We start from the raw sequence: 56,673 nt of genomic DNA, 5'->3' as shown, positions 1-56,673 counted from the left end.
GAAAAGAAGAGTACTAGGCGGGGGAAGCTTGGGGAAGTGTGCCTAGTACTCTTCTTTTCAATCTTACCATTGATCAGCACTCAACGACACGATTGCTCAGAATATCGTCCTCGGTTTCTTTTTGGATACAAATTATTGACAAGTATCAGTACCCAATATAAAATTAAATTATCCTATAAAATATCTTTTTCAAAGTTCTGTTTGCCCACTTCTCCCCAAGAAGCGGGCATTTTATTTGCACAAACAGAATCCGGGGTATAGTATTAACTTACTCGGATCAGTTAAAACTGTGTATCATTTTTTAACCTTCTTTACAAAAAAAGCCCTGTCCTTAATTGGATAGGGCTTTTTTGCGTTCTTCGATCAATTGTTCTAATTCTTCCAATTCCTCAAGAGAGGCATTTTTGATATATCCCTTGGCACCAGAGCGATTACGGACGTGTTTCATTTGTTCTTTATTCTTTTCTTGCCACTTTCTCGATGCCTTTAGTTGAGCATCAGACGTTTTCTTTTCGGCCACCGTATGCACTCCTTCCTAAAAATGTTGAATAAGCTTCAATACAAGTTGAATAAGTTTTATTACGCTAGAGATGGCGATTAAAACCATAAGTATCAATAAGGCAAAATTTAAAACTTTCCTTCTTTTTAAATTCTTGGACATTCGATTCATTCCTTTCATTATGATATAATCAAAGGGAAGGGAGGGCTTTCGCCCTATCCCTAGTTGTCGAGAAGTTTGATTAGCAGTTCGAGTAACTTTTCAATTATGGCTAGTATCGCTAGTACTAAGCCAATTTTGATTGTTAGTTGCTCTTGCTTTTCAAGCTTTTCTTTTTCCCTTCGTTGTTTCCTCAAAAATTTCAACTCCTTTCTATATCTATATTATATATCGGATATAGATGTGAGTCAATAGTTTTGAGCGTTTTATTTGAAAAAAACCGCCATCAAATTGTATTGACGACGGAAGGGGGATAAGTTAGACTATCATTAAATGACCATACTTTGACCATACTTTTCGATTTTTGTTGAGAATAGTAGAAGGTATGGGATTAATTGAAATCCTATTAGATCAACATTTGAATATTGTGGATGATTATTGAAGATAGACAATTTGATAGTATCTGTTTATCCAGTAGCGCAAGAAGCATAAGAAAATGACATCCAGATTACGTAAAAGTAACCTGGGTGTTTTTTTATACACCAATGAAACCGTTTTAACGAAATAGTTATTTATAATAGCTTAGATAAGGAGTGAAGCAATGATTCAATTAAAAGAAATCACGAAGGAAAACTATCGTGCGTGCATGAATTTGAAGACAACGAAGGAGCAAGAAGATTTTGTTGCGCCCAATTGGTACTCAATGTTAGAGGCGATCTATGAGGAACCACGTCAGGCATTTGCCCTCTACAATGGTGAGGATATGGTCGGCTTTCTCTTATTTAGTTTTTACGAAGCGGATGAGGATTATCCAAAAGCTTCGTGGTGGATCGAGCGGTTTATGATCGCAGAAAAATTCCAAAATCAAGGGTTAGGCAGTCAGGCGTTTCTTGCTGGGTTAGATTGGTTCAAAACCCATATCCAAGCGCAAGAATTAAGGATCTCCGCTGTAGATGGCAACGAGATCGCAACAAAGCTTTACGAACGAAACGGCTTTGTCTTGACAGGTGAAATGATTGATAACGAGCATGTACTCTTGTTGCAGCTGCCAACGGATCAAGGGTAAATGACTCTTTCTACAGTAAAAAATGAGGTCAAAGGCAGAGGTTCTTAAGGGGATTCTCTGCTTTTTTTATTGGTGTTTTTCCGGTCCAAAAAGTGTGCCGTCATTTTCTGGCTAGATTTTTCAAGAAATTTTGTGCACTTAGGGTAAGAATTACGAGTATATCCATGCTTTGTTGTTCACAAAGTTCCTTTTGCGATTAACGAAATCTTTACACGTTGACAACACAAACCTTATATTCATTTGATACTCTGAGGAAGTAGAACAAATGGAAAGAAACTTTCGAAAAACGTTGATTATTGAGAATGTGCTCACGAATGATTTTGGTAAAAACACGAACATTATCAAAAAAGAAAACGTTAGTAATTCGAAAAAGATTGTTTTTGGTTCGTTGATTTTTTATAATCAAAAAGGAAAGTTCGGAATTCCGTGAGTTCGATTTTTTTAATGAAAAGGAGAAAAAGTGATGAAAGTTTGGAAGAAAACGGCAATGTTTGGTTTAGGTTTGGTGGCAGCAGTTACGCTGGCGGCATGTGGCTCAGGTGGAGCAAGTACTGACTCGGCGGCTGAAGAAGCAGGATATGTACCAGAAAAGTTGACCGTTCAATTTGTTCCATCACAAGCAGCAGAAACATTAGAAGCAAAAGCAAAACCACTTGAGCAATTATTAAGTGATGAATTGGGGATTCCAGTCACTGTGAGTGTTTCCACTGACTACAATACAATCGTCGAAGCAATGGCTTCGAAACAAGTAGATGTCGGCTTTTTACCGCCGAATGCCTATGTTTTAGCAAATGAACAAAGCAATGTTAAGGTGCTATTACAAGCACAGCGTTATGGCATCAAGCAGCCTGGTGGGGAATCAACGGATGAATTGGTTGATAGCTATCGTTCAATGATCGTCGTAAAAAGCGGCAGCGATATCAAAGAGTTGGAAGATTTAAAAGGCAAAACGATTGCCACGCAAGATGTTACTTCTTCTGCCGGTTATGTTTGGCCAGTAGCAGAAATGAAAAAAGCAGGCATCGATATCAATACGGATGTGACGACTGTTCAAGTCAAAGGCCATGACCAAGCGGTCTTATCTGTCTTGAATGGCGACGTTGACGCAGCGTTCGTTTTTGAAGATGCCCGCAACACGGTCAAAAATGATTACCCAGAAATCATGGATGAGGTAGAACCAATGTACTTTACCGAACCGATCCCGAACGATACGATCAGTGTCCGCAGCGACATGAGTGAAGAGTGGGACAAAAAAATCCAAGATGCCTTTATCGCGATCGGTAAAGATGAAGAAGGAAAACAAATCATCTCTGATATTTACTCTCATGAAGGATACGTTGTTTCACAAGACAGCAATTTCGACATCGTAAGAGAGTATGCGGAACAAGTCGGACAATAACTAATAGATGAATAGATCGGGAGGGTACCGGTAGTTGAGGTACCCTTTTCGAATGGAAAGCAATTTTTACCTAATGGAAAGAAAGTAGGAGAATCATGGCTCTAGAGAACGAAACGATTATTTCATTTCAGAATGTGACCAAGCAATACCCAAATGGGGTATTAGGTTTGAAGGACTTAAACATCGATATCAAAAAAGGGGAATTTGTCATCGTAGTGGGTTTATCAGGAGCAGGAAAATCAACGATGCTGCGCTCCATCAATCGACTGCACGAGATCACGAGTGGCGAGATTTTAATCGATAGCAAGTCGATCACAAAAGCAAAAGGAAGAGAGCTACGCTTGATTCGTCGAGACATTGGCATGATTTTCCAAAGCTTTAATTTGGTGAAACGTTCGAGTGTCTTGCGAAATGTCTTAACTGGGCGAGTAGCTTATCACCCAACGATCAAAATGTTGCTTGGTTTGTTCCCGCAAGCGGATAAAGAGCTGGCTTATCAATCGCTGCAGCGGGTCAATTTAGCAGAAAAAGTCTATACTCGAGCCGATGAATTGTCTGGCGGTCAGCAGCAGCGGGTTTCGATTGCCCGTGCTTTGACGCAAGAGCCGAAGATTATTTTAGCGGATGAACCGGTTGCTTCCTTAGATCCTTTAACCACTGAAAAAGTCATGAATGACTTAAAACGGATCAATCAAGATCTGGGGATTACCATCGTAGTCAATTTGCATTCTGTCCAATTGGCAAGAGAGTACGGCACGCGGATCATCGGGTTGCGAGACGGAGGCTTGGTTTTTGATGGCCCTGTCAGTGAAGCGACCGATCAGCGATTGAAACAGATTTATGGCAGCGAGATCATAGAAGAGCAGGAAGGGGCAGGACAATGACGACAAATACGTTGCCGAAACGCAGCGGACTATGGAAAAATGTTCTTTGGCTCGTCATTTTTTTAGTGGTATTGTTCGTTAGCGGCTCTATTTCAGGCGTTGATTTGGCACGGTTCTTTAGCAATAGCAGTCAAATGAATGTCATTTTACAAAAGATGGCTCATCCTGATTGGGCATATGCCAAAATCATTGTAGAGCCGATTTTACAAACGATCCAAATGGCGATCATCGGCACGACCTTTGGTGCACTGGCGGCTTTTCCGTTTTCACTTTTAGCAGCACGAAATATCATGACGAATCATTGGATCAGCGGTTGTTTCCGTTTTGTTTTAAATATCATTCGGACAGTACCTGATTTGATGCTGGCGGCTTTATTTGTTGCCATTGTCGGAATCGGTCCCGTTGCCGGGGTGATCTCCATCTCTGTGTTTTCTTTTGGGATGATCACCAAATTGTTTTATGAATCGATTGAAACGATTGATGAAGGTCCGATCGAAGCAATCACGGCTTCTGGAGGATCGAAGTTTGACATCATCCGCTATGCAGTCGTACCGCAAGTCATGAGCCATTTTCTTAGTTACTTGCTTTATGCCTTTGAGATCAATGTGCGGGCATCGACGATTCTTGGGTATATCGGCGCAGGCGGAATCGGTGTTTTCTTACAACGATCTTTAAGCCAATTTCGATATGACCAGACGTCGATTATCGTCTTAGTGATTTTTGCAGTTGTTTTGGTGATTGATACCATCAGTAATAGATTAAGGGAGCGATTGTTATGATGTTGCCAGCAGAACCGAAAAAGAAAAAAATACGGAATTGGCTGATCGCAGTAGTCGTTATCCTCCTTTATATTTGGGCTTTTGCTGGCGTGCCTTTTGCGGGTGTTAAAGAAAATGTCGGTCAAATTGTCGGCTCAATCTTTTATGGCTTGATCCATCCTGATTGGGGCTATGTTTATACCGGTGATGGCGAAGATTTGATCAGTTTGATGATCGAAACCGTTGCGATCGCCTTTGTAGGTACGTTTTTATCCTCAATATTAAGTATTCCTTTTGCCTTTTGGGCGGCGCGCAGCAAAAACAGCCCTCGCTGGCTATCAGGTTTCGGTAAAATCGTGCTGACGGCGATTCGAACGTTTCCAGAAATCGTCTTAGCGATCATGTTCATCAAAACAGTGGGTCCCGGATCCTTTGCTGGTGTTTTGGCAGTTAGTGTCCATTCCATTGGGATGTTGGCGAAACTCTATAGCGAAGCGATCGAGAACATGGATCACGGTCCTTCAGAATCGGTCGTTAGTGCGGGAGGAAATCGTTGGGATGTGTTAGGCTTTGCGACATTGCCACAACTGATTCCAGAATTTCTTTCTTTTACCTTGTATCGTTTTGAACTGGCTGTCCGTTCAGCTTCGATCTTAGGGATCGTAGGGGCAGGTGGGATCGGTACGCCGATGATCTTTGCCATCAATGCGCGATCATGGAGCCGTGTAGGAATCATTTTATTAGGGATCGTTGTGACGGTCACGATCATTGATTTTATCTCTGGGCGCTTGCGTAAACGATTGGTTTAATAAAAGGAAGTGCGTACTCGAAAAAAACACAGTCTGCATAGGCTGTGTTTTTTTGCAGCGGATAGGCGGATGTCGTTTAAGACAGGTTTCGTGAAACTTGTTATACTGGATTCATAGAAAATGAACCCAAACAAGGAGGCTGTTTTATGAAAGCATTATTGATCGTCAATCCAAGTTCTGGTGGGGAACAAGCGAAAGAATTTGAGGAGATGGCAGAAGAAAAGCTGCGGGAAGTTTTTTCAGAAGTCGTTGTCAAACATACCGAAAAAGAAGGAGATGCTACACGTTTTGCCTCTGAGGCAGCAGCAGAATTTGACAGTGTCTTCGCAATGGGCGGTGATGGTACCGTCAATGAAGCGGTCAATGGCTTAGCCCCTCATGACAAACGACCAAATTTCGGTTTCTTCCCGCTGGGCACAGTAAATGATTTAGCCAGAGCATTAGCGATTCCACTAGATCCCAAGGAAGCCATCGAATCATTTGCAGTGGATCACACCCGCAAAATCGATATTGGGCAGGTTAATCAAGACTATTTTACCAATGTAGTGGCGATTGGTATGATTCCAGCGGCGATCAACAATGTGGAAGTTGAAGAAAAAACCAAGCTGGGAAAAATGGCCTATTTTGTTTCTGGTCTACGGGAAGTGCGGAAAAATGAAAGTCATCCGTTTGAAGTGACCGCCGAAAATAATGGCGAAAAAACGACGATCGCTGTGGAAAGCAGTACGATGATCGTTGGTTCATCCAATACGATCGGCGGTTTCGAATCTCTTTTGCCTAAAGCGAGTACCGATGACGGCAAATTACATCTGATCTACTTAAAGGATACGAATCTTTGGGAAACTGTCAAAAGCGTGCCTGAGCTTCTCAAAGGAGTTACGGAATCAAATGATGTTCTTGGTTATCAAACTTTTGATAAAGCAACGATTCGTTTGACGGATGGGGCAACGATCGAAACGAATGTCGATGGTGATCCAGGACCTGAATTGCCAATCACAGTAGCGGTGCTGCCGCAACATCTTACCGTGTATTGCGGAGTTGAAAAAGCCCGCTAAATCATTCATAACTAGGAAACGATCCGTCAAAAGCGGATTGTTTTTTTTATTCAGAAAGAGTATACTGGGAAAAAAATTTACTGAAAGAAGGGGTTCTATGACGATACGTTCTGCCACGATTGCAGATGCGCAAGCCTTGACAGCAATCTATGCTTATTATGTAGAAAATACACCGATTACCTTTGAAACGGAGGTGCCATCGGTTCAAGAATTCGCGGAACGCATCGCCAAGACCTTGAAACGCTACCCGTATCTCGTTGCAGAAGAGGCTAGTGGAATTGTCGGTTATGCCTATGCGTCAGCTTATAAAGAACGGGCGGCGTATGATTGGACCGTTGAAGTAACCGTTTATTTAGCGCCGGATGCCAAAGCAAAAGGGCTCGGCACCGCTCTTTATCAAGGGCTTGAAGAAAAACTAAAAGCGCAAAACGTGGTCAATCTGACTGCGTGTATTACAGGAGGCAATCAACAAAGTGAGGCTTTTCATGAGAAGCTTGGGTATCGGAAAGTTGCTGATTTTTCGCATGTCGGCTATAAGTTCAATCAATGGCACGATGTGATTTGGATGCAAAAAGAACTGCAATGGTTTCCTGATCAGGTGCCAACGTTCATTCCCAATGAAAAAGCCTAACACATCCTGACTTTTGAATATCTTTTTTTGGCAAAATGCTTTATGCTGAGAGTAGCATGTGAAAGGACGTTCTATTGTTCTTTCGAACAAAGTATTTTGCTTTTTCTGTGTGGAAAAAAAGTTGCTTTTTTATAGAAAAATGAGTAAAGTATTCAAGTGGAAAAAACAAGGAGGCGAAGCTGTTGGGCAAGCGAATCGAACGGATTTATCAATATATCGTCGAAAATACGATGAGCGGCTTAGGGGAAAAGAAGGGGTTGTCTACTTCAGAAGTTGCCGATCATTTAGCCATTCAGCGCAGTAATGCCAGTAAGGATTTAAATAAGCTTGTCAAAGAAGGGCGCGTCGAAAAAAGCGACTCGCGGCCTGTTCGTTATTGGGCGGCAGGGGTCGATCCCAGCAGTAAGGAAAAGTATGTCCCAAGCTACAAAGAAAGTCGCCCGCAAAGAGAAAAAGCCTTCCCTCAACGAGTACAAGGAAAACCCTCTGACCGAGATATTTTTGCGACGATCATCGGTGCCAACGGAAGTATGAAAAACGCTGTTGAGCAGGCGAAAGCAGCGATCTTGTATCCGCCGAAAGGGCTAAACTGCTTGATCACAGGGCCTACTGGTTCTGGGAAAACGTACTTTGCCCATGCGATGTTCCAGTTTGCCAAAAGCAATCAAGTAATTGCCGATGACAAAGAATTGATCGTCTTTAACTGTGCGGACTATGCAAATAACCCAGAGCTTCTGATGAGCCATTTGTTTGGTTATGTACGGGGGGCATTTACGGGTGCCGATCAAGAGAAGATTGGTATTATTGATCAAGCGGATGAGAGTATGTTGTTTCTCGATGAGATCCATCGATTGCCGCCAGAAGGGCAAGAAATGATTTTTTACTTTATGGATCATGGTACCTTTAGTCGTCTAGGAGAGACGGGCAAAAATCATCAAGCGAATGTCCGAATCGTTGGTGCTACTACCGAAGACCCTAACTCAACGCTATTAGATACCTTTACCCGACGCATTCCCATCAATATTCAACTGCCCTTTTTTGAGAAACGACCCGCATCAGAAAAAGTCGATCTCGTTCGGGTATTAGTCGGGCAAGAGGCGACCCGTATTCAGCGGACGATCTCCTTGACAGAAGATGTGGTCAAAGCGTTGATCGGCAGTGTCAGTTTTGGGAATATCGGTCAATTGAAATCCAATGTCCAGCTAGTCTGTGCACGGGGCTTTTTGAATCATATGCAACAAGATGAGATTGAAATCGATTTGATCGATTTGCCAGAAGGGATTCGTTCAGGATTGATCGTTTTGGGGAATCGCCGCAATGAGCTGGCAGAGCTTTCTAAGATCCTTGAACCGAAGATTAGCATTCAACCGAATCAAAACTTAAACAATATTCAATCAGATTCCTATGAATTGCCTTATAATCTTTACGATATTATCGGCGACAAGGCTGCTCTGCTAAAAGCAGATGGGTTAGATCAAGAAGCGATCAATCATTTTATCTCAACAGATATCAATGTTCACTTAAAGTCTTTTTATAAAGATCACGGGTTTTCCTTTAACTCGGTCAATAAACTAAGTGAATTTGTCGATCAGAAAGTGATCAGTGTAACAAATCAAATCTATGAGCTGGTTCGACAACGCTTAAATTATGATTTTCAGCAAAATTTCATCTATGCCATGAGCTTACACATCAGCTCGTTTTTGAAAAAAATCCATTTGGGAGAAGAACGACAAACCAATGACAATATTCGTCAGATGGTAGCTGATTATCCTCAAGAGTTTGAAGTCGCCAAAGAAGTCCGCGATTTTATTGGTGATAGTTTCCAAGTGGCGATTCCTGACAGCGAATCTTATTATTTAGCGGTTCTTCTGGTTTCTCTTAGAACCTCTCATTCCTCTGGGAAAATCGGCGTCGTCGTTGCAGCCCACGGCAACAGCACAGCCAGTAGCATGGTACAAGTGGTCAAACAATTGCTGGAAGTCGATCAAGTGACAGCGGTGGACATGCCGTTAGATATGCCCCCGGCTGTGGCGTTGAAAAAAATCGTGGATAGTGTACGGGCAGTCAATGATGGCAGTGGGGTGATCCTCTTAGTCGATATGGGGTCCTTAGCGACCTTTAATAATGAAATCCAACGAGAAACGGGTGTGGCTGTTCGAACAATCGATATGGTGACCACCTCCATCGTCCTAGAGACGGTCCGTAAAGCGTCAGTGATCGGCACGGACCTCGATCAGCTCTATGATTCATTACGGAAGTTCCGCGGGTATGGAGCGGTCACTGTGGAAGAACCAGTGACACAAAACCACCATCCTAAAGCGATTCTAGCGGTCTGCGCTTCGGGAAAGGGAACGGCGCAGCGCATCAAAGAATTGATCCAAAGCTCATTGTCAAAACGTCAAAACCAAAATGTCGAAGTGGTGACGTTATCGGTGGCGGATCTGAGGACGGACTTGGATCAGATTCAACAGCGCTACCGTCTGATTGCCGCAACAGGGATCATCGATCCCCATATCGACGCACCGTTTATTTCATTAGAACGTTTTATTGATCAAGATGTTGATCTACTGTTGGATGATATCCTATTAGAGAATGATTTGAGTTTTGAAGATGAAGTACAGCTAGATGATCGGCAGGCGAAAGAAATCTGTGTCCGGTATTTAGAGGAAAACTTTACCTATATCAATGCGAAAAAAGTAGTAGAGCCGTTGTGGAAATTTGGCGAAGAGATCATTCACGATTTGGATTTGGTAGGGGCGCAGCAAGGCTTTCAGATCAATTTTGTGATGCATGGCGCAGGTATGCTGGAGCGGATCTTACTGCGGCAGTCATTGACTGTTTCTGAAATTGATTTAGCAGCGATGGAGGAGAATCCGCTTTATGGCCAATTGCATGTGCATGTCCAATCGTTTTCACGCTTGATGAATATCGAAGTGCCTAAGACTGAAGAGTACTATCTGCTAGAGCTGATCAAAAACCATCACGAAAAAGAAATGTATTTTTAATTCTTACAAATAATACAGATACACTAAAAAAGATACAGTATTTTTTAGTGTATCTTTTTTAGTGTATTATCTGAATGCTGATTCTTAAGGTTTTTTCAAGAATAGTGTATCGGAAAAACTTGGCACGCTTCTTGCTTCTATATAAGTGGATACAGGAGGTGATTGAAAAAAGAACAGATCCTCAATATGAAAAGCGGATCGATGGATGTAGGAGGCTTGCACAATGGGAATGGATATACGTCTTGCCCGAATCGACGATCGGTTGATTCATGGTCAGGTCGCCACAGCTTGGTCGAAAATGACTGGTATCAATCGAATCATCGTGGTCAGTGATGAAGTCGCAAATGACCAATTACGAAAGTTTCTCTTGAAAGAAGCTGCTCCACCAGGGATCAAATCCAATGTGGTGACAGTAGCGAAAATGCTTGAGGTGGCGCATAACACATTATTTAATACGCAAAAAGTCATGTTATTATTTACCAACCCTCAAGATGTCGTGACTCTGGTTAAAGGAGGCATTGACATTCGTTCCGTCAATATCGGCGGTATGAGTTTTTCAATGGGAAAACGAATGATCACTAATTTCGTGTCAGTCAATGATCAAGATCTTGCTTCATTGCTTTACTTGCAAAACCAAGGCATTGAAGTGGAGATACGCAAAGTTCCAGCTGATCGTAAAATCTTTTTGAAGGATATTTTGGAAAAAGAAGGTAGTCACCCTTAGTTTTTCGATGTTGTTTTTTCTTTCGTATTCGTGTCACATTTTTCAATTTTGATATAGGAGGTAAAAAGATGGTAGGAATTATCCTAGCAAGTCATGGAGAATTTGCTAACGGCATTTTGCAATCTGGTTCAATGATCTTCGGCGAACAAGAAAATGTTAAAGCTGTTACATTGATGCCAAGTGAAGGTCCAGATGACATCAAGGCAAAAATGCAAGAAGCAATTGCTACATTTGACGATCAAGAAGAAGTATTATTCTTAGTTGATCTTTGGGGTGGTACTCCTTTCAACCAAGCGAACAGCTTGTTTGAAGATCACAAAGACAAATGGGCAATCGTTGCTGGTATGAATTTACCAATGGTGATCGAAGCCTATGCTTCACGTTTTTCAATGAATACAGCGCATGAAATTGCTGCGCATATCGTTGAAACAGCTAAAGAAGGGGTCAAGGTCAAACCAGAAGAACTTGAACCAGAAGAAGCTTCAGCACCAAAAGCAGTGCAAGACGATCAACCTAAAGGATCACTTCCTCCGGGAACTGTTCTAGGCGATGGCAAAATCAAAATCGTACTTGCTCGTGTCGATTCACGTTTGTTGCATGGTCAAGTTGCTACAGCTTGGACAAAATCAGTGAATCCATCTCGGATCATCGTTGTTTCTGACGCGGTGGCAAAAGATGACTTGCGTAAAAAACTGATCGAACAAGCAGCTCCTCCAGGAGTAAAAGCGAACGTCATTCCAGTGGACAAAATGATTGAAGTTTCTAAAGACCCTCGTTTCGGGAATACGAAAGCTTTACTATTATTTGAAAACCCACAAGATGTATTACGTGCTGTTGAAGGTGGCGTTGATATTACTGAAGTGAACGTTGGTTCAATGGCTCACTCTGTTGGGAAAGTTGTTGTAAGTAAAGTATTGTCGATGGGTACAGATGATGTGAATACATTTGAAGATTTGAAAGAACGCGGCATCAAATTCGATGTGCGTAAAGTACCAAATGACTCTCGAGACAACATGGATGAAATCTTACGCAAAGCCAAAAATGAATTGGCAAATAAATAGAAACGTATTCAACTAAATAGGAGGTCTATCATGACTATTATATCTATGGTATTAGTAGTACTCGTTGCCTTTTTAGCTGGTATGGAAGGGATCTTGGATGAATTCCAATTCCATCAACCGCTAATCGCGTGTACTTTGATCGGTTTAGTGACCGGTAATTTGGAAGCATGTATCATTTTGGGCGGATCATTACAAATGATCGCACTTGGATGGGCAAATATCGGTGCCGCTGTTGCACCTGATGCTGCATTGGCGTCTGTCGCATCTGCAATTATTTTAGTTTTAGGTGGACAAGGAACTGCTGGTGTTGATACAGCGATTGCCGTTGCGATCCCTCTAGCTGTTGCTGGGTTGTTCTTGACAATGATCGTTCGTACATTGGCTGTGCCAATCGTTCACTTTATGGATGCTGCTGCTGAAGAAGGCAACATTCGTAAAATCGAAATGTGGCACGTGATCGCTGTATGTATGCAAGGGGTTCGTATTGCGATTCCTGCAGCTGCATTGTTGGCTATCCCTGCTGCAACTGTTCAAAACTTCTTAGAATCAATGCCTGCATGGTTAACTGATGGTATGGCTATCGGTGGTGGTATGGTTGTTGCCGTTGGTTACGCAATGGTTATCAACATGATGGCAACTCGCGAAGTATGGCCATTCTTTATTATCGGTTTCGTAATCGCAGCTATCTCTCAATTGACATTGATCGCTATCGGTGCCTTGGCAGTAGCAATCGCATTGATCTACTTGAACCTAACTAAAATGGGCGGATCATCAAATGGAGGCGGCGGCAGCAACACTGGCGACCCTCTAGGCGATATCTTGAATGACTATTAGAATCGAAGGAGGAGAAAAAAATGGCAGAAAAAATTCAATTAAATAAAAAAGATCGTTTAGCCGTAGCATGGCGCTCTACCTTCATTCAAGGTTCATGGAACTATGAACGTATGCAAAATGGTGGTTGGGCATTCTCAATGATTCCAGCAATCAAAAAATTATACAAAACAAAAGAAGACCGTGCCGCTGCTTTGAAGCGTCACTTAGAATTCTTTAATACTCACCCATATATCGCATCACCAATCTTAGGTGTAACTTTAGCGTTAGAAGAAGAACGTGCCAATGGCGCGCCTGTCGATGACGTAGCGATCCAAGGGGTAAAAGTTGGGATGATGGGTCCTTTAGCCGGTGTCGGTGACCCTGTGTTCTGGTTTACTGTACGTCCGATGTTAGGTGCATTAGGTGCTTCTCTTGCTTTAGGCGGAAACATCTTAGGCCCAATCATCTTCTTCGTTGCTTGGAACATCATCCGTTGGGCATTTATGTGGTACACACAAGAATTCGGCTACCGTGCTGGTTCTAAAATCACAGATGACCTTTCAGGTGGTTTGCTACAAGATGTAACAAAAGGTGCTTCTATTTTAGGGATGTTCGTATTAGGGTCACTTGTTCAACGTTGGGTATCGATTTCCTTTGCACCAGTTGTCTCAAGCGTACCGCTTGATGAAGGTGCTTATGTCGACTGGGCGAACTTGCCTTCTGGTTCAGCTGGTTTGCAACAAGCCTTCCAACAAGTAGCTGAAGGCCGTGCATTGACTGATACAAAAGTAACAACATTGCAAAACAACTTGGATCAATTGATTCCTGGTTTAGCTGCACTATTGCTTACTTTATTATGTATGTGGTTATTGAAGAAAAAAGTTTCTCCAATCGTCATTATTATCGGTCTATTCTTAGTCGGTATCGGTGGACACTTGATCGGATTGTTATAATCTTTTCAATGATAGGTGCTTGGGGAGACCCAAGCATCTTTTTATTTATTCGCCAAACATGCCGCAAACACGTATAATAGGTAACGATAAGACGATATAGAATGGAGTAAGCGCAAATGGTACAATCCCTTAATACAAAAGTTGATTTGACGATCGATGCTACGTCTTTTTTAGGTATCAATGAATACGGCAAAATAATGATCGGCGATAATGCCTTTGAGTTTTATAATGATCGTGACAAACGCAAGTTTATTCAAATTCCTTGGGAAGATGTCGACTATGTGATCGCTTCGGTCTTGTTCAAAGGACGCTGGATCCCACGGTATGCGATTCGGACCAAAAAGAATGGGACATATACCTTCTCATCAAAAGAACCAAAAAAAGTTCTGCGGGCAATTCGCGAATACGTTGACCCAGATCATATGGTCCATTCTCTTGGATTTTTCGATATCTTGAAACGGGCAATTACCCGTAGAAAATAACAAGAGAGCATATGTTTTTCCAATTGATTCTCAATATGTTACCCTTTTTATAAGAAAGTTTAGGAGGGGTTATTATGCACTTTTTATGGACATTGATCGTGGGAGCGGTCATCGGTTCAATCGGTGGCGCCATCGCAGGAGAAAAACGCGGTTGCATTTTTGATATCGTGGCAGGACTTGTGGGCGCATCAATCGGACAAGGCTTATTCGGCACTTGGGGACCGCAAGTGGCAGGAATGGCAATCGTGCCAGCAATCATTGGGGCAGTCATTTTCGTGGCTGTCGTATCATTCTTTTTGGGACGTAAAAGATAATTATCAAAGAAGCAATCCGTTGATTGGGTTGCTTTTTTTGTGGATTAAAGTTATCTAGAAAAGAACAACGAGAGAGCCAACTAGAGTCTTTTTAAAACACCATTCTTTAGGTTCGTATTGTTTGATTTTTTAGAAAACTTTTCGCTTACTTTCCGCTTTTTCTGGAAGTTTGTTATAATACTATCGTATAGAACAAGAAAGTAGGGAACGATACATGTTAAGAGTTGAAAAATTACGTGAAGCAATGAGAAAAGATTCGATTGATGGGTTCTTGATCACCAGCCCATACAATTTGCGTTACTTGACAAACTTTACTGGTACAACTGGTTTAGCAGTCATTACGTTGGACAAAGCTTTTTTTGTAACTGATTTCCGATATACAGAGCAAGCAGCTGCCCAAGCCCAAGGATTTGAGATCGTAAAAAGTAGTGGACCGATTTTTGAAGAAGTTGCAACTATCTGCCAAAAGGAAGAAATCAATGTCTTAGCATTTGAAGAAAGTTTCGTCAGCTTTGCTGAATACTCCGTCTTAGAAGACTTGATTGAGGAATCCTCATTAGCTCCTGTATCTGGTATGATCGAGGCATTGCGGGAAGTCAAAGATGAGGAAGAGATCGCATTGATCCAACAAGCCTGCCATATCGCCGATCAAGGGTTCGAACATATTTTGAAAATGATCCGCCCAGGGATGACCGAAATCGAAGTGGCGAATCAGTTAGATTTCTTTATGCGTTCATTAGGTGCCACAAGCGTATCTTTTGAAACGATTGTGGCCAGTGGTCTTCGTTCAGCAATGCCCCATGGGGTTGCCAGTGAAAAAGTGATTGAACAAGGCGATCTGATCACGTTAGACTTTGGCTGTTACTATCAAGGCTATGTGTCTGATATGACCAGAACTTTTGCTGTGGGGGATCCTGGCGATAAATTGAAAGAAATCTATCAAATCGTGCTAGAAGCACAAGAAAAAGTCTTGGCAGCAGCAAAACCTGGAATGACCGGAATTGAGCTAGATGCGATCGCCCGGGATCACATAGCTTCCTTTGGCTACGGGGATGCTTTTGGTCATTCAACAGGCCATGGGATTGGTTTAGAAATACACGAAGGACCAAATGTCTCCTTCCGTGCTGATAAAGCATTTGTTGTCGGAAACGTCATTACAGATGAACCAGGCATCTATCTTCCAGGAATTGGCGGCGTTCGTATCGAGGATGATCTTTTGATCACTGAAACTGGTAATAAAGTGTTGACACATTCACCGAAAGAATTGATCATTCTCTGATTCATCGACCTTGTTTTTCAGAAAATTCATTGAGAATAGTGGGTTATTATAGATTCTCAGTGCAGAAAATGATAAACTTAGAGCGAGAAGAAACACTGTGCCATGGATGTTATTGATTGAATCAAGCGCTGGCTTGCTTCAAACGGAAAAAACGAGCGATTTTTTTACAAACAATACGGTACAGCTGTTTAGAATGGAGGCAAAAACGTATGAATGAAGATAAAAACCTTGTATTAAATGCAAGTCCTGAATTAGGCGAAATCGTCATCGCGCCAGAAGTGATCGAGATCATTATTGGGATCGCTGCTTCTAAAGTGGAAGGTGTCTATGGGATGCGAGGAACACTGGCAAACAGTGTCACTGAATTACTAGGCCGCGCAGCTCATGGCAAAGGAGTCTACTTAACGATCGATGAAACAGGGATCAAAGTGGATATCTACTGCTATATCACTTATGGGATGTCAGTGCCTAAAGTGGCAATGGAGATCCAAGAACGGGTCAAACAGCAAGTCTTATTTATGACAGATGTGCAACTGGCTGAAGTAAATGTTCATGTTGTGGCAGTCGTGCCAGAAAAAGTAGATTTACCAGACATCGAAGAATTATTTGGAAACGACGAGGAAGAAAATGAGTAAAGAATTATCACGGCATGAAATACGGAAAATGGCGTTACAAGCTTTATTTCCACTAGACTTTAACAAAGATTTAACGAAACAAGATGCCATCATGCATGCCATCGAGTTGGAACACCATGAATTGATTGATGAAGAACAAGAGCATTTTGTCCCTGTTTATTTAGATCAATTAGTGGCAGGTGTCTGTCATTACAAAGAAGCCTTGGATGAAGTCATTCAAAGTCATCTAAAAGCCGGTTGGAAAATCCAGCGTTTATCAAAAATGGACGTGACGATTTTACGAATCGCTTTGTATGAAATGATCTATGTGGATAATGTGCCGAATCGTGTGGCTTTGAATGAAGCGATCGAATTAGCGAAAACCTTTAGTGACGATCAGTCAAGAAAGTTTGTCAACGGTATTTTATCGACAGTCAATCAAGAGCTAGAAACAAAAAACAACCAAGTAAGTGAGTAGTTTTCAGCCTTAACACTATCGAACAAAAGAAAACAGCCTTTATTCGATCGAGGCAGAAACCGAACGATTTATGAGCAACCGCCTTGTTTTGACGGTCCTGCTTGATCGTTCGGTTTTTTTGCATACACTTTGTCGGTTTGACCTCGTTTTTTCCGAAAAAAGGGAGCCTTAGACGGTGTTTTTCTTTTCAGAAAATGCTATGATAGAAAACATGAAGAAGCAGATCGACAAACGATTGGTGCGTTTCTTTTTACAAAATAAGTCAGTATAATCAGGTTGGAGGAGTTGTCAGAATGGGTACATTGATCAATGGAAAAGAATTGGCTGAAAAAATGCAAGCGGCGTTTCTTTCAGAGACAGCAACACTAAAAGAGCAGGGTGTGACACCGGGATTAGTTGTTTTACTTGTTGGAGAAGACAAAGCAAGCCAGACTTATGTGAAAAATAAAGAACTAGCTGCGGCGAAAATCGGCATCAATTCCCGTGTTGCCCGCTATCCTGAATCCATTACTGAGGCAGAATTATTAGCAGAAATCGAACAGTTCAATAACGATGATGCCTTTCACGGCATTTTGGTTCAACTTCCTTTGCCAAAACATATCAATGAAGAAAAAGTGCTGTTAGCCATCAAACCGGAAAAAGATGTCGACGGTTTTCATCCAATCAATTTAGGAAAATTATTTGCCGGTGTACCTGACCGAATTCCTTGTACCCCTTATGGCATCATGAAAATGTTTGCTGCGTATGGGATCGAATTGGAAGGGAAAAATGCTTTAGTTATCGGCCGCAGCAACATTGTCGGAAAACCGATGGCGCACTTGCTCTTAGGGGCAAATGCCACCGTGACTATTGCTCATTCAAAAACCAAAAATCTGCCTGAGTTAGCGAAGCAAGCGGACATTTTAGTCGTGGCGATCGGCCGCGGTCATTTTGTCACAAAAGACTTCGTAAAAGAAGGGGCCGTGGTGATCGATGTAGGAATGAATCGGGATGCCAATGGCAAGTTGATCGGCGATGTGAAATTTGATGAAGTCGAACCGATCGCTAGCTATATCACCCCGGTACCTAGAGGTGTAGGACCAATGACGATCACGATGTTGATGGCCCAAACGATCGAGGCAGCAAAGGAGACAATGAAAAACTAAATGGCGCAAGAATATTTAACGGTGACCGCATTAACAAAATATATCAAGCGTAAGTTTGACGTCGATCCGTATTTAGAGCGGGTTTATTTGACGGGGGAGATCTCTAATTTTCGTCGTCGCCCCAATCACCAATACTTTAGTTTAAAGGATGATGGTGCAAAAATTTCGACCGTCATGTTCAAGGGCGCTTTTGACAAGCTGCGCTTTCAACCAGAAGAGGGCATGAAAGTCATGGCGGTTGGACGTATCACCTTGTATGAGGCAAGCGGAAATTACCAGATGGTGATCGATCACATGGAACCAGACGGTGTCGGTGCCCTTTATCAAGCCTATGAACAATTAAAGCAGAAATTGGCAGCGGAAGGATTATTTTCTGCACCGAAGCAGTCGTTGCCGAAATACCCGAAACGCATCGCAGTCTTGACCAGTCCTAGTGGGGCGGTGATCAGAGATATCATCACGACGACCCAGCGGCGTTATCCCATTGCTCAGATCGTTTTGTATCCAACCGTGGTACAAGGCAACAAAGCCGCGGATGATGTGGTGAAAAATATCCAACGAGTCGAAGCCGATGGTACCTTTGATACTATGATCATCGGACGTGGGGGTGGGTCGATTGAGGACCTCTGGCCTTTCAATGAAGAACGAGTGGCAAGAGCCATTTTTGACGCAAAAACCCCCGTTATTTCTTCAGTGGGGCATGAAACTGATACGACAATTGCCGATTTAGTGGCGGATGTGCGGGCGGCAACTCCGACCGCAGCTGCCGAATTAGCAGTGCCCGTCCTATCAGAAGAGATTTTGCGGATCGAAGAAAGACAAGCCCGATTAGAGCAAGCTTTTATGCACCAGATCCAGTACAAACAAGAACGCTATCAGCGAGTGATTGGATCATATGTTTTTCGACAACCAGAGCGCTTGTATGAGGCACAGTCCATCAAACTCGATCAGTTGCAGCAGCGGATGCAGCAAGGTCTGCAAACCTTGCTTTATGACAAGGATCGCCATGCACAGCAATTGATTTCACGTTTAGCACAACAACAACCAAAAGCGCGATTGCAAGCTAGTAACCAAGAGGTCAGTTATCTTTCCCAACGCTTAATGAAAGCTATGAAAGATATTTATGCAGCAAAAGAAAATCAATTTGCAAATGCAGTCCAATCTCTTGATTTGCTAAGCCCACTGAAAATCATGGGTCGGGGCTACAGCTATACCACGAAAAATGAGCAGGTGATCAAATCGATTGATACGATCGAGCCAGAAGACCAGCTGACGATCCATTACCAAGATGGCCAAGCACTTGTCGAAGTTATTAGTACAGAAGGAGTTAATCATGGCAAATCCAACATTTGAAGAATCATTACAAGAATTAGAACAAATTGTAACCCGTTTGGAACAAGGGGATGTTCCCTTAGAAGAGGCACTAGATGCTTTTCAAAAAGGGATGGTTTTGAGTAAGCAATGCAAGGACACTTTGAGTAAAGCAGAAAAGTCCTTAACAAAAATGATGACAGAATCTAACGAAGAAGTGCCTTTTGAAGAGGAAAACCAATGAGTGCTTTAACAGAATTCACAAAAGAACACGCCCCATTGATTGAAGAAGTCATGGAGCGCTTTGTCAAAGAACACACCTCTGATCAACGATTGTTTAAAAGCATGCAGTATTCGATCCAAGCTGGCGGCAAACGTATTCGCCCGCTTTTATTGGCAGCAACAGTCGCCGCTTTTCACAAACCCGTCAATACCGCGGTGTACCAGTGTGCGGCAGCCCTAGAAATGGTGCATACGTATTCGCTGATCCATGATGATCTTCCAGCAATGGACAACGATGATCTGCGTCGAGGCAAACCTACCAACCATAAGGTTTTTGGTGAAGCTTTAGCGATTTTAGCTGGAGATGGTCTTTTGACGGCTGCATTTCAATTAGTCGCTATGGCGGAGATCGAAGCCAATCAAAAAGTCTTGCTGCTGCAGCAATTGAGTAAAGCGGCGGGAACACAAGGCATGGTCGCCGGCCAAGCAGCTGATATTCAAGGAGAAAACCAAGCCCTTAGTCTTGAGGAACTGATGTCCATTCATGAACGGAAAACTGGAGAATTGATCCGCTTTGCGGTGATTGCTGGAGGTGTCTTAGCCGACCAGACGGAAGAAGTTCTGCATGAATTGGATCGCTTTGCCCAGCATATTGGGTTAGCCTTTCAAATTCGCGACGATCTGCTGGATGCCACTAGTACGACCGAAGAGCTAGGCAAAGTTGTCCGTCGAGATGACGAATTGGCGAAAAGTACCTATCCTGCTTTACTTGGCTTAGCAGGCGCGCAGCAAGCCTTGACAGAAGAATTAGGCAAGGCCAAAGAAATTCTGGCGCAATTAAGTCAATACGGTCAATTTACGCCGGATGTTTTGTTGGCATTTGTGGAACGATTTGAGATTCGAGGGAACGCATGAAGAAAGAACGAGTAGATGTTTTAGCTGTCCAGCAAGGCCTGTTTGAGACCCGCGAGCAAGCCAAACGGGGAGTGATGGCTGGATTGGTGTACAAAGAAAAAAATAATGAGCGCCTAGATAAGCCGGGAGAAAAAATTGCCGCAGATACACTGCTGCAGATCAAAGGCAAAAAGCTGCCTTATGTTTCTCGTGGTGGTCTCAAGTTAGAAAAAACACTCAAAGTCTTTGATTTTGACGTAACCGATAAAATCATGTTAGACATCGGCGCATCCACCGGTGGTTTTACTGATGCGGCATTGCAAAATGGTGCCAAAAAAAGCTATGCATTGGATGTCGGTTACAATCAGTTAGCCTGGAAGCTGCGGCAAGATGAGCGAGTGATCGTAATGGAGCGGGTCAACTTCCGTTATGCAAAACCAACTGATTTTTTAGACGGTCTTCCAGATGCCGCTACGATCGATGTTTCTTTTATTTCACTTAAACTGATTTTACCCCCGCTGTATGATATTTTGGTAGCGGATGGCGAAGTGATGGCGCTGATTAAACCGCAATTTGAAGCGGGCAAAGAAGCAGTCGGGAAAAATGGGATCGTTCGTGATCCCAAAACCCATGAACGAGTTTTGGAGGAAGTACTAGCATTTGCTAAGAAAACAAACTTCGATGTCTTAAACCTAAGTTTTTCACCAATCACTGGTGGCGAAGGGAATATCGAGTTTATCGTACATTTAAAGAAAAGCCTGCAAGAAGGTACCGCAGCAGGGATCGATATCCCGAAAGTTGTTGCATCAGCACATGAGACCTTTCATCAACCAAAATAAAGAATGGAAGAGAGTGGACATTTTACTTGTCGGCTCTCTTTCTTTCTTGCGCAAAATAGGATAAAATTAGTAGGAATTCATTCAGGAGGAACAAGAGATGAGAAAAAAAGAACGGCATCGCTTGATTACACGATTGTTAAGTGAACAAGATATTCAGAAACAAGAAGATTTTGTCGAGTTGTTAAAAGATCGCGGCGTCTCAGTCACACAAGCAACCATATCAAGAGATATCAAGGAATTGAAGTTAGTGAAAGTTCCTTCCCAAAAAGGTGGCTATCGCTACAGTATCCCGCAAGAGACAACGGAAGACGTGAGTGGTAAACTAGATAAAATCCTAAAAACGGCTTTTGTTTCTGTCGATCGAATGGACAAATTTGTGATCCTGCGCACACTGCCCGGCAATGCCTCGGCTTTGGCGAATTTAATCGATAAACGTTATGCCAAGGAATTATTTGGCACGTTAAACGATGATGACAACGTCTTGATGATCACTAGAACAGAAGCAGATACCGAGAACCTATTCAGGGATTTCCAACGTTACGTTTAGAAGAGGAGGCAAGGGATGCTTTTAGAATTGTCGATCCAAAATTTTGCGATTATTTCCAACTTGCACTTATCTTTCCATGAGGGAATGACGGCACTGACAGGTGAGACAGGTGCCGGGAAATCAATTATTATCGATGCGATGGGTTTGCTAGCAGGCGGTAGAGGTTCCAGCGACTATTTGCGTCAAGGAGCAGAGAAATGCCGTTTAGAAGGGATCTTCGAATGGCCGAATCAGCAGGAGTTCAAAGACTTGACCGCAGATTTAGGTATTGATGAAGAAGAAGTTTTGATCGTACAACGAGATATCTCTCAATCGGGGAAAAATATTTGTCGTGTCAATGGTCGAACCGTTACCTTGTCGGTTTTGCGTCAAATCGGTTTATTCTTGGTCGATATCCAAGGACAAAATGAGCATCAAGAGCTGCTGCAGCCAGAAAAACATTTGACCTTGATGGATGGGTTTGGGGATGATAGCTTTAAAGCGGAGCTTGCGGATTACCGTCAAGCCTATCAAAGCTATCGCTCTTTAGAAAAACACGTCAGGACCATTCAAGAAAATGAACAGCTATATGTCCAGCGAATGGACATGTTGCGTTTTCAACAAGAAGAAATCGCCCAAGCAGAATTGATGGAAAATGAAGAAGAACTGCTGATCGATGAACGAGAAAAACTGACCAATTATCAAAAAATCGTGGATGCTCTAGGGCAAAGCTATGGTGCCTTATCTGCCGAAGAAGTCAATAGCCTAGATGGGGTCAGTGTAGCTTTATCCGAGATCCAGTCAATCGCCCATCTTGATCCGGCATACGAAAAAATCAGTGAAGTGATCCAAAGTGCGTATTACTTGTTGCAAGATGCAGCTACTGATATTTCGCGGCAAGTCGACAATCTTGAATTAGATGAAGGCCGACTGGAAGAAGTCATTTCGCGGCTGGAAACGATTCGTCAATTGAAGCGCAAATACGGGGAGTCGATTCCTGTGATTCTTGCTTACTATGATGAGATCAGTAAAGAAATCAGCGAGTCTGCCTATACAGAAGGTCAGTTGGAGCAATTAGAAGAAGAGCTTGCCCAAAAAGCTGAAGCAGTTTGGCAGCTGGCGGAAGCCTTGCACGTCAAACGACGTGAACTGGCTCATCGTTTAGAAAAAGAAATCGTTCAAGAGTTAAAAGAGCTGTATATGGAGCACGCACAATTTGAAGTACGGTTTGCACCTGGCTCAAAACAATTGAGTAGCAGCGGATTTGACACCGTAGAATTTTATTTGACCACAAATCCTGGTGAAGGCATGAAGCCGTTGGTGCGGGTTGCTTCTGGGGGAGAACTTTCACGGATCTTACTGGCCCTCAAATCAATTTTCTCTCGGAAACAAGGAATCACCAGTATTGTTTTTGACGAAGTTGATACTGGGGTCAGTGGCCGAGTAGCCCAAGCAATTGCTGAAAAAATCGCCAAGATCGCAGCCAATTCGCAAGTTTTGTGTATCACTCACTTGCCGCAAGTAGCTGCTGTAGCGGATAATCAATATTTTATTGAAAAAGCAATTCAAGAAGGACGGACAGAAACCCACGTCCGTAAACTATCTAAAGAAGAACGGGTGGCAGAGATCGCCCGTATGCTCTCAGGTGCAGAAATCACCGATTTAACGATCGAACATGCACGAGAACTATTGGCACTTGCACACCGATAAAAATTGGGAAACATTCGTAGAAAGATTCAGGAGATGATGGACCAGCAAGTTTCGTCTGCCATCCTTTCCTGATCTTCTTTTTTGCAGGAGGATATGATGAGAAAAAGAACAAAAGTTTTGATTGGTGTATTGGTCACCGTTGTTATTTTAACTATTGCCGGTTGGATCGGTTGGCAACAACTACACTACCCAGCAGTTGATGCTGCAGTCACAGCTGCGAAAGAGGCAGAAGATGAGGGGAATGTCCTTTATTTTGCTGGAGATGAAGAAAAGCCATTGGTCATTTTCTATCCCGGCGCCCTTGTCGATGCGGAAAGCTATAGTGTATGGGCAGCAGGTTTAGCGGAAAAAGGCTATCCTGTCGCGATCGTTAAAATGCCCTTTAACATGGCTGTTTTATCAGGCAATCGTGCAGAAGAGGTCTTGAAAGAAATTCCCCATAACTCCTATGTCATTGGTGGTCATTCATTAGGTGGGGTAATGGCGAGCCGTTTTGCAGCGAATCAATTGGCTGCAAACGACAAGGATTTAAAAGGGGTCTTTTTCTTCGCAAGCTATCCCGATGAAAAAGGGTCTTTGGCTGATCAGTCGATTTCTGTGCTATCGTTGACAGGGAGTCAAGATCAGGTGGTCAATCAAGAAAATTGGCAAGCTGCCCGCAGCTTCCTTCCAGAATCTACCACGTTCCAAACGATCGAAGGCGGCAATCATGCTGGCTTTGGTACCTATGGGTTACAAAAAGGAGAAGCCGCCGCTGATTTATCAAATGAAGCACAGCAAAAAGCCATCGTTGAGCAGATGGCTGCGTGGCTAAGTGAATTAGAGTAAAAAAAGACGGCAGAAGATGCATAGAAATGCTTCTTTCTGCCGTTTCGATTCAACAGACATTTTGGGGAAATGTTGATGAAATCGTGAAAACGCTGAACATAACAACATATTGTACTTGATTGGGGAAGCAAGATTAATAATTATGTTCTTTTAAAATACGTTTCCTCTCACAGTATAGCATAGCATACCTTCTGGATGCACGTAATTTAATTAAGAAATTCTGTCATTTTTTTTACGAAACAGTTATTTTGAAAAAGAAAAAAAGCGTTTTAAATAAACGAACGGACGCTGTTCCAGAAAAAAAAGCAAATAATAATTTTCATTAAATTCAACTAATGGTAAAATGAAAATAATTGATTTTTAAGATCAATGACTTACGAAAGTACCTGTCTCTTATACACATCTAGATGTGTATAAGAGACAGGCATAGCATACCTTCTGGATGCACGTAATTTAATTAAGAAATTCTGTCATTTTTTTTACGAAACAGTTATTTTGAAAAAGAAAAAAAGCGTTTTAAATAAACGAACGGACGCTGTTCCAGAAAAAAAAGCAAATAATAATTTTCATTAAATTCAACTAATGGTAAAATGAAAATAATTGATTTTTAAGATCAATGACTTACGAAAGTACAAGGAGCGTTATGATGAAAAAATTTAAACTTCTAAGTCCTATTATCGGATTGGTTATTTTACTCTCAGGATGTGCAAGCTGGGCAGATAGAGGAGAATCGATCACCGCAGTCGGTTCCTCTGCTTTGCAGCCGCTAGTAGAAACAGTTGCAGAAGAATTTCAAAACTCAAATCCAGGACGGTTCATCAATGTCCAAGGAGGCGGAAGCGGAACCGGACTAAGTCAAGTCCAAGCCGGTGCAGTCGATATCGGAAATTCTGATTTGTTTGCGGAAGAAAAGCCAGGAATCGATGCTGATGCCCTTGTTGATCATCGGGTGGCAACGGTGGGAATCACACCAATCGTTAACAAAGGAGTTGGTATCACAGACATTTCCACAGAAGATCTAAAAAATATCTTCTTAGGAAAGATCACCAATTGGAGCGAAGTCGGTGGAAATGATCTGCCGATCGTTTTATTGAACCGGGCGACAGGTAGTGGTACGAGAAGCACGTTTGAAAAATGGATCATGGATGGCGAAACCGCTATTCCTTCTCAAGAGCAAGATTCTAGTGGGATGGTACGCTCGATCGTTTCTGATACACCAGGGGCTATTAGCTACGTTGCATTTTCTTATGTGACTGATGAAGTCAATGTCCTTTCAATTGATGGCGTTGAACCTACGATTGAAAATGTGACGACGAATGATTGGAAAGTTTGGGCGTATGAGCATATGTATACAAAAGGAGAACCAACCGGATTAACTGCTGAGTTTTTAGAATATATGCTTTCTGACGAAGTCCAAGAGCATATCGTTGGGGATCTAGGCTATATTCCAATTTCCATCATGCAGGTGGAAAGAGACTGGGAAGGCAACATTGTTGAATAATCTTTACACAAAATTTACACAAGCTTTAACAGAAATTGATGTTGAACCGATAAACTAATGGTTATGAGTTTAGTTTGATTTTTGAGGAGGAACCCTCGTGGAAAATGTAAAAGAAGTGTTAACAAAAAAATCTAAGCGCGCAAGAATGGAACAAAGAGGAAAACTAATCAGTTTTCTTTGTATCGCGTTGATTGTTTTGGTTGTGATCTCCATTTTTTATTTCGTTGCTAGCCGAGGATTAGCGACATTCTTTGTAGACAAAGTCAATGTGTTTGACTTTTTGTTTGGTACCCAATGGAATCCGAGTGCTGTGGGACCTGATGGACAACCGTTAGTTGGTGCCTTGCCGATGATTCTAGGATCGTTCTTCGTAACGTTCTTATCAGCGATCGTGGCAACACCTTTTGCCATCGGTGCAGCCGTCTTTATGGTAGAAATCTCACCTCGTAATGGAGAGAAGATCTTGCAGCCGGTCATCGAACTTTTAGTCGGTATCCCTTCAGTTGTTTATGGTTTCATCGGTTTGTCTGTCGTTGTACCAGCAGTCCGCTCCGTTTTTGGCGGTACTGGTTTTGGGATCTTGGCAGGGACGTTTGTCCTGTTTATCATGATCTTACCGACAGTGACTACGATGACTGTCGACGCTTTGCGGGCAGTTCCACGGCATTATCGTGAAGCTTCGTTAGCTTTAGGTGCGACTCGCTGGCAAACGATTTACAAAGTTGTTTTACGAGCAGCTGTTCCTGGTATTTTAACAGCGGTTGTTTTTGGAATGGCGCGGGCGTTTGGTGAAGCATTGGCGATTCAAATGGTTATTGGTAATGCGGCATTGATGCCAACTAGCTTAGTGACACCAGCTTCAACATTGACTTCTATCCTAACGATGGGTATCGGAAATACGATCATGGGGACAGTCCAAAATAATGTTTTATGGTCATTAGCCTTGATCTTGTTATTGATGTCCTTACTATTTAACATTGTTATTCGCTTTATTGGGAAGAAAGGAGCCTTGAAATAATGAATGCAAAACGTTCAGATAAAATTGCTACCGGCGTCTTGTATGCCGTTGCTGGAATCATTGTTTTGATTTTGGCTTCCTTATTACTGTACATTTTGGTTCGGGGGGTTCCTCACATTAGCTGGGAATTTCTGACCTCTTCTTCAAAAGCGTATCAAGAAGGCGGCGGGATCGGCATCCAATTGTTCAATTCCCTTTATTTGCTTTTAGTAACAATGATCATTAGCTTCCCGATTTCTTTAGGAGCGGGGATCTACTTATCAGAGTATGCAAAGAAAAACTGGTTGACGGATATCATTCGGACATCGATCGAGATCTTGAGCTCACTGCCTTCAGTGGTTGTCGGTCTCTTTGGTTTCTTAGTCTTTGTTATTCAGTTTGGTTATGGCTTTTCAATTATTTCTGGTGCCTTGGCATTGACCTTCTTCAATTTGCCACTATTGACGAGAAATGTAGAAGAATCACTTCAAGCAATTCATTACACGCAACGTGAAGCAGGCTTGTCTCTTGGTTTGTCACGTTGGGAAACGGTCACACGCATCATTGTTCCAGAAGCAACACCAGGGATTTTGACTGGGGTCATTCTAAGTTCTGGTCGGATTTTTGGTGAAGCAGCAGCGCTGATCTATACTGCAGGACAAAGTGCACCGGCCCTTGATTTTACAAACTGGAATCCATTGAGTGTTTCCAGCCCGATCGGTCTTTTCCGACAAGCGGAGACGCTGGCAGTCCATATTTGGAAAATCAATACAGAGGGCACGATGCCTGATGGCGCACAAGTTTCAGCTGGAGCTTCGGCAGTATTGATCATTGCCGTCTTGCTATTTAACTTTGGCGCCCGTGCAGCTGGCAAACGGTTGTACAAGAAAATGACGTCAGCATAAGGAGAATGACAGTATGAACGATTACAATTGGGATGATCGAAATATCATTACCTTCGATAAACCAGAAGATGTGGCGCTTTATACCACTGACTTGCATGTATGGTATGGATCAAATGAAGCCATCAAAGGCATTGATCTACAATTTGAAAAGAATAAAATCACCGCATTGATCGGTCCCTCTGGTTGCGGAAAATCAACGTATCTGCGTTCCTTGAATCGAATGAATGACGGAATCGCAAATACGAGAGTCACAGGAAACATAATGTACAAAGGGGTCGACGTGAACACAAAAGAAGTCGATGTCTTCGAAATGCGTAAGCGGATCGGCATGGTTTTCCAACGACCAAACCCTTTCAGTAAATCGATCTATGACAACATCGCCTTTGCTTTGCGACGTCATGGAGAAAGAAACAAAAAGAAATTGGATGAAGCAGTCGAAACCAGCTTGAAACAAGCCGCACTTTGGGATCAAGTAAAGGACAGCTTAGACAAAAGTGCTTTGGCATTGTCCGGTGGACAGCAGCAACGTCTGTGTATCGCTCGAGCAATTGCGATGAAACCAGATATTTTGCTTCTAGATGAACCAGCTAGTGCCCTTGACCCCATCTCAACCGGGACAGTGGAAGAAACTCTTATCAACTTGAAAAACGACTATTCAATCATCATCGTGACCCACAACATGCAGCAAGCTGCTCGGATCAGCGATTATACCGCCTTTTTCTACTTAGGAAATGCGATCGAGTACGATGAGACCCGTAAGATATTTACTCGTCCAAAAATTAAAGCAACAGAAGATTACGTATCCGGTCATTTTGGCTGAGCCGATTCGATCAGTAAACGGAGGCAAAACAATGGCAGAAGAAATTATTACATCGAAAGATCTGCATTTATACTACGGAAAAAAAGAAGCATTAAAAGGAATCGACCTTTCCATCAAAAAAGGCGAGATCACTGCGATGATCGGTCCTTCAGGTTGTGGGAAATCGACCTACTTGCGTTCTCTTAATCGAATGAATGATTTGATCCCTGGTGTGACAATTACAGGAAGTGTTGTCTATAAAGGGAAAGACATTTATAGTCCGAAGCAAGACATCGTTGATTTGCGTAAAGAAATCGGGATGGTTTTTCAGCAACCGAATCCATTTCCCTTTTCAATTTACGAAAATGTGATTTATGGGTTAAAATTAAAAGGAGTCACGGACAAGGCGATTCTTGATAAGACGGTAGAGGAAAGCTTGAAAGCAGCGTCTGTCTGGGAAGATGTCAAAGATAAGCTTCACCAAAGTGCGCTATCTTTATCCGGTGGACAACAGCAGCGGGTATGCATCGCTCGGGTATTGGCTGTCGATCCAGAAATCATTTTGCTGGATGAACCAACCAGTGCGTTAGACCCAATTTCATCTGGGAAAATCGAGAATACCCTTTTGGCACTGAAAGAACGCTATACCATGATCATCGTGACTCACAACATGTCACAAGCTTCAAGAATCTCAGATAAAACCGCGTTCTTTTTGGACGGCAACTTGATCGAGTTTAATGACACGAAAAAAGTGTTCCTAAGTCCAAGCAAAAAAGAAACAGAAGATTATATCTCAGGAAGATTTGGTTAGGAGGAAAAGGGATGTTGCGTACACAGTTTGAAGAAGAATTATTAAATCTACACAATCAATTTTATGAGATGGGGATGCTAGTCAGCAGCGCGATCCACAAATCCGTACGAGCATATGTCAGACATGATAAAGCAATTGCTCAAGAAGTGATTGAAAATGATTTGGCGATCAACAATATGGAAGTTCGTTTGGAGAAAAAGAGCTTTGAAATGATTGCTTTGCAACAACCAGTAACCACCGATCTACGAATGATCATTACTGTAATGAAAGCCAGCTCTGACTTGGAACGAATGGGAGACCATGCAGTATCGATCGCGAAGTCAACGATTCGGGTCAAAGGTGAAACACGGATCGCCGAAATCGAAAAAGAAATTTCTGATATGTCGGATTATGTGAAGAAAATGGTCGATAATGTTTTAGTTGCCTATGTAAAAACTGACCAAGAAGATGCCCGTATGATCGCCCAAATGGATGATCGGGTCAATGAGTATTACAAAGACATCTATTACAAAACGATCGAGAGTATGAAAGAAAATCCGGAAACCGTTGTTAGTGGAACCGATTATTTATCTGTTGCACAGTACTTAGAACGTATCGGTGACTACGTAACGAATATTTGTGAATGGATCGTGTATCTTGCTACTGGAAAAATCAGTGAATTGAATACAAACCGTACGGAAATGATTTAAGAAACCAGCTTAGGTTCTTGATCACTTATCTCTTTTAAAAGAGATGGGACAGACCGCCGAAAGAAGTTGACCTTTAAGGAGTAACTTCTCTCGGCGGTCTTTTTGATTTGGAAGAATCACTGAAATAGATGACGTGAACAAGATAGACAAATTATAAAATGGCTTCCCTAAAGATGGACAATGGAAATCGATTCTATCGTAACCGAATTTTTCAAGTTGAACCTTCTGCTCTTTTCATCCCCGACCCGCAGTGAAATGAACAATAGATCATTTACTCTAGCAGGCCTATTCCTCAAGGCTGCTATTAGCTGAAACTTTTGTTTCCAATGGTTTTTCGTGGTACTGTTAAGATAAGGAAGATCGTTTTGTGCCTAAAGTAATGAAGAAAAGTGCCGGTTCTGCTTGCCAATCTGCAGATTGAGAAAAACTTGGTACTTAAGACCTATGACACTTTTGCAAAAACAAGGCATAATAGGTTCGTAAGCTAAACTTGCAATCACACATTTGCTGAAGGAGGCAATTTCCATGAACGAAAGAGAACGTATATTGGATCTAGTAAAAAAAGGTGTGCTTTCTACAGAAGAAGCCTTAGATTTACTAGAAGGTATGGCAAAAGCCAAAGACGAAAAACAAATTAACAAAGCTGCTGCTGAGGTAACCGCGGATAAGAATGCGACAAGCCCATTTGATGATACTGAAAATGACGATGAGATGTTCACGTTTGACGGCGAAGAAAAACTTCGTCAAAACGAAGCGCAAGACAAAGAAAATCTTGAAAAGATTCTTGATGGCTTAGCAACGGAAGCCAACCAAGCATCTGCTGAGTTGGACGAAATCAATGCTGAAATTCTTGGCGTCAAAGAAGAATTAAAAGAAGCGCAAGAAACTCTGATGCAATTGAATACCAAAGAAGAATTGGATCAATTGTCAGAAGAGGAATTGGCAACACGTCATGAAACAGAAGCGACCATTACTGGCTTAGAAGAAACTTTAGATGGCTTAACCGAAGAAAAAGCAGAATTGGAAGCAAAACTAAAAAATATTCGCAAAGACCAATGGTCTCAAACGAAAGAGAAAATCTCTCAAAAATTAGATATTCCAGAAGATTGGAAAGAGCAAGCGACCGATACTATCAATCAAGTAAGTGAAAAAATGGTCGATGCCAGCACCCACTTCGGACACTTCTTGAAGAAAACGGTTCGAGCAGTAACGGATTCTGTTAACGACAACATGGAATGGAAAGATATCAACTTGAAAGTTCCCGGTGTTGCAGCGACGAAATTTGAACACACATTCAGCTATGACGAAACGGCAGCGACATTGATCGATGTGAAGTTAGCCAACGGCAATGTTTCCTTCCAATTATGGGATGAACCAGGTGTCAAAGTAGATGCCAAAATCAAACTATATGGTAAAATGGATGCGGCGGAGCCTTTCGATGCTTTTGAAGCAAGAAGCCAAATCAATGTTGATGATGAACGCATCTCCTTCCAAATTCCAAACAAACGCATTCGTGCCGATCTGGTTTTCTATTTACCAAAACGTACCTATGATCATGTGGCAGTAAAACTATTGAACGGAAATGTTACATTCAATGAATTGGATGCAAAAGATGTTTATACAAAATCAACAAATGGCAATATCGATTTCCGCAAAGTAAACGCATCGATGTTAGAGATTGAAGGCGTGAATGGAACGATCACTGTTCAAGAGGGTGAGATTTTAGATGCCATCATCGAAACAGTGAATGGCGACGTGACGTTGACAGCCACACCACAAAACACCGGTATTTCTTTAGTAAACGGCAATATCCGTGTGACCTACAAAGAAGAAACGGTCCAAAAATTAAACGCCAGCTCTGTAAATGGCAATGTTAAAGTAGCATTACCTGCAGGGATCGGTTTTGAAGGGATCGCCAAAACAAGTTTAGGTAGCATTAACAATCGCTTAAGTGAGATGGAAGTTGTACGGGAGAAAAAAGAACGCCTAAACCAACTATTGCAATTCCGTCGGGTTGCCGATAAAGTCGCACAAATCGATCTATCCACAACAACAGGAAATGTCTTTATCAAAGATACAGATAAATAAGAATAGTTGAGTATACACTCATTAAAGAAAAGAAGGAAGGTGTAGATAAATGAACAAAAAATTAACAAAATCAGCCAATAACGTCGTCATTACAGGGACTCTAGGGGGTCTGGCAGAATACTTGCGAATCGATCCAACTATCGTTCGCGTGATCTATGTCTTTCTATCTTTAGTGACTGCTGGGTTCCCTGGAATCACTTTATATATCATCATGGCGGTCTTGATTCCTTCAGGACGCAAGAGCACCTCAGGATATGGTCATGACAATCGATATTACAAACAAAACAAATACAATGAAGCAAATCGTCCCCGTAAAGAAGCGGAAAAGGTAGAGGATGAGGACTGGAGTGACTTCTAGTGTCTTATTTTCAACGGCTTATCATGAATACACTGACGTTTGTCACATTGGCGGTTCTATTACCAAATATGATCCACGTTCAAAGCATTATGACTGCAGTGATCGCCAGTTTTGTACTGTCGATCCTGAATGCTTTGATTAAACCAATTCTGATCGTCATTTCATTTCCATTGACTTTACTGACGCTTGGGTTTTTCACCTTTGTGATCAATGCGCTCATGTTGAATTTGACTTCGTATTTTGTTGGGTCAGCCAACTTCGGCTTTTCCTCGTTTGGGGCTGCTTTATTAGTGGCACTGATCATGTCAGTGATCAATATGATCGTGACCGAACACCATATCGAAAAATATTCACGTTAAAAAGACGTTTCACGTTTTCTCCTACTAGCTACGAAGTTAGTGGAGAAACGGAAACGTCTTTTTTTAGTTTAACTGTTCTTCTTTGATGGCTGACAGATACGTATCTACTGCCTGTAACGTTTCATCAAGCGCTCCTTTTTCAAAAGGTGAACGTAGATGAGCCAGAGCCAGGATCTCAAGAAATGTTTTCGTGCCGCCGACTTCGCAAATGGCCAAATAATCTTGCCAAGCGGTTTCGTCTTTTGCCACGATGAATCGATACCAAAATTGGAACGCACACACTTGTGCCAATGTGTAATCGATATAGTAGAAAGGTGATTCAAAAATATGCCCCTGTCTGAACCAATACAAGCCACGATCAAGGTCAGGATATTCTGAATAATCCCGTTCTGGGCAATACTGGCGCTCTAATTCCCGCCAACGGGCTTTGCGCTGTGCTGGTGACCACTCAGGATGCTCATAAACCTCTTGTTGGAAGTGATCCACTAAAACGCCATAAGGCAGAAATTGCAGGCTGCTAGCAAGATGCGCAAATTTGTATTTTTCTGTTTCTTCTTCGAAAAAGGCATCCATCCATGGCCAGGCGATAAACTCCATCGACATTGAATGGATCTCGCAAGATTCATAATTGGGAAAGAGAATTTCCGGTTCTTTGATCCAACGAGAGCGAAAGGCTTGAAAGGCGTGGCCAGCTTCGTGGGTCAAAACATCGACATCGCCCGAAGTACCGTTAAAGTTGGCAAAGATAAATGGCGATTGATAGTCTTGGATAAACGTACAGTAGCCGCCAGATTGTTTGCCTTTTTTGCTTAGTAGATCAAGTAGGTCATGCTCGACCATAAAATCAAAAAATTCGCCAGTTTCAGGGGATAGTTCCTGATACATCACACGGGCTTTTTCTACTAGTTCTTCAGGAGTTCCTTTAGGCTCTGCGTTACCACTAGGATAAACAAGTGGCAAGTCGGTAAAGGTTGCCTGAGTCAATTGATTACGCTGCGCCTGTCTTTGGTACAGCTTTTGGGTAATTGGGACGACTTTTTCTAAAATTTCCCGACGATAGGTCTCGATCATTGAACGATCATAGTCCCAACGATTCATTTGGGTATCCGCAAAGGCAACATAATTTTCAAAGCCGAGCTTGTGGGCGATCTCGGTACGAACCTTGACCATCTCGTCATAAATTTGATCAAAACGGTCTTCATTTTCCGTGAAGAAAGCCGTTTGTTTTTCAAACGCTTCTTTTCGAACACCGCGATCTTTGTTTTCGGTAAATGGTCGCAGTTGTGCGAGGGTATAGGTTTCTCCTTGGAAGTCGATTTGGGCAGAAGCGACCAATTTGCTGTAATCAGAAGCCAATTGGTTTTCTTTTTGAAACAATTCGATCAAGGCCTCATCAAAAAGCTTCACACGGCTTTCGGCATATAAAAAAAGTGTTTCTGGATATTCGGCTTTTAATTCATCTAAGACAGGTGAAGCCAGGAGTGCTTGATAGAATTGAAAATCCAGAGCTTCAAAATGAGGCTGGTATTCATTCCAAAAGGTGTCTTCTGCTTCATAAAAGGCATCGTTGGTATCGATCGAATAGCGGATCGAAGCCAAGTTCATTGCGGTATCGATCGTTCCTCTTAGTTCGTTCAAAGCATCAAGGGCTTGCTTCGCCTCCGAGAAGGTATCGGCTGACTGAAGGTTTGCTAATGCTTTTTTGAATGTTTCTTGATAAACTGGAAAATCAGGGCGTTGATACTTGTATGCTGAAAATTTCATTAAAAATCCCTCCTTAGTAAAATAATAACACAAACGAAAAAGAATGAGGACTTCTATTGGCGAAGGTAGTAACTTTACTGATAGAATGATAAAATAGAACCAGAGTGTCGTTTACAAGAAGCAGCGGCAAGAATCATTGAGAAAAGAGGGAAATCCTATGGCAGAAACCGTCAAAGTCAGCGAGCTGGCGGAGGCTTTAAATTTAGAGATAGTTGAAGGAACTGAAAACAGTTTAGAAAGAGAAATCATTACCGGTGATATTTCCCGACCTGGTTTGGAATTGACGGGTTATTTTAATTACTATTCCCATGATCGTCTGCAATTATTCGGCAGCAAAGAGATCACCTTTGCGGAACGAATGATGCCAGAAGAACGCTTGATGGTGATGCGCAAAATGTGTGCCGATGATACACCGGGATTTATTGTTTCTCGCGGCTTGGAAGTACCAGCAGAAATGATTCAAGCCTGCAAAGAACATGAGATTACGATTCTACGTTCGCCCATCTCAACGTCACGTCTGCAAGGAGAGCTTTCTAGTTTTCTCGATGGGCGTTTAGCAACAAGAACCAGTGTCCATGGGGTATTAGTGGATGTCTATGGCTTGGGCGTTTTGATCCAAGGCGATAGCGGAATTGGTAAAAGCGAAACAGCATTAGAGTTGATCAAACGTGGGCATCGGTTGATCGCTGATGACCGTGTGGATGTGTATAAGCAAGATGAGTTGACTTTGGTGGGGGAACCGCCGAAAATCTTGCAACACTTGATCGAGATCCGGGGAATCGGGATCATCGATGTCATGAATCTTTTTGGTGCCAGTGCCGTACGAGGGTATATGCAGGTTCAAGTAGCGGTGTATTTAGAAGCTTGGGCGAAAGACAAAAAGTATGATCGACTAGGAACCGATGATACGACGGTTGAAATTGGTGGCGTTGATGTACCACAAATCAAAATCCCCGTGAAAACTGGTCGAAATGTTGCGATCATTATCGAAGTTGCTGCCATGAATTTCCGGGCGAAAACGATGGGTTATGATGCAACGAAGACCTTTGAAAATCGATTGACGCAATTGATCGAAGAAAATTCTGGAAACTAGAGAGGATAAGATAGATGTTAGGTTTAGTAAATCGAGTCGCATTTGAACTATTTGGTTTGCCGATTTATTGGTATGCGATCATTATCGTATCAGGCGTGATCATTGCTATGTGGTTAAGTACGAGAGAGGCGGTTCGTGTCGGGCTCAAGCCAGATGATGTGACTGATTTTATGTTGATTGGATTGCCAGTATCGATCATTGGTGCGCGGCTTTATTATATTCTATTTGACTTGCAATACTACATTGATGACCCGAGTCAAATTTTCAATATTCGGTCTGGTGGGATCGCTATCTACGGTGCATTGATTGCCGGGGGGATTTGGCTGTACTTTTTCTGCCAACGAAATTTTATTTCTCCCTGGACCTTTTTAGATATCGCTGCACCAAGTGTCCTATTGGCACAAGGCATCGGGCGTTGGGGCAACTTCATGAATCATGAAGCATTTGGAGCCGAAGTCAGCCGCTCCTTCTTAGAAAGTTTGTATATACCGAAATTTATTATCGATAATATGTATATCGACGAAGCGTATCGGCAGCCGACGTTTCTTTATGAATCGGTTTGGAATGTGATCGGATTTATCGTTTTGATTTTCTTGCGCAAGAAAACTGGGTTATTAAAAGAAGGCGAAGTTTTCTTGAGCTACTTAATTTGGTATGGGTTCGGACGCTTCTTTATTGAAGGAATGCGCACCGATAGTTTATACTTATTTGGGGATATCCGTGTGTCACAAGCACTTTCCGCTTTATTATTCTTTGGAGCGATTGGGCTATTGATCTGGCGTCGGAAAAACCAAACTTTAAAAGACTACAATCGCAGCTTTGGCAAAAACCAAACGATTATCTAAACAGTTATTTTATCGAAATTATGGTAAAATGATAAAGTGCATGAATTTGCGAAAAGGATAGAGGAGGTTTCCATAGTGAAACAGAAAATCGCCGTTTTAGGTCCCGGATCATGGGGGACTGCTTTGGCACAAGTCTTGTCTGAAAACGGACATGAAGTGACTATTTGGGGCAACAATCCCGCCCAAATCGATGAAATCAATACGTATCATACCAATCGGCATTATTTGCCTGATTTGAAATTACCTGAAAATATTTTAGGCTGCAAAAATCTAGAAGAGGCGATCCAAGAGGCAGATGCTGTATTGTTTGTAGTACCAACCAAAGCGATTCGTGCCGTGGCACAAGAATTCACTAAGAAGACAACCGGTAAACCAGTTATCATCCATGCCTCAAAAGGATTAGAACAAGGCAGTCATAAACGAATCTCAGAAGTACTTGCCGAAGAGATCCCAGCCGATAAACGGCAAGAAATCGTTGTCCTGTCAGGACCATCACATGCCGAAGAAGTCGCTGTCCATGATATTACCACGATCACGGCAGCTTCAGAAAATGAATCGGCTGCTAAATATGTACAAGAGCTATTTATGAATGATTACTTTAGAATCTACACCAATAACGATGTGATCGGTGTCGAAACTGGCGCCGCGCTGAAAAACATCATCGCTATTGGTGCCGGAGCGATTGCTGGACTGGGCTTTGGGGATGATGCGAAGGCTGCGATCATGACCCGTGGGTTAGCAGAAATCAGTCGTCTCGGTGTGGCAATGGGTGCAAATCCATTAACCTTTATCGGATTGAGTGGTGTTGGCGATTTGATCGTCACGTGTACCAGTGTCCATTCGCGGAATTGGCGTGCCGGAAACCTATTAGGAAAAGGCCATAGCTTAGACGAAGTGTTAGACAATATGGGCATGATCGTTGAAGGAGTTTCAACCACCAAAGCTGCCCGCGAATTAGCAGAAGCTTTGTCAGTGGAAATGCCAATCACAGAAACGATTTATTCGGTCTTGTATGAAGGCAAAGACATCAAGCAAGCAGCTAAAGATATTATGCTGCGAGACGGCAAAGAAGAAAACGAATTTACGGTAGATCAATCATTATGATTAAAGGAGCGAGTCACATGAATGTCAAAAAAGCAGTTATCCCAGCAGCCGGTCTAGGTACCCGATTTTTACCAGCTACAAAAGCAATGGCAAAGGAAATGTTGCCGATCGTTGACAAACCAACGATCCAATTTATCGTGGAAGAAGCTTTACAATCAGGGATCGAAGATATTTTGATCGTAACAGGAAAAGCAAAGCGTCCGATCGAAGACCATTTCGATGCCAATTTAGAATTAGAGATGAATCTAAAAGAAAAAGGCAAGACAGAGCTTTTGAAATTAGTGGAAGAAACAACTGACGTAAATCTGCATTTCATTCGCCAATCTCATCCGAAAGGATTAGGCCATGCCGTATTACAGGCGCGGGCATTTGTCGGAAATGAACCGTTTGTAGTCATGCTAGGTGATGACTTGATGGAAGATCAAGTGCCATTGACGAAACAGCTGATCGATAATTATGAAAAAACGCATGCATCAACGATCGCTGTCATGGATGTTCCTCATGAAGATACATCAAAATACGGAATCATTGATCCTGGTATGGAAGTTGAAAAAGGTTTGTTCAATGTCAAAAACTTTGTTGAAAAACCAGCGCCAGAAAATGCGCCAAGTGATTTAGCAATTATTGGCCGCTACTTGCTGACCCCTGAAATTTTTGATATTTTAGCCAATCAGGAACCTGGTGCTGGCGGCGAGATCCAATTGACGGATGCCATCGACACATTAAACAAAACCCAACGCGTGTTTGCTCATCAATTTACCGGCAAGCGTTACGATGTAGGAGACAAATTTGGTTTCTTAAAAACAAGTATTGAGTATGGTTTAGTACACCCTGAAGTCAAAGACAACTTGAAAGAGTATTTGATCGAGTTAGGAAAAGAACTAGCTCCGGCTCAAAAAGAAGTCAAAGAAGCACCGAAAGAGTCAAAAAAATAACAAAAACTCCTAAACAAGGCAATTTCTGATGAAATTGCTTTGTTTTTTTATTATTTCCTGTTGAAAGCGGATAATTTTCTTAAAAATGCAGTCTTTTATTTGTAGAAAGTGCAGTGAAATGCTATTCTTAATATAAGTAAATGGGGAAAGGAGCCATTCTATGTCAGGAGGAGAACTAGCTGCATTGATTGCTGCGATCGCATTTGTCGTATTGGTCATTTTCGTCGTTCGTTTGTTGATGCAAGTCAGCAAGACAATGACCAAAGTAGACAAAACGGTCGAAGAAGCAAACACAACCATCCGTGTCATTACCAAAGATGTTGATATTCTTTCAAAAGAGGTTGAAGGTCTATTGGTAAAAACGAATGAGCTTTTACAAGATGTGAACGGAAAAGTCGCAACCATCGATCCTTTGTTCACAGCAGTTGCAGATCTAAGTACCAGTGTTTCAGAACTAAATGTTTCTGGAAAAAATTTAATTACGCGCGTGGGTAGTCTTGGCCGGACCACTGCCAAAGCAACGGTAGCTGGAAAAGTCGGTCAAACAGCCATGAAATTTTTCAAAGACAAAAATAACCAAAAATAAAAGGAGGACTTTCAATGAGTAAAAAAGGCGGATTTTTATTAGGAGCAATCATCGGAGGAACAGCGGCAGCAGCAGCAGCACTTTTGTTGGCGCCAGAATCTGGTAAAACATTAAGAAATAAATTAGCAAAACAAGCAGACGATTTATTAGATAAAGCATCTGATTATGGTGATTTAGCCAAAGAAAGAAGTACGGATCTTGTCGATATCGCTAAAGATAAAGCAGCAAAATTAAGCGAGCAAGCATCTGACTTTACCGGTTCTTTAACAGCGAAAGTCGATGACTTAAAAGAAACAGCAGCTGGTTCATCAGAAGAAACCGTTGAAGAGTTAAAGAAACAAGCAGGTGACCTATCAGAACGCTTCAAAAAATCAGCAAGCGATGTGAAAGAAACAGCGAAAGATGCCAAAGAAGATGCAGATGATACAGTCCAAGATATCATCATTGATGCAAAATCTTCTGCAGCGGATATGAAACAAACCGTCAAAGAAGGGGCACAAGAAGCAAAACCTGTAGTTGAAGAAGCCAAAAAAGACGGTCAAGCAGCCGCAGCTGATTTGAAAAAAGAAGCTGGAAAAGCAGCGGATGATGCCAAAAAAACAGCGAAAGCAGAAACAAAAGAAGCTAAAGCTGACTTGGAAGATGCAAAAGAAGAATTAAAAGATACATTAGAAAAAAACAATCCTGAAGCATAAGCAAGGATACAAAATTTGATTACTTTAAAAGATAAAAACGTTCGCCAGTTAAATCGGCGAACGTTTTTTTGTGATTTCAGTAGTTATTCGTTTGATGCTTGGGCGATTTCCCAATCGCAAAGTTGGTAGATCCAATCCTGCAGTTGACTGAATGAAAAACCAGTTTCCTCAGCGAGCGCCACATTGATCGAATAAGCAGGTGTACCATTGTAAGGGCCTTGATCGGCTGTTTCTGAAAAGAGCGGGGAAAGACCGGTTTTTTTCGATACGTATTGCAGCACTTCTTCTAAAGAGATCGTACCTTTTGACGCACCATTGATGGGTCCTGTGAAAGAGCTGGTACCTAAAAACGCTAAAAATTTACCAGCTTCTTGGGCATCCACAAAGCCCATTTGATGCGTTAGATTATCGACAGCCATTGGCTTTTGCTTTATAAGATGGTCAATGTAAAAGGTAAAACGTTTTGTGTAATCATCTGCACCAATCACATAAGGAAAGCGGACAAAAACGGAGGGGATCTGACTGTATTTTTGGGTCAGGATTTCTTCCACGGTTCGCTTGCCTTCAGCATAATTGACTTCCTCAGAGCAAACAATTTTGACCGCTTCTTTGGCAGGATCAAAATCCGCTTCTTTCAAATCGAAGTGCAGTTCATGATAGGCAGACATCGAACTAGTGACAATGTAGCGTTTGGGTGTTACATGACGCAACAGAATCTCAATATCATTTGAAGTATAAGCAATATTGTCGTAAATAACATCATAGGTTTCTTGTGTCAACGTCGTTTTGATACTTTGTTCATCCGTGCGATCAAAGACAAGTCGGTTGACTTGATCCCCAAAAGAATCAGTCGTCTTCCCTCTGGTAGCGATCGTGACATCATAGCTTTGATCCACTAAAGATTGAACCAAATATTTACCGAAAAAACGCGTGCCGCCTAAAACCAACACTTTTTTACTCATAAGAACACTCCTTTTCATGTAATTCCAACATATTGCGCCGTTTCATTAAAAGAATCAAGATAAAATCAACAATTCTTTTTCTGTTTTGGTAAATGGTACACAGCCATCTGCAGTGACATAGATGCAATCTTCAATACGAACACCGACTTGATCTGGCAAATAAATCCCTGGTTCGATAGAGAAGCACATGCCTTCTTCAATCACTAAATCATTGCCAGTGATCAAAGAGGGGAACTCATGAACCGTGGTCCCGATGCCATGACCTAAACGATGGTTGAAGTAGTCGCCATAGCCATAACCCGTAATCACATCACGAGCGATCTTGTCTAATTCTCCAGCGGTGATCCCAGGTTTAACTGCTGCTTGAGCGGCCAATTCCGCCTCTAAGACGATGTCATAAATTTTTCTTTGTAATGCAGTCGGTTCTTTATAGGCAACCGTTCTGGTTGCATCGCTGCAATACCCTTTCCAGATGACTCCTAAATCAAATAAGACGAGTTCATTGGCAGTCACTTTGCGATCCCCAGGTACGCCATGAGGACTTGCTGCATTGGCACCAGCTAATACGGTCGTATCGAAGGACATATGGGAAACCCCACGTTTTTTCAACTCGTACTCAATTTCTGCCACGATTGCCATTTCGCTAACGCCTTCTTTGATGGCAGCAAACCCAACCTCAAAAGCAACATCTGCCCAGTTGCCAGCTTCTAGTAAGGTGTCAATCTCAGACGCGGTTTTTGTTAATTGCATTTTTTGAATCACCGGGGTCACATCTAAAGAAAAATCGGTTTTTGGCAAGAACCGTTTCAATGCTTCATAGCGCTCGACGGAAAGGTCATTTTTTTCTAATGCCAAGGAAGAAACCTCATAACGAGAGGTCAATTCTTGGCAGATTTTCGCCCAAGGATCTTCACTATCGAGATAACCGATAATGTCAAAGGGCCAGCCGCTATTTTTTGCTTCTTCTACTTCCAGAGCTGGTGTGAAAAGAAAGGGATCTTTTCCAGGTGCGACGAACAAAGCAAGGACCCGTTCATGAGGTTCACTTTTAAAACCGGAAAAATAAGCGATCGTTGCTGGATTAGAAATATAGGTAACATCGGCGCCATTGGTTTTCAACCAGGCATTTAACTCATTGATTTTTTTATCATTCATTTGATAAAACCTTCTTTCAAGTATTCTTTTTCTATTTTATCATGCTTTCGAAGAGAATAGGGGAGGGGAAAGTAGGAAATTGCTAAGTTTTCATGAAAACAAAATTAAAACGGTTGCAAATCCAGAAAAAATTTGCTATCCTAACAAAGAAATGTAAATAAGATTTTCTGAAAATAGAATAAGGGAGATATATCATGGAAAAACAAACAATTACGATTTATGATGTTGCACGGGAAGCGAATGTATCGATGGCAACTGTTTCACGGGTAGTCAACGGAAATCCAAATGTAAAACCAGCAACTCGTAAGAAAGTGCTGGAAGTGATCGACCGCTTGGATTATCGTCCAAACGCAGTTGCTCGAGGGTTGGCAAGTAAAAAGACCACAACTGTTGGTGTTATCATTCCTGATGTCAGCAATATGTTCTTCTCATCACTTGCTCGTGGGATCGATGATGTAGCGACCATGTATAAATACAATATCATCTTAGCCAACTCTGATGGCGATACGATGAAAGAAGTCAACGTATTGAACAACTTGTTAGCAAAACAAGTGGACGGCGTTATCTTCATGGGTCATCGCATCACGGATGAAATTCGCGGGGAATTCTCTCGCTCAAAAACACCAGTCGTTTTAGCTGGTTCGATCGATCCTGATGAACAAGTAGGAAGTGTCAATATCGATTACACAGCAGCTGCCAAAGATGCTGTTTCATTATTGGCGAAAAACAATCAAAAAATCGCTTTTGTCAGCGGTGCTTTGATCGATCCAATCAATGGCCAAAACCGCTTGAAAGGCTATAAAGAAGCCTTGAAAGAAAACAACCTTGACTATTCTGAAGGGTTGATCTTTGAATCACCATACAGCTTTAAAGAAGGCTTAGCATTAGTTGATCGCATCATCAACAGTGGTGCAACAGCAGCTTATGTCACAGACGATGAGTTAGCCATCGGCGTCTTAGATGGTTTGTTAGACAAAGGCGTTAAAGTTCCTGAGGATTTCGAGATCATCACCAGCAACAACTCATTATTGGCTGAAGCAGCTCGTCCACGCTTATCAAGTGTGACGCAACCATTGTATGATATGGGTGCCGTTGCGATGCGTCTATTAACTAAAATGATGAACAAAGAAGATGTAGAACAAAAAACGATCGTCTTGCCTTACGGTATTTCAGAAAAAAGCTCTACGAAATAAGCAGCGATTTAATAAAAAGACTAGTGGAGCAACGCTTTGTTGTTCCACTTTTTGCTTCAACGATCGTTCGTGTGGGTAGAAAATCTATGGATTTTCTACCCACACTTTTTTTGTATAAAAAAACTGATCAGCACAAGGCTGATCAGTCATCATCATCATTTGTATTAGGTTGGTTATTTTCTTGCTCGTCCTCGTCGTCATCATTTGCAGTAGGTGTAACATTGTTGGATGCGTTATTCGATGATGTATTCGACGAACGATTTGTTGAACGGCTAGAAGATGCTTTTTTCCAATAGTCAGCATAGTTTGCATCTGAACCACCGAGTCCAAATTTGAAATCGACCGTATCTGGTCCGCCAGTTGCCCAATAAGAAGTAACGGTACTACTTGGATTCGTATAGGTTCGATTATCGACTCGCACGGTTCCTCCTGGTTGGGTACCAGTAAACTTGGAAACTTGAGCTTTTTTGACATCACTAGAAAGTTCAAACTTCTGATTTACACCAAAGACTTCTTGGTTTGTTTGATAGATACGATTGATCAAGTAAGCCATGTAATTGGCTGTCCGAGTTCCTGCTGCACTATCGGTAGCTTTATTGTCATCCCGCCCTGACCAGCTGCTGATTGTGATCGATGGGGTGGAAACGACTAGCCAAGAGTCAGACCAATTATTGGTAGACCCAGTTTTACCGACCCAATCGGCATTCCCGAGGTTCCAATCTAATCCGCTGATAACCGATTTAAAGGAACTGGTTTTTTGCTCATCGATAACACTACGCATCATGTCGGTCATAATGGAAGCTGTCGCTTCAGAAAAGACTTGGACCGGTTTGGCTTCATGCTGATAAAGCACTTCGCCTTCATTATCCTTGATTGATTCGATGATGTAGCCTTGCTGATAGACACCGTTATTGGCAAATGTTTGGAAGCCATTTGTTTGATTCAACACTGTGACATCGGTAACCCCTAATGGCGCTGATTCATATGCCCAGCTGTTATCTTCAGGATAGCCCATTTTGCTCAAATAATTTGAATAGGCATAAAAATGATCGCCTTCTTTTTCCCACAGATCTTGGAAAATATTTGTCGCTGCGATATTACTGGAAACTTCCAATGATTCGCGAATCGACATAAAAGTATTGGTTCCACGGTTTGTGGCATTGACGATCGGCTCACCGGCGTTTTCTCCTGTCCGCCATTTTGCGGCATAATCAGAAACCATTGATTCAGAGCCCATCAAGCCACTTTCGATCGCCGGTCCGTAAACCAGCATTGGTTTGATACTTGAACCTGCTTGGCGTTTAGCATCAAAGGCATGGTTGAATTGATTGTCAGCATAGTTACGACCACCAATAAAGCCTAATACTTTCCCGGTGGCATTGTCCATCATGACGTTGCCGACTTCGATGGTGGAGTCGCCCCAGTTGTCTAACATATAGCCGTATTTATCGACGGCATCTTGCATTGCATTATAAATATCTTTATCGATCGTTGATGTGACGGTATAGCCACCATTAACCAGTTTTTGCTGCGCCAATTCGAAGTATTTTTGGTAGGTTTCGTCTTTGGCATATTCTTCGTCACTGACATCATCTTCATCTGCCAGCTGTTTGGCAATAATGTCTTTTGCTTCATTTAACACAGTGTAATAAAGGAAGCTTTGATCCGTTTGTTCAATGGCTTCTTGTTTTTTGAAGTCTTGCTTCAAGTCATAATTAAGCGCCTCTTCGTATTCTTCTTTCGTAATATCGTGGTTACGATACATACTGAAGAGCACGAAGTCTTTCCGCTCTAAGCCAGCGGTCAAGTTTTCCTTGATCTCGCCCGTATTTGTATAAGGGCTGTAGACGATCGGGCTTTGTGGCAGACCCGCAATAAAGGCTGCTTGCGGTAAAGACAGGTCAGCTGCGTTAACGCCAAAAATTCCTTGCGCCGCTTCTTGCACACCTGCGATATTTTGCCCTTTATTGTTCCGGCCAAAAGGGGAGATGTTTAGATACATGGTGACGATCTCATCTTTATCGAAAAATTTCTCCACTTCCATGGCTAATAAAATCTCATTGGCTTTGCGTTTGAAGGTCGTTTCACTGGAAAGGATTTGTTGTTTCACCAGCTGCTGGGTCAAAGTGGAACCCCCGCTGCCGCCAAAGCCTGTCGCTTCGGATAATAACGCCCGCACGACTGCTTTTGGTACGACGCCATTATGAATATTAAAATATTCGTCCTCTGTTGCGATGATCGCTTTTTTCAAGTAGTCTGAAATTTGATCGGAATTAACCGACGTTCGCATCAGATCTGAGCGAATCGTTGCGATTTTACTGCCATCAGCGTATGCGAGTTGAGAAGTCTCTGTGATGTCGGTCAGTTCTTTCTGCAACTCATCTTTAGAAGGAGCTGCGGTATCTTCCACAAGAAAAGCAAAGTAGCCGGCACCGATCCCTAAAGCTAAAGAACCGCCTAGCACCAGTAAAGAAATAGCCACTAAGAACAAGGCATGTAAAACCCTAAGACTGATATTGAAATAGAACCAGCCTCTATTTTTGTTTTCTGTATTCTTTTGATTTTTCGTTTTCTGGGACAAAAAGAGTCACCTCAATAAATTAGAATAGATTCCGTGTAATTATAGCAAAAAACAAGGCGCTTGGGTAGCACCCTATCTGTTATCGAAAGAAGTGTGCGAGAAAATGCCAGTTGGTATTTGTATTGAACCAGCGATAATAAGGGAAAACGAACAGATTTGCCTAAAAGTTTCTTTTTTGGTAAAGGACTTTGAGAGAAAGACTTTTCATTGCCCTCTTTTTCAGTTAAGATGAACAATGAAGCAATTATTAGGAGGAGAAAGAATGAGTACAGACTTTTTTGAAGAACTAAAGCAACGCGGATTAGTTCATCAGACCACAGACGAAGCAGCCTTGACCAAACAATTAAATGAAGAGTCTGTGAAACTATATATCGGCTTTGATCCTACCGCAGATAGCCTGCATATTGGTCATTTATTGCCTATTTTGATGTTGCGCCGTTTCCAACAAAACGGACATGTGCCGATCGCATTAGTTGGTGGCGGTACAGGAATGATCGGTGACCCATCCTTTAAAGATCAAGAACGTCAATTAAACACATTAGATACCGTTTTGGAATGGTCACAAAGTATCAAAAGCCAATTATCTCGCTTTATTGATTTTGATGACCAAGAAAATCCTGCCATCATTGCCAATAACTATGAATGGTTAGGGGAATTGAAACTGATTGATTTCTTACGGGACACGGGGAAAAACTTTACCATCAACTACATGATGAGCAAAGAAAGTGTCAAACGTCGGATCGAAACAGGAATTTCCTACACGGAATTTGCATACCAGCTTTTACAAGCCTATGACTTTTTGAACCTTTACGACAACCACGGTTGCTTGTTGCAATTAGGTGGTAGCGATCAATGGGGGAATATCACTTCTGGAATCGAATTATTGCGTCGTGAGCGTGAAGTCCAAGGGTTCGGTTTGACTATGCCATTGATCACAAAAGCAGATGGAACGAAATTTGGGAAAACAGAAGGCAATGCGGTTTGGCTAGATGCCAAGAAAACAACGCCTTACGAGTTCTACCAATTCTGGATCAATACGGATGATCGTGATGCAGTCAAATTCTTGAAATATTTCACCTTCTTATCATTAGAAGAAATCGCTGCGATCGAAGCTGAATTTAACGCTGCACCAGAATCTCGAGCAGCACAAAAAGCTTTGGCAAAAGAAGTCACTACTTTGGTTCATGGGGCAGAGGCTTATGAACAAGCCGTACGCATCTCAGCAAGTTTATTCAGCGGCAATATCAAAGAATTGAACGCTGAAGAGATCGAACAAGGCTTTAAAGGGGTTCCTAGTCATCAGGTAACAGCGGATGATTCTTTGAACATCGTTGAAGTGTTGACGACTGCTAAAATCGAACCATCAAAACGTCAAGCAAGAGAAGACGTACAAAATGGGGCCATCTACATCAATGGGGAACGCGTCCAAGACCTAACGTACGAGATCCAAGCAAGTGATCGGATCGGTGGAAAATACGTCGTGATTCGTCGTGGCAAGAAAAAATATTTCTTATTAACATTTTAATCGCAAAAAGCGAACCGACCTGTTGGTTCGCTTTTTTTCAAATTTTTGTAGAGGAAGGGTCTTTGTTGGAATGGGAAATATAGTGTTGAATGCCGCCGGTTTATTTGCCATGATCTTCTTAGGGTATTTTCTTAAACGGCTAAATGTCCTTTCAAAAGCGGATGGCTCGATCTTATCCAAAATTATTTTGAATGTGACGTTACCGGCAGCAATCATTTTGAATTTAGCTTCAATGCAAGTACAAGTCAGTGCGCTTAGTTTGATTGTGATCGCTTTGATCATTACGATCGTCCAGATCCTCTTCGCATTTTTCTTGACCAAAAAAGAATCGAACACGCTGCAACAGTTTGCTATGTACTGCGGGTCAGGATTTAATATCGGCAATTTTGCAATTCCTTTTGCCCAAAGTTTTTATCCTTTAGGGATTCCACTGATTTCGCTGTTTGATATGGGGAACAGTATCATGTTGGCAGGGGGAACGACGATTTTCATCGAGTTCTTGATTGGAAAGCGGACGACGTTTGAACCAGGAAAAATCTTTTTGAATCTCCTGCGCTCGCCAACATTTACCATTTATCTAGTGATGCTGATTATCCGCAGTGCGGATTGGAGGATTCCCGAGTCAGCCTTGGCGCTCGTTCAGCCAATCGGGATCGCAAATACGTTTCTGTCCATGTTTATGATTGGCTTATTTTTGGATTTCCGCTTACCGAAGCACACTACGCCAACGGTAATCAAAATTTTAAGCTTACGCTACGGACTAGCTTTCGTGCTGTTCGCGGCTTTCTATGTTTTACCGATCCCAGTTTTATTAAAACCAGTACTTTGTTTGTTAGTGTTTGCTCCGATCCCTTTATTTGGGGTCATTAATTCCGTGATTGCTGGGATGGAGGAAGAGGCGGTGGGATTTGTTTCTTCCATTAGCTTTTTGATAAGTATGCCGCTAATGACGGGTGTCCTGATGTTATTTGGACTCGCTTGATAAAAAAATACGGCAATGAGCAAAATAATCGCTTTACAAGGTGCTTTTATCGATAATAGAGAAGACTAGATTTAGGAGGAAAAGAAAAATGTTGATTGGTTCACACGTTTCAATGAGCGGCAAAAAAATGCTTTTAGGAGCAGCAGAAGAGGCGGCTAGCTATCAAGCTACTACGTTTATGATCTATACCGGAGCTCCGCAAAACACGCGGCGCAAACCGATCGAAGAGATGCAGATCGCAGCTGGACAAGATTTTATGACGGAAAAGGGAATTTCGAATATCGTTGTCCATGCCCCTTACATCATTAATTTAGGTAATACCATCAAACCAGAAAACTTTGGCTTTGCCGTTTCGTTCTTACAAGAAGAAATCCAACGAGCCCAAGCTTTAGGTGCAACTCAAATCACGTTGCACCCCGGTGCCCATGTCGGTGCAGGACCCGAAGCTGGGATCAAGCAGATCATTAAAGGCTTGAACGAGGTCCTTGAAAAAAATCAAACCGCCCAGATCGCATTAGAAACAATGGCAGGTAAAGGCACCGAGATTGGTCGCAGCTTTGAAGAATTGGCAGCAATTATCGATGGCGTTACCTTAAATGAAAAATTATCCGTTACACTAGATACTTGTCACACGAATGATGCTGGCTACAATGTCAAAGAAGACTTTGACGGCGTGTTAAACGAGTTTGACAAAATCATCGGGTTGGATCGCTTGAAGGTCATCCATGTCAATGATTCAAAAAATCCACAGGGCAGCCACAAAGACCGACATGCGAATATTGGTTTTGGCACGATCGGCTTTGAAGCCTTGAATAAGATCGTTCATCATGAGCAATTATCAGCGTTACCGAAAATTTTGGAAACACCCTATGTTGGCGAAGACAAAAAGAATAAAAAAGCCCCTTATGGCTATGAAATCGCGATGCTGCGGGAAAAGACCTTTGATCCTGAGCTATTGACGAAAATCATGGCGGGTGCTTAAACGGTTCATTTAACCATGAGCCAGCTTATTATTGGAGGAAGAAAAATGGACTTTCAGTTGCTGATCGATGCCGCGAAACAAAAACTGGGATTCAGACAGCTCTCTCAATTTGCAGAAGCAGGGAGTGTTGCGGCAGCTCTGACTACTGCAGATGGACAGATTTATAAAGGGATCTGTATCGATACCAGCTGTTCCATGGGTTTTTGCGCCGAACAGGCTGCGGCTGCGCAAATGATCACCGATGGGCAGCAGCGGGTGTTACAGATGGTTGCAATCAATTCGGCAGGTGAGCCGATCCCACCTTGTGGTCGTTGCCGTGAATTCATCAGCCAGCTGGATCCTGCCAACCACAACACGCAGGTCATGATCGCAGCAGGAAAAATCATGACGATAGAAGAGCTGTTGCCTTTTGATTGGAAAGCATCAAAATAAAAAGAGATTTAGCCCCTTAGACCGCTCTGTTCTAAGGGGCATCTTTGTTTTATCGATCCAATGGACGATCAACATGTTTAGATAAAAAAACTCCTCAACCAGCAATAGTGCTTTGTTGAGGAGTTGATCGATAGCAATGATTAGAATTTTTTCGCAGCTGCTGCTACGCGTTCTAAACCTTCAGCAATGATTTCTGCTGTTTTAGAAGGATCTGCATTGTGACCTTCGATGATTACTTCTTCTGTGATGTTCATGCCGAACATACCACCGAAAACTTTTTCCATAAAGGTTACAGCGTTTTCCATTGCGCTCATTTCGCCTGAGTAAACACCACCACGGGCATTCAATAGAACGATTTCTTTGTCTTTCAACAATTGGTTCATTGAACCATCTTCGTTATAAGAGAAAGTAAAGCCAGCTTGGAAGATATAGTCGATGAATGTGTGCAAAGCTGCTGGGATCGTTAGGTTCCACATTGGGAAAGCGAAAACGATGGTATCTGCTGCTGCGAATTTGTTCATCACGTCTTGACGGACAGTCATCAATTCTTGTTCTTCTTGGTTTAATTCTTGTTCTTGTGAAAGTTTGCCAAATGCTTCAAATAACGTTTGACCGATATAAGGCATTGGTTGTGCGTACACATCAAAGGTTACAACGTCCACATTGTTCGTATCAAGATTTTCAACGAACGTATCAAACATTTTTGCAGATACTCCATCAGGACGGTTATTGGCTTTAACAACTAAAATATTTTTCATTTTTTTCCACCTTTACTTTAAGTAAGTTTTAATCACAAAACGTAGTATACTATAAAATAATTTTGCTTACAATAAATAAGTGTACTTTTTTAAAAAAAGCTGGAATTTTGCGGTATTTTTCACGTAGTTTTGGTAAACTTTAGAGAAAACAGGAGGGGTTCTATGAAAATATTCGTGGTCGAAGATGACAAATCGTTAGTCAAAATGATGGAAAATCAATTATCCCGCTATGCGTATCAAACCTTTGTTCCGGAAAATTTCGCTGCGGTTTTAGCTGAATTTTTGCTGATCCAACCTGATTTGGTTTTGTTAGATGTCAATCTGCCTTATTATGATGGGTTTTATTGGTGCCAAAAAATCAGGGAACATTCATTGGTTCCAATTCTCTTCATCTCCGCACGTGACGGCAATATGGACCAAGTGATGGCATTAGAATACGGTGCTGATGATTATCTGGTCAAACCTTTTTCTTATGACTTGCTGCTGGCTAAAGTGAAGAGCCATATTCGCAGAGTCTATGGGGATTATGCACAGTCTGATCGGGCGAGAAGCTTGAAGGCTGGCGAATTGACCTATTATCCGGAAGCGTTGAAGATGGTCTATCGTGAAGCCAGTGAATGGCTGACTGTTCGAGAAGGAGAATTATTGACCCTGTTAATGTCGGCACACCCAGAGATGGTCAAACGGGAACGGATTTTAAATCTATTATGGGATGATGAGCGCTTCGTTGATGACAATACGCTTTCTGTCAATGTCGGCCGTTTGCGAAAAAAATTGGCGGCAATGGGCATCAATGATCCGATCCAAACGATTCGCGGCAAGGGTTACGCCTTATCGGTAGTAGGTACAGAAGAATGAGAGCATATGCAAGTGTTCATTTACCTAAACTACTCGTTACCTTCCTAGCCATTTCATTGTTCGTTTTGGTGATTTGGTTGGATGGCTATCGAAATTACCTCGTGATTGGTTATGGTCTGCTTCTATTCGGGCTGTTCATTGTTCTTGTTTATTTGGTAGATTACCTTTCCAATACTGCATTTTATCATTATATCAAGCATGGAAGAGCGACTCACCGAAGCAATGGCTACCTTTCCAAGCAATGGCGCAAGCAGTTCGATGCACAAGAACAGCAAGAGCAAGAACGGCTGACAGAACTAGATCAGCACCATCAAAATCATATTCGTTTCATGAATATCTGGGTTCATCAAATGAAAACACCTGTCTCAGTGTTGGCGCTAATGGCTGAAAGTGAGGAGGTCGACAGCTACGATCTTTTAGCTGAAACAGATCGCTTAAAAAGTGGCTTGGCGACTGCGCTGAATTTTGTGCGCTTGGAAGATTTCACAGAGGACTTCGTTATCGAGTCAGCCTCACTGTTGGAATTGTTAAAACACAGTATCGGTGACCAGAAGCGGAATTTTATTCGCAGTGAAGTCTATCCGAAGCTGATGAGTGAAGCGGATATCACGGTGACAACAGACAAAAAATGGCTAGGTATTTTGCTCTTTCAGCTCATCAGCAACGCCGTCAAGTACTCAAAGCCAGACAGTAAGGTCTATATTGAGATCGATCCTTTTTCTAGAAAATTGACGATCTCAGATGAAGGGTGCGGAATTGCAGAAGCGGATCTGCCAAGGGTTTTTCGCCCCTTTTATACAGGTCAGAATGGTCGGCAAACAGGAGAGGCAACTGGGATCGGTCTTTATTTAGTTGAAACGATCAGTACGCAATTAGATATCGATGTGTCGCTTGCCTCTATGGAGAATCAAGGCACGACGGTTACCCTAACATTTCGGAGGTGAAGGCTTTCTTACAATTTTGTAAGCTTTCTATCATGAAATCGATAACTGATTGCGGTGCCGCCTGCTAAACTGGTAGCAAAGGAGTGAAGATGATGGCTTTACTAGAATTGAAAAATGTATCGAAAACCTACACAGGGGAAGTGTCTGTTGAGGTTTTACAGCAAATCGATCTCAAAGTGCCAGAAGGAGAATTTATCAGCATTATGGGTCCATCTGGCAGTGGCAAGACCACCATGCTGAATTTGGTGGCAACATTGGATAAACCGACTTCAGGTTCGGTGATCATCAAGGGCGAGCAGCCCCTAGAATTATCTAAGCAAAAACTCGCGGAGTTTCGTCGTCGGCAACTAGGTTTTGTTTTTCAAAACTACAATTTACTTTCGCCATTGAGCGTGCTTGAGAATGTGATTTTACCACTGACACTGGATCGGGTGCCCGTTCCTGAAATGAAAGAACGTTCGGAACAGCTATTACGTGAGCTTGGGATCTATGAGAAAAAAGACAAACGCATCTATCAGCTTTCCGGTGGAGAGCAGCAGAGAGTTGCGATTGCTAGAGCTTTGATCCATCAACCGGAATTGCTTTTAGCAGATGAACCGACGGGCAATCTTGATTCAAAGGCAGCACGAGATGTCATGGAAATACTAAGTCAGATGAACAAGCAACTTAAGGTCACCACCATGATGGTCACCCATGATCCTTATTCTGCCAGCTTTTCTGATCGGGTCGTTTTCATCAAAGATGGAAAGCTGTATAACGAAGTCTATCGCGGGGCTGATCAACAGCAATTTTATCAAAAAATTCTTGAAGTCCTAGCACATTTAGGAGGTCGCCGTCATGAATTTCAGACAGTTGATCATTCGTAATCTGCGGGGGAATTTTCGAACCTATGCGGCCTACTTCGTCAGTAGCGCCTTCGCGGCGATGGTGTTTTATATCTTTAGTCTTTTGCTCTTTCATCCGCAATTGGAAGAAAATTTGTCCAATAGCGGTACACTTTCAGAATTGGCGAAGGTCGGTCTATCCGTCGCACTTGTGGTGATCGCTTTACTGTCGCTGTTGTTTTTATGGTATACATTTGTGGTCTTTTTAAAACGACGCAAACGTGATCTGGCAATCTACTTGATTTTGGGGATCGAAGAAAAAGATCTGCGAAAGATTTTGTTTGTCGAAAATGCCCTTTTAGGAACCTGTGCCACAGTGACCGGTATTGGGTTAGGGATTTTATTGACGAAATTATTGCTGCTGATTGCGCAAAATGTCATGTATCTAACAGAAGGACTGAGATTTATGGTTCCTATGGAAGGTTTAGGATTGACCTTTGGGATTTATGTTTTTATTTTTCTCTTGATCTCCTTTTTCAGTACTCGGGCTTTGCAAGGAGAGCAGATCATCTCCTTGATCAAGGAAAATGAAAAACCGCGTCCTGAGCCAAAAAGTCATTGGGCATTGGCATTTTCAGGAATTGTGCTGTTGCTAGTTGGCTATGGATTGGTCTTTTATTTTAGCTACCAAACGTACTCAATGCTGCCACTTATGCTAGGAGTCTTGTTGACTGTTGCAGGCACGATTTTGTCATTCCATCAGTTCAGCGTATTTCTGTTGAAACGATTAAAGAAACGGTCGACCTTCTTACGGGGCACTCGGATGTTGACTATCAGCGAATGGATCTTTCGCATGCGAGACAATGCGGCGATGTATAGTCTGATCGCTATTAGTACCTCCGTGGCATTCGTTGGGATTTCCGTGATGTTGGCAATCGGCAGCTCTTCTTTTTCTTCGATCCAAGGAATCAGTGTAGCCTATGTGTTTCCGTGGTCTGGGCCAGAAGACCTCAATCATACCGAGGGAAAAGTAAACGAAATTAAAACTGCTATAGAAGAAAAAGGGTATGCGCCTGTAACGGATAGTGTTTCCTTACTATGGGCATATGCGAATCTTGATGAATCTGCAGTTACGAATGATTCATTCTATACGACGAATGGCTTTTCAATTATGCGAGAAAGCGACTATCAGAAAATGATGAAACAAATTGGTGAGGAAGCTGATTCTGTTGCAGATAATCAAATAATGACACTTAGTGCTAATTATTCACGTCGAAAACAGCTTCTAGAAGTCCCTGAGAACGAACGTACAAGTATCTATCCAATCGAATTGGGATCAGAGACCGGTATAAAAAAAGATGTTACGATTGTCCACAGTCCCTCAATGCTTTCTCTGGATTACTTTGGACTGTCAGTTGTGACAGATAAAACCTTTGAGGAGTGGCAAGCCCTCTTGCAAAAATCCACCGACGATATGGAATCTGGTTTTATTTGGTTAGACTATCCAGAATGGGCTGAAACACCTGAATTGGTATCTGATTTCAATGGGAATTTAGATAAAGAAAATGCCTTGATCGATCAGCAATACGAAGAGCTCAGTCAGGAGTTTGAAGCCAAAGGTGACTATACGGATGAAGAGTGGGCAGAAGCAGCAAAAGACATTCCGATGCGTACGTCTTATACCTCGAAATACCAAGTTTTCCAAGAAAATCGTCAAGGAAATGGCATCATCTTAATGATCACGGTATTACTGGGTTCGGTTTTCTTTATTTTCTCCGCTTCAATTATCTATTTCCGTTTATTTGCAGATTTAGATAAAGATGGGGCGTACCACCGTTCCTTGCATATCTTAGGTGTGTCGCCGAAGGAGCGTCACAAAGTTCTGCGACGCCAACTGCAAGTGATGTACTTCTTGCCAACAGTCGTGGCAATGATCCATTTTGCGGTGGCAATGACCGCTTTGCGTATTTTAGTAGAATTGCCTGTATGGCAATACTACGGTGTGATCGTTAGTCTCTTTTTGATTTTCCAAATCGTTTTTTACTTTGTTTGTCAGTATCGGTACTTGCAGCAAATTGATAGGATCGCCGATCCTACAGAGTAATTTATTCTTCAAGCCAAATCTCTTTCAGTTTGTACTGATTGGGAGTTGGCTTTTTATTAGCTAGTTTGTCTAAATTTCTATCCATGAAGCCTTTTAATTGTGCAAATCATTGAAAAGCAGATAAAATTAAGTAACGCTCATTTTGTCAAACAAACGAAGAGACACTGTTAGAACACGACAACTGTCAGATGCAAAATTCATTTCGAGTACAGTGAAGGCTGCGGTCGATGGATTTAGGGAAGCACTTATTTGAGGGAGGAGACCAATGATCACACGACTTGGAAAAGCATTTGCAGTCTTACTGTTGCTGATTCCTTTATTTGCTGGTATCCGGATTGTTTATGGGGAAACCGATGTGGGTGCCAACCTGATCACAAATGTATCGATCGTTAATAGCCGCAACGAGGTCATCACAAGTATTGAAAAGGATGATTCCTTCAAAATAGATATGACCTGGAGTTTGGAGGATTTAGGAGATTTAAAAGCCGGTGACAAAGCGACTGTCACCTTGCCAGTTGAGATTGAAGGCGTCAATAATACGTATGCTTTATACGATGAAAATAACAACTTAGTGGTCAATGTTACCCAAGTTGGCAATCAGCTGACCTTTGTTTTCACGGAATTTGTCGAACAAAATACCAATGTACACGGGGACTTTTATTTTTGGACAAAGTTCAGCGATGAAGTGACAGAGAACCAAATCAACAACATCAACTTCGAAACAGTAAATGGAACGCAATCGGTGCCTATTTTTATTCAAGCAGTGGATGATACAGGGGAGGGAGCCTTACTCACCAAACAAGGACTGTATTTAGGTACGCAAGAACCCAAACGGATTATTGATTGGCGTGTGTACATCAACTCGTTTGATACAAATCAAGTGACGATCAAAGATGGAACGTTTATTGATATTTTAGGTCCTCATCAGACACTCATCAGTACGAGTGCCCGAGTAGTCTATGGACCCAGCGTTTCCAACCCAACGTATGTTGATCAAGTACCGATCGTTTTAAATAGTGATGGGTCCTTTGAAATTCCTTTGCGGGATACGGAGGAACGGATCTACATTACCTACAAAACAGAAACTGATGGATCATTGGAACAATATACCAATCGGGGCATCCTTGATGCCGTGGTCAATGATGTGCCAAGAACAAGCAGTATTACTGGCTATACGCCACGCTATGGTGGCGGTGGTGGCGGAACCGGTGAACCAGGGGAGTCCAGCAGCACGGAACCAAGCAGTGAAAGCAGCACCAGTAGTACTACCGAACCAAGTAGTGGAAACAGTACTAGTAGTACTACCGAACCAAGTAGTGAAAGCAGCACCAGCAGTAGCACAGAACCAAGTAGTGGAAGCAGCACTAGTAGTACTACCGAACCAAG

General features: G+C 42.2%; 56 protein-coding genes. 50 read left to right on the top strand and 6 right to left on the bottom strand.

Annotation, left to right across the window (positions count from 1 at the left end; translation table 11 throughout):
• Nucleotides 1-331: 331 nt before the first annotated feature.
• A complete protein-coding gene (locus tag A5877_RS02010) occupies nt 332-520 on the bottom strand; it encodes a hypothetical protein (protein ID WP_086316231.1) in 189 nt (62 codons plus the stop codon).
• A 739-nt stretch (nt 521-1,259) separates the two neighbouring features.
• Here A5877_RS02010 and A5877_RS02005 point away from each other — a divergent pair.
• From A5877_RS02005 to A5877_RS01835, 34 genes are all read left to right on the top strand, one after another.
• On the top strand, nt 1,260-1,724 hold the full coding sequence (locus tag A5877_RS02005) for a GNAT family N-acetyltransferase (RefSeq protein WP_005235322.1): 465 nt from the start codon (nt 1,260-1,262) through the stop codon (nt 1,722-1,724).
• 463 nt (nt 1,725-2,187) lie between these two features.
• On the top strand, nt 2,188-3,123 hold the full coding sequence (gene phnD / locus A5877_RS02000) for a phosphate/phosphite/phosphonate ABC transporter substrate-binding protein (RefSeq protein ID WP_005235326.1): 936 nt from the start codon (nt 2,188-2,190) through the stop codon (nt 3,121-3,123).
• Nucleotides 3,124-3,218: 95 nt separating this feature from the next.
• The gene (gene phnC / locus A5877_RS01995; protein ID WP_005235328.1) at nt 3,219-4,007 is read left to right on the top strand and encodes a phosphonate ABC transporter ATP-binding protein; all 789 of its coding nucleotides are present in this window, start codon (nt 3,219-3,221) and stop codon (nt 4,005-4,007) included.
• Entirely contained in the window at nt 4,004-4,786 is a 783-nt protein-coding gene (gene phnE / locus A5877_RS01990; RefSeq protein WP_005235330.1) for a phosphonate ABC transporter, permease protein PhnE, read from the top strand. Before phnC ends, phnE (A5877_RS01990) begins: the two co-directional genes overlap by 4 nt.
• Complete coding sequence (gene phnE, locus A5877_RS01985; RefSeq protein WP_008378503.1) at nt 4,783-5,574, top strand: phosphonate ABC transporter, permease protein PhnE; 792 nt, start codon at nt 4,783-4,785, stop codon at nt 5,572-5,574. The genes phnE (A5877_RS01990) and phnE (A5877_RS01985) overlap by 4 nt, the downstream gene beginning before the upstream one ends.
• Nucleotides 5,575-5,720: 146 nt before the next feature.
• The gene (locus A5877_RS01980; protein WP_061054266.1) at nt 5,721-6,629 is read left to right on the top strand and encodes a diacylglycerol kinase family protein; all 909 of its coding nucleotides are present in this window, start codon (nt 5,721-5,723) and stop codon (nt 6,627-6,629) included.
• Between the two features lie 97 nt (nt 6,630-6,726).
• Entirely contained in the window at nt 6,727-7,260 is a 534-nt protein-coding gene (locus A5877_RS01975; protein ID WP_034872572.1) for a GNAT family N-acetyltransferase, read from the top strand.
• Nucleotides 7,261-7,490: 230 nt separating this feature from the next.
• Nucleotides 7,491-10,265: a sigma-54-dependent transcriptional regulator gene (locus A5877_RS01970; RefSeq protein WP_086317409.1), complete on the top strand. Its 2,775-nt coding sequence runs from the start codon at nt 7,491-7,493 to the stop codon at nt 10,263-10,265.
• 229 nt (nt 10,266-10,494) lie between these two features.
• A complete protein-coding gene (locus tag A5877_RS01960; protein WP_026008065.1) occupies nt 10,495-10,989 on the top strand; it encodes a mannose/fructose/sorbose PTS transporter subunit IIB in 495 nt (164 codons plus the stop codon).
• A 68-nt stretch (nt 10,990-11,057) separates the two neighbouring features.
• Nucleotides 11,058-12,050, top strand: coding sequence for a mannose/fructose/sorbose PTS transporter subunit IIA (locus A5877_RS01955; protein ID WP_008378493.1), 993 nt, complete (start codon nt 11,058-11,060; stop codon nt 12,048-12,050).
• Between the two features lie 30 nt (nt 12,051-12,080).
• Nucleotides 12,081-12,884: a PTS mannose/fructose/sorbose transporter subunit IIC gene (locus A5877_RS01950; protein WP_008378492.1), complete on the top strand. Its 804-nt coding sequence runs from the start codon at nt 12,081-12,083 to the stop codon at nt 12,882-12,884.
• 20 nt (nt 12,885-12,904) lie between these two features.
• Entirely contained in the window at nt 12,905-13,816 is a 912-nt protein-coding gene (locus A5877_RS01945; protein WP_005235347.1) for a PTS system mannose/fructose/sorbose family transporter subunit IID, read from the top strand.
• Between the two features lie 116 nt (nt 13,817-13,932).
• Nucleotides 13,933-14,298, top strand: a complete 366-nt coding sequence (locus A5877_RS01940; protein ID WP_005235348.1) for a DUF956 family protein — start codon at nt 13,933-13,935, stop codon at nt 14,296-14,298.
• A 74-nt stretch (nt 14,299-14,372) separates the two neighbouring features.
• A complete protein-coding gene (locus A5877_RS01935) occupies nt 14,373-14,612 on the top strand; it encodes a GlsB/YeaQ/YmgE family stress response membrane protein (protein WP_005225767.1) in 240 nt (79 codons plus the stop codon).
• A gap of 214 nt (nt 14,613-14,826) precedes the next feature.
• On the top strand, nt 14,827-15,891 hold the full coding sequence (locus A5877_RS01930) for a Xaa-Pro peptidase family protein (protein ID WP_086316230.1): 1,065 nt from the start codon (nt 14,827-14,829) through the stop codon (nt 15,889-15,891).
• Between the two features lie 209 nt (nt 15,892-16,100).
• Nucleotides 16,101-16,526 carry an Asp23/Gls24 family envelope stress response protein gene (locus A5877_RS01925; protein ID WP_005225770.1) on the top strand — a complete coding sequence of 142 codons (426 nt, stop codon included), beginning with the start codon at nt 16,101-16,103 and terminating at the stop codon, nt 16,524-16,526.
• Entirely contained in the window at nt 16,519-16,983 is a 465-nt protein-coding gene (gene nusB, locus A5877_RS01920) for a transcription antitermination factor NusB (protein WP_005235350.1), read from the top strand. The genes A5877_RS01925 and nusB overlap by 8 nt, the downstream gene beginning before the upstream one ends.
• 293 nt (nt 16,984-17,276) lie before the next feature.
• Nucleotides 17,277-18,128, top strand: coding sequence for a bifunctional methylenetetrahydrofolate dehydrogenase/methenyltetrahydrofolate cyclohydrolase (locus A5877_RS01915; RefSeq protein WP_005235351.1), 852 nt, complete (start codon nt 17,277-17,279; stop codon nt 18,126-18,128).
• On the top strand, nt 18,129-19,481 hold the full coding sequence (gene xseA / locus A5877_RS01910) for an exodeoxyribonuclease VII large subunit (RefSeq protein WP_005235354.1): 1,353 nt from the start codon (nt 18,129-18,131) through the stop codon (nt 19,479-19,481).
• Nucleotides 19,462-19,683: an exodeoxyribonuclease VII small subunit gene (locus A5877_RS01905; protein ID WP_005235356.1), complete on the top strand. Its 222-nt coding sequence runs from the start codon at nt 19,462-19,464 to the stop codon at nt 19,681-19,683. Before xseA ends, A5877_RS01905 begins: the two co-directional genes overlap by 20 nt.
• Nucleotides 19,680-20,576: a polyprenyl synthetase family protein gene (locus tag A5877_RS01900; protein WP_005235358.1), complete on the top strand. Its 897-nt coding sequence runs from the start codon at nt 19,680-19,682 to the stop codon at nt 20,574-20,576. The genes A5877_RS01905 and A5877_RS01900 overlap by 4 nt, the downstream gene beginning before the upstream one ends.
• On the top strand, nt 20,573-21,394 hold the full coding sequence (locus tag A5877_RS01895) for a TlyA family RNA methyltransferase (protein ID WP_086316229.1): 822 nt from the start codon (nt 20,573-20,575) through the stop codon (nt 21,392-21,394). Before A5877_RS01900 ends, A5877_RS01895 begins: the two co-directional genes overlap by 4 nt.
• A gap of 97 nt (nt 21,395-21,491) precedes the next feature.
• The gene (argR, locus tag A5877_RS01890) at nt 21,492-21,941 is read left to right on the top strand and encodes an arginine repressor (protein ID WP_005235362.1); all 450 of its coding nucleotides are present in this window, start codon (nt 21,492-21,494) and stop codon (nt 21,939-21,941) included.
• Between the two features lie 15 nt (nt 21,942-21,956).
• Nucleotides 21,957-23,630: a DNA repair protein RecN gene (recN, locus tag A5877_RS01885; RefSeq protein WP_005235363.1), complete on the top strand. Its 1,674-nt coding sequence runs from the start codon at nt 21,957-21,959 to the stop codon at nt 23,628-23,630.
• A gap of 96 nt (nt 23,631-23,726) precedes the next feature.
• Nucleotides 23,727-24,458 (top strand): alpha/beta hydrolase, encoded by a 732-nt coding sequence (locus A5877_RS01880; RefSeq protein WP_008378480.1) that lies wholly within the window; start codon nt 23,727-23,729, stop codon nt 24,456-24,458.
• 646 nt (nt 24,459-25,104) lie between these two features.
• Entirely contained in the window at nt 25,105-25,959 is an 855-nt protein-coding gene (locus A5877_RS01875) for a phosphate ABC transporter substrate-binding protein PstS (protein WP_008378479.1), read from the top strand.
• 97 nt (nt 25,960-26,056) lie between these two features.
• Nucleotides 26,057-26,977 carry a phosphate ABC transporter permease subunit PstC gene (gene pstC / locus A5877_RS01870; protein ID WP_005235375.1) on the top strand — a complete coding sequence of 307 codons (921 nt, stop codon included), beginning with the start codon at nt 26,057-26,059 and terminating at the stop codon, nt 26,975-26,977.
• Nucleotides 26,977-27,861: a phosphate ABC transporter permease PstA gene (pstA, locus tag A5877_RS01865; protein ID WP_008378478.1), complete on the top strand. Its 885-nt coding sequence runs from the start codon at nt 26,977-26,979 to the stop codon at nt 27,859-27,861. Before pstC ends, pstA begins: the two co-directional genes overlap by 1 nt.
• 13 nt (nt 27,862-27,874) lie before the next feature.
• A complete protein-coding gene (gene pstB, locus A5877_RS01860) occupies nt 27,875-28,681 on the top strand; it encodes a phosphate ABC transporter ATP-binding protein PstB (protein ID WP_005225783.1) in 807 nt (268 codons plus the stop codon).
• A gap of 31 nt (nt 28,682-28,712) precedes the next feature.
• Entirely contained in the window at nt 28,713-29,471 is a 759-nt protein-coding gene (pstB, locus tag A5877_RS01855; RefSeq protein ID WP_005235379.1) for a phosphate ABC transporter ATP-binding protein PstB, read from the top strand.
• Between the two features lie 11 nt (nt 29,472-29,482).
• A complete protein-coding gene (gene phoU / locus A5877_RS01850) occupies nt 29,483-30,160 on the top strand; it encodes a phosphate signaling complex protein PhoU (RefSeq protein ID WP_008378477.1) in 678 nt (225 codons plus the stop codon).
• A 525-nt stretch (nt 30,161-30,685) separates the two neighbouring features.
• Nucleotides 30,686-32,248 (top strand): daptomycin-sensing surface protein LiaX, encoded by a 1,563-nt coding sequence (gene liaX, locus A5877_RS01845; protein WP_016612240.1) that lies wholly within the window; start codon nt 30,686-30,688, stop codon nt 32,246-32,248.
• 49 nt (nt 32,249-32,297) lie between these two features.
• Entirely contained in the window at nt 32,298-32,606 is a 309-nt protein-coding gene (locus A5877_RS01840) for a PspC domain-containing protein (RefSeq protein WP_005235384.1), read from the top strand.
• On the top strand, nt 32,606-32,965 hold the full coding sequence (locus tag A5877_RS01835; protein WP_005225788.1) for a phage holin family protein: 360 nt from the start codon (nt 32,606-32,608) through the stop codon (nt 32,963-32,965). Before A5877_RS01840 ends, A5877_RS01835 begins: the two co-directional genes overlap by 1 nt.
• A 63-nt stretch (nt 32,966-33,028) precedes the next feature.
• Here A5877_RS01835 and A5877_RS01830 read toward each other — a convergent pair whose 3' ends face one another.
• Entirely contained in the window at nt 33,029-34,729 is a 1,701-nt protein-coding gene (locus A5877_RS01830; protein WP_005235386.1) for a M3 family oligoendopeptidase, read from the bottom strand.
• A gap of 157 nt (nt 34,730-34,886) precedes the next feature.
• Between A5877_RS01830 and hprK the strand changes: the two genes are divergently transcribed.
• The 6 genes from hprK to A5877_RS01800 all read left to right on the top strand — a co-directional run bounded on the left by hprK (nt 34,887) and on the right by A5877_RS01800 (nt 39,987).
• Complete coding sequence (gene hprK / locus A5877_RS01825; RefSeq protein ID WP_005235388.1) at nt 34,887-35,822, top strand: HPr(Ser) kinase/phosphatase; 936 nt, start codon at nt 34,887-34,889, stop codon at nt 35,820-35,822.
• A gap of 14 nt (nt 35,823-35,836) precedes the next feature.
• Nucleotides 35,837-36,667, top strand: coding sequence for a prolipoprotein diacylglyceryl transferase (gene lgt, locus A5877_RS01820; protein WP_005235390.1), 831 nt, complete (start codon nt 35,837-35,839; stop codon nt 36,665-36,667).
• A 75-nt stretch (nt 36,668-36,742) separates the two neighbouring features.
• The gene (locus A5877_RS01815) at nt 36,743-37,771 is read left to right on the top strand and encodes an NAD(P)H-dependent glycerol-3-phosphate dehydrogenase (protein ID WP_086316228.1); all 1,029 of its coding nucleotides are present in this window, start codon (nt 36,743-36,745) and stop codon (nt 37,769-37,771) included.
• Nucleotides 37,772-37,788: 17 nt separating this feature from the next.
• The gene (gene galU, locus A5877_RS01810) at nt 37,789-38,706 is read left to right on the top strand and encodes a UTP--glucose-1-phosphate uridylyltransferase GalU (RefSeq protein WP_008378473.1); all 918 of its coding nucleotides are present in this window, start codon (nt 37,789-37,791) and stop codon (nt 38,704-38,706) included.
• Nucleotides 38,707-38,866: 160 nt separating this feature from the next.
• On the top strand, nt 38,867-39,292 hold the full coding sequence (locus tag A5877_RS01805) for a DUF948 domain-containing protein (RefSeq protein WP_005235398.1): 426 nt from the start codon (nt 38,867-38,869) through the stop codon (nt 39,290-39,292).
• Nucleotides 39,293-39,306: 14 nt separating this feature from the next.
• The gene (locus tag A5877_RS01800; RefSeq protein WP_005235400.1) at nt 39,307-39,987 is read left to right on the top strand and encodes a YtxH domain-containing protein; all 681 of its coding nucleotides are present in this window, start codon (nt 39,307-39,309) and stop codon (nt 39,985-39,987) included.
• A gap of 83 nt (nt 39,988-40,070) precedes the next feature.
• Here the strand turns inward: A5877_RS01800 and A5877_RS01795 are convergent, their stop codons facing one another.
• Together A5877_RS01795 and A5877_RS01790 are read right to left on the bottom strand one after the other, a co-directional pair.
• Entirely contained in the window at nt 40,071-40,949 is an 879-nt protein-coding gene (locus tag A5877_RS01795) for an NAD-dependent epimerase/dehydratase family protein (protein ID WP_086316227.1), read from the bottom strand.
• A gap of 54 nt (nt 40,950-41,003) precedes the next feature.
• Complete coding sequence (locus tag A5877_RS01790; protein ID WP_086316226.1) at nt 41,004-42,104, bottom strand: Xaa-Pro peptidase family protein; 1,101 nt, start codon at nt 42,102-42,104, stop codon at nt 41,004-41,006.
• A gap of 194 nt (nt 42,105-42,298) precedes the next feature.
• Here A5877_RS01790 and ccpA point away from each other — a divergent pair, with 194 nt between their 5' ends.
• On the top strand, nt 42,299-43,297 hold the full coding sequence (gene ccpA / locus A5877_RS01785; RefSeq protein ID WP_008378470.1) for a catabolite control protein A: 999 nt from the start codon (nt 42,299-42,301) through the stop codon (nt 43,295-43,297).
• A gap of 142 nt (nt 43,298-43,439) precedes the next feature.
• On the opposite strand, the gene A5877_RS01780 is transcribed toward ccpA, so the two are convergent.
• Complete coding sequence (locus tag A5877_RS01780) at nt 43,440-45,878, bottom strand: transglycosylase domain-containing protein (protein ID WP_016612234.1); 2,439 nt, start codon at nt 45,876-45,878, stop codon at nt 43,440-43,442.
• Between the two features lie 262 nt (nt 45,879-46,140).
• On the opposite strand from A5877_RS01780, the gene tyrS reads away from it, so the two are divergent.
• From tyrS to A5877_RS01760, 4 genes are all read left to right on the top strand, one after another.
• Nucleotides 46,141-47,403 (top strand): tyrosine--tRNA ligase, encoded by a 1,263-nt coding sequence (gene tyrS / locus A5877_RS01775; RefSeq protein WP_008378466.1) that lies wholly within the window; start codon nt 46,141-46,143, stop codon nt 47,401-47,403.
• 70 nt (nt 47,404-47,473) lie between these two features.
• On the top strand, nt 47,474-48,385 hold the full coding sequence (locus A5877_RS01770; RefSeq protein ID WP_016612232.1) for an AEC family transporter: 912 nt from the start codon (nt 47,474-47,476) through the stop codon (nt 48,383-48,385).
• 88 nt (nt 48,386-48,473) lie between these two features.
• A complete protein-coding gene (locus tag A5877_RS01765; RefSeq protein ID WP_005225802.1) occupies nt 48,474-49,367 on the top strand; it encodes a deoxyribonuclease IV in 894 nt (297 codons plus the stop codon).
• Nucleotides 49,368-49,412: 45 nt separating this feature from the next.
• The gene (locus A5877_RS01760) at nt 49,413-49,799 is read left to right on the top strand and encodes a cytidine deaminase (RefSeq protein ID WP_086316225.1); all 387 of its coding nucleotides are present in this window, start codon (nt 49,413-49,415) and stop codon (nt 49,797-49,799) included.
• A 140-nt stretch (nt 49,800-49,939) separates the two neighbouring features.
• Here the strand turns inward: A5877_RS01760 and A5877_RS01755 are convergent, their stop codons facing one another.
• The gene (locus A5877_RS01755; protein WP_005225804.1) at nt 49,940-50,557 is read right to left on the bottom strand and encodes an FMN-dependent NADH-azoreductase; all 618 of its coding nucleotides are present in this window, start codon (nt 50,555-50,557) and stop codon (nt 49,940-49,942) included.
• Between the two features lie 162 nt (nt 50,558-50,719).
• On the opposite strand from A5877_RS01755, the gene A5877_RS01750 reads away from it, so the two are divergent.
• The 5 genes from A5877_RS01750 to A5877_RS01730 all read left to right on the top strand — a co-directional run.
• Nucleotides 50,720-51,415 carry a response regulator transcription factor gene (locus A5877_RS01750; protein ID WP_008378457.1) on the top strand — a complete coding sequence of 232 codons (696 nt, stop codon included), beginning with the start codon at nt 50,720-50,722 and terminating at the stop codon, nt 51,413-51,415.
• Nucleotides 51,412-52,359 (top strand): HAMP domain-containing sensor histidine kinase, encoded by a 948-nt coding sequence (locus tag A5877_RS01745; RefSeq protein WP_086316224.1) that lies wholly within the window; start codon nt 51,412-51,414, stop codon nt 52,357-52,359. The genes A5877_RS01750 and A5877_RS01745 overlap by 4 nt, the downstream gene beginning before the upstream one ends.
• Before the next feature lie 89 nt (nt 52,360-52,448).
• On the top strand, nt 52,449-53,225 hold the full coding sequence (locus tag A5877_RS01740; RefSeq protein ID WP_005235419.1) for an ABC transporter ATP-binding protein: 777 nt from the start codon (nt 52,449-52,451) through the stop codon (nt 53,223-53,225).
• Nucleotides 53,197-55,287, top strand: a complete 2,091-nt coding sequence (locus A5877_RS01735; RefSeq protein ID WP_086316223.1) for an ABC transporter permease — start codon at nt 53,197-53,199, stop codon at nt 55,285-55,287. Before A5877_RS01740 ends, A5877_RS01735 begins: the two co-directional genes overlap by 29 nt.
• A gap of 265 nt (nt 55,288-55,552) precedes the next feature.
• Nucleotides 55,553-56,673, top strand: a 1,121-nt coding sequence (locus A5877_RS01730; RefSeq protein ID WP_086316222.1) for an Ig-like domain-containing protein, incomplete at its 3' end; no start/stop codon positions are given.

The sequence above is a fragment of the Enterococcus sp. 3C7_DIV0644 genome (assembly GCF_002141235.1).
GTDB lineage: Bacteria > Bacillota > Bacilli > Lactobacillales > Enterococcaceae > Enterococcus_D > Enterococcus_D entomosocium.
Note: the sequence above shows the minus strand (reverse complement) of the source record. Positions and strands in the feature narration are given on the sequence as shown.

Excerpts from the sequence above, each read along its gene's own strand:
- A5877_RS02005 (WP_005235322.1), top strand. The coding sequence starts at position 1,260 with ATGATTCAATTAAAAGAAATCACGAAGGAAAACTATCGTGCGTGCATG.
- phnD (WP_005235326.1), top strand. The coding sequence starts at position 2,188 with ATGAAAGTTTGGAAGAAAACGGCAATGTTTGGTTTAGGTTTGGTGGCA.
- phnC (WP_005235328.1), top strand. The coding sequence starts at position 3,219 with ATGGCTCTAGAGAACGAAACGATTATTTCATTTCAGAATGTGACCAAG.
- phnE (WP_005235330.1), top strand. The coding sequence starts at position 4,004 with ATGACGACAAATACGTTGCCGAAACGCAGCGGACTATGGAAAAATGTT.
- phnE (WP_008378503.1), top strand. The coding sequence starts at position 4,783 with ATGATGTTGCCAGCAGAACCGAAAAAGAAAAAAATACGGAATTGGCTG.
- A5877_RS01980 (WP_061054266.1), top strand. The coding sequence starts at position 5,721 with ATGAAAGCATTATTGATCGTCAATCCAAGTTCTGGTGGGGAACAAGCG.
- A5877_RS01975 (WP_034872572.1), top strand. The coding sequence starts at position 6,727 with ATGACGATACGTTCTGCCACGATTGCAGATGCGCAAGCCTTGACAGCA.
- A5877_RS01970 (WP_086317409.1), top strand. The coding sequence starts at position 7,491 with ATGAGCGGCTTAGGGGAAAAGAAGGGGTTGTCTACTTCAGAAGTTGCC.
- A5877_RS01960 (WP_026008065.1), top strand. The coding sequence starts at position 10,495 with ATGGATATACGTCTTGCCCGAATCGACGATCGGTTGATTCATGGTCAG.
- A5877_RS01955 (WP_008378493.1), top strand. The coding sequence starts at position 11,058 with ATGGTAGGAATTATCCTAGCAAGTCATGGAGAATTTGCTAACGGCATT.
- A5877_RS01950 (WP_008378492.1), top strand. The coding sequence starts at position 12,081 with ATGACTATTATATCTATGGTATTAGTAGTACTCGTTGCCTTTTTAGCT.
- A5877_RS01945 (WP_005235347.1), top strand. The coding sequence starts at position 12,905 with ATGGCAGAAAAAATTCAATTAAATAAAAAAGATCGTTTAGCCGTAGCA.
- A5877_RS01940 (WP_005235348.1), top strand. The coding sequence starts at position 13,933 with ATGGTACAATCCCTTAATACAAAAGTTGATTTGACGATCGATGCTACG.
- A5877_RS01935 (WP_005225767.1), top strand. The coding sequence starts at position 14,373 with ATGCACTTTTTATGGACATTGATCGTGGGAGCGGTCATCGGTTCAATC.
- A5877_RS01930 (WP_086316230.1), top strand. The coding sequence starts at position 14,827 with ATGTTAAGAGTTGAAAAATTACGTGAAGCAATGAGAAAAGATTCGATT.
- A5877_RS01925 (WP_005225770.1), top strand. The coding sequence starts at position 16,101 with ATGAATGAAGATAAAAACCTTGTATTAAATGCAAGTCCTGAATTAGGC.
- nusB (WP_005235350.1), top strand. The coding sequence starts at position 16,519 with ATGAGTAAAGAATTATCACGGCATGAAATACGGAAAATGGCGTTACAA.
- A5877_RS01915 (WP_005235351.1), top strand. The coding sequence starts at position 17,277 with ATGGGTACATTGATCAATGGAAAAGAATTGGCTGAAAAAATGCAAGCG.
- xseA (WP_005235354.1), top strand. The coding sequence starts at position 18,129 with ATGGCGCAAGAATATTTAACGGTGACCGCATTAACAAAATATATCAAG.
- A5877_RS01905 (WP_005235356.1), top strand. The coding sequence starts at position 19,462 with ATGGCAAATCCAACATTTGAAGAATCATTACAAGAATTAGAACAAATT.
- A5877_RS01900 (WP_005235358.1), top strand. The coding sequence starts at position 19,680 with ATGAGTGCTTTAACAGAATTCACAAAAGAACACGCCCCATTGATTGAA.
- A5877_RS01895 (WP_086316229.1), top strand. The coding sequence starts at position 20,573 with ATGAAGAAAGAACGAGTAGATGTTTTAGCTGTCCAGCAAGGCCTGTTT.
- argR (WP_005235362.1), top strand. The coding sequence starts at position 21,492 with ATGAGAAAAAAAGAACGGCATCGCTTGATTACACGATTGTTAAGTGAA.
- recN (WP_005235363.1), top strand. The coding sequence starts at position 21,957 with ATGCTTTTAGAATTGTCGATCCAAAATTTTGCGATTATTTCCAACTTG.
- A5877_RS01880 (WP_008378480.1), top strand. The coding sequence starts at position 23,727 with ATGAGAAAAAGAACAAAAGTTTTGATTGGTGTATTGGTCACCGTTGTT.
- A5877_RS01875 (WP_008378479.1), top strand. The coding sequence starts at position 25,105 with ATGAAAAAATTTAAACTTCTAAGTCCTATTATCGGATTGGTTATTTTA.
- pstA (WP_008378478.1), top strand. The coding sequence starts at position 26,977 with ATGAATGCAAAACGTTCAGATAAAATTGCTACCGGCGTCTTGTATGCC.
- pstB (WP_005225783.1), top strand. The coding sequence starts at position 27,875 with ATGAACGATTACAATTGGGATGATCGAAATATCATTACCTTCGATAAA.
- pstB (WP_005235379.1), top strand. The coding sequence starts at position 28,713 with ATGGCAGAAGAAATTATTACATCGAAAGATCTGCATTTATACTACGGA.
- phoU (WP_008378477.1), top strand. The coding sequence starts at position 29,483 with ATGTTGCGTACACAGTTTGAAGAAGAATTATTAAATCTACACAATCAA.
- liaX (WP_016612240.1), top strand. The coding sequence starts at position 30,686 with ATGAACGAAAGAGAACGTATATTGGATCTAGTAAAAAAAGGTGTGCTT.
- A5877_RS01840 (WP_005235384.1), top strand. The coding sequence starts at position 32,298 with ATGAACAAAAAATTAACAAAATCAGCCAATAACGTCGTCATTACAGGG.
- A5877_RS01830 (WP_005235386.1), bottom strand. The coding sequence starts at position 34,729 with ATGAAATTTTCAGCATACAAGTATCAACGCCCTGATTTTCCAGTTTAT.
- hprK (WP_005235388.1), top strand. The coding sequence starts at position 34,887 with ATGGCAGAAACCGTCAAAGTCAGCGAGCTGGCGGAGGCTTTAAATTTA.
- lgt (WP_005235390.1), top strand. The coding sequence starts at position 35,837 with ATGTTAGGTTTAGTAAATCGAGTCGCATTTGAACTATTTGGTTTGCCG.
- galU (WP_008378473.1), top strand. The coding sequence starts at position 37,789 with ATGAATGTCAAAAAAGCAGTTATCCCAGCAGCCGGTCTAGGTACCCGA.
- A5877_RS01805 (WP_005235398.1), top strand. The coding sequence starts at position 38,867 with ATGTCAGGAGGAGAACTAGCTGCATTGATTGCTGCGATCGCATTTGTC.
- A5877_RS01800 (WP_005235400.1), top strand. The coding sequence starts at position 39,307 with ATGAGTAAAAAAGGCGGATTTTTATTAGGAGCAATCATCGGAGGAACA.
- A5877_RS01795 (WP_086316227.1), bottom strand. The coding sequence starts at position 40,949 with ATGAGTAAAAAAGTGTTGGTTTTAGGCGGCACGCGTTTTTTCGGTAAA.
- A5877_RS01790 (WP_086316226.1), bottom strand. The coding sequence starts at position 42,104 with ATGAATGATAAAAAAATCAATGAGTTAAATGCCTGGTTGAAAACCAAT.
- ccpA (WP_008378470.1), top strand. The coding sequence starts at position 42,299 with ATGGAAAAACAAACAATTACGATTTATGATGTTGCACGGGAAGCGAAT.
- tyrS (WP_008378466.1), top strand. The coding sequence starts at position 46,141 with ATGAGTACAGACTTTTTTGAAGAACTAAAGCAACGCGGATTAGTTCAT.
- A5877_RS01770 (WP_016612232.1), top strand. The coding sequence starts at position 47,474 with ATGGGAAATATAGTGTTGAATGCCGCCGGTTTATTTGCCATGATCTTC.
- A5877_RS01765 (WP_005225802.1), top strand. The coding sequence starts at position 48,474 with ATGTTGATTGGTTCACACGTTTCAATGAGCGGCAAAAAAATGCTTTTA.
- A5877_RS01760 (WP_086316225.1), top strand. The coding sequence starts at position 49,413 with ATGGACTTTCAGTTGCTGATCGATGCCGCGAAACAAAAACTGGGATTC.
- A5877_RS01755 (WP_005225804.1), bottom strand. The coding sequence starts at position 50,557 with ATGAAAAATATTTTAGTTGTTAAAGCCAATAACCGTCCTGATGGAGTA.
- A5877_RS01750 (WP_008378457.1), top strand. The coding sequence starts at position 50,720 with ATGAAAATATTCGTGGTCGAAGATGACAAATCGTTAGTCAAAATGATG.
- A5877_RS01745 (WP_086316224.1), top strand. The coding sequence starts at position 51,412 with ATGAGAGCATATGCAAGTGTTCATTTACCTAAACTACTCGTTACCTTC.
- A5877_RS01740 (WP_005235419.1), top strand. The coding sequence starts at position 52,449 with ATGATGGCTTTACTAGAATTGAAAAATGTATCGAAAACCTACACAGGG.
- A5877_RS01735 (WP_086316223.1), top strand. The coding sequence starts at position 53,197 with ATGAATTTCAGACAGTTGATCATTCGTAATCTGCGGGGGAATTTTCGA.